This is a genomic window from Pseudonocardia sp. ICBG601 (assembly GCF_020496245.1).
Genome location: NZ_JAHLJA010000059.1, coordinates 1 through 57,420, shown reverse-complemented (window position 1 = coordinate 57,420; position 57,420 = coordinate 1). Strand labels below are relative to the sequence as shown.

General features: G+C 74.5%; 53 protein-coding genes and 4 pseudogenes (1 of these 57 only partly in view). 38 read left to right on the top strand and 19 right to left on the bottom strand.

Annotation, left to right across the window (positions count from 1 at the left end; all coding sequences use genetic code 11):
• From KPL57_RS18990 to KPL57_RS18980, 3 genes are all read right to left on the bottom strand, one after another.
• On the bottom strand, positions 1-1,159 hold the 5' portion of the coding sequence (locus KPL57_RS18990) for a hypothetical protein (protein ID WP_226352618.1). 305 nt of this gene lie to the left of the window's left edge; the window shows 1,159 of its 1,464 coding nt (coding positions 1-1,159); the start codon lies at positions 1,157-1,159; the stop codon falls past the left edge of the window.
• A gap of 167 nt (positions 1,160-1,326) precedes the next feature.
• Entirely contained in the window at positions 1,327-1,719 is a 393-nt protein-coding gene (locus KPL57_RS18985; RefSeq protein ID WP_226352617.1) for a hypothetical protein, read from the bottom strand.
• Positions 1,713-1,919, bottom strand: a complete 207-nt coding sequence (locus KPL57_RS18980) for a hypothetical protein (RefSeq protein ID WP_226352616.1) — start codon at positions 1,917-1,919, stop codon at positions 1,713-1,715. The genes KPL57_RS18985 and KPL57_RS18980 overlap by 7 nt, the downstream gene beginning before the upstream one ends.
• A 953-nt stretch (positions 1,920-2,872) precedes the next feature.
• Between KPL57_RS18980 and KPL57_RS18975 the strand changes: the two genes are divergently transcribed.
• The 14 genes and pseudogenes from KPL57_RS18975 to KPL57_RS66805 all read left to right on the top strand — a co-directional run bounded on the left by KPL57_RS18975 (position 2,873) and on the right by KPL57_RS66805 (position 13,397).
• Positions 2,873-4,507, top strand: a complete 1,635-nt coding sequence (locus KPL57_RS18975) for a hypothetical protein (protein ID WP_226352615.1) — start codon at positions 2,873-2,875, stop codon at positions 4,505-4,507.
• Entirely contained in the window at positions 4,504-4,983 is a 480-nt protein-coding gene (locus KPL57_RS18970; protein WP_226352614.1) for a hypothetical protein, read from the top strand. The genes KPL57_RS18975 and KPL57_RS18970 overlap by 4 nt, the downstream gene beginning before the upstream one ends.
• Positions 4,984-5,018: 35 nt before the next feature.
• Complete coding sequence (locus KPL57_RS18965) at positions 5,019-5,297, top strand: response regulator transcription factor (protein WP_226352613.1); 279 nt, start codon at positions 5,019-5,021, stop codon at positions 5,295-5,297.
• A 10-nt stretch (positions 5,298-5,307) separates the two neighbouring features.
• Positions 5,308-6,087, top strand: a complete 780-nt coding sequence (locus tag KPL57_RS18960; protein ID WP_226352612.1) for an enoyl-CoA hydratase/isomerase family protein — start codon at positions 5,308-5,310, stop codon at positions 6,085-6,087.
• A 79-nt stretch (positions 6,088-6,166) separates the two neighbouring features.
• A pseudogene (locus KPL57_RS18955) lies at positions 6,167-7,122 on the top strand (class I SAM-dependent methyltransferase).
• Positions 7,119-8,294: a MacS family sensor histidine kinase gene (macS, locus tag KPL57_RS18950; RefSeq protein WP_226352611.1), complete on the top strand. Its 1,176-nt coding sequence runs from the start codon at positions 7,119-7,121 to the stop codon at positions 8,292-8,294. The pseudogene KPL57_RS18955 and the gene macS overlap by 4 nt, the downstream one beginning before the upstream one ends.
• The gene (locus KPL57_RS18945; RefSeq protein ID WP_226352610.1) at positions 8,291-8,944 is read left to right on the top strand and encodes a response regulator transcription factor; all 654 of its coding nucleotides are present in this window, start codon (positions 8,291-8,293) and stop codon (positions 8,942-8,944) included. Before macS ends, KPL57_RS18945 begins: the two co-directional genes overlap by 4 nt.
• Positions 8,945-8,958: 14 nt before the next feature.
• Positions 8,959-9,910: pseudogene (locus KPL57_RS18940) on the top strand (IS5 family transposase).
• A gap of 99 nt (positions 9,911-10,009) precedes the next feature.
• On the top strand, positions 10,010-10,615 hold the full coding sequence (locus KPL57_RS18935; RefSeq protein ID WP_020624503.1) for a DedA family protein: 606 nt from the start codon (positions 10,010-10,012) through the stop codon (positions 10,613-10,615).
• Positions 10,616-10,750: 135 nt separating this feature from the next.
• Positions 10,751-11,365 (top strand): response regulator transcription factor, encoded by a 615-nt coding sequence (locus tag KPL57_RS69895; protein ID WP_226352609.1) that lies wholly within the window; start codon positions 10,751-10,753, stop codon positions 11,363-11,365.
• A gap of 43 nt (positions 11,366-11,408) precedes the next feature.
• A complete protein-coding gene (locus tag KPL57_RS66815; protein WP_264198294.1) occupies positions 11,409-11,531 on the top strand; it encodes a hypothetical protein in 123 nt (40 codons plus the stop codon).
• 35 nt (positions 11,532-11,566) lie between these two features.
• A complete protein-coding gene (locus KPL57_RS18925; RefSeq protein WP_149664331.1) occupies positions 11,567-11,908 on the top strand; it encodes a helix-turn-helix transcriptional regulator in 342 nt (113 codons plus the stop codon).
• Between the two features lie 11 nt (positions 11,909-11,919).
• On the top strand, positions 11,920-12,618 hold the full coding sequence (locus KPL57_RS66810; protein WP_264198293.1) for a serine hydrolase domain-containing protein: 699 nt from the start codon (positions 11,920-11,922) through the stop codon (positions 12,616-12,618).
• Positions 12,582-13,397, top strand: a complete 816-nt coding sequence (locus KPL57_RS66805) for a beta-lactamase family protein (protein ID WP_264198305.1) — start codon at positions 12,582-12,584, stop codon at positions 13,395-13,397. Before KPL57_RS66810 ends, KPL57_RS66805 begins: the two co-directional genes overlap by 37 nt.
• 37 nt (positions 13,398-13,434) lie before the next feature.
• Here the strand turns inward: KPL57_RS66805 and KPL57_RS18915 are convergent, their stop codons facing one another.
• Together KPL57_RS18915 and KPL57_RS18910 are read right to left on the bottom strand one after the other, a co-directional pair.
• Positions 13,435-14,373: a nucleoside hydrolase gene (locus KPL57_RS18915; RefSeq protein WP_226352608.1), complete on the bottom strand. Its 939-nt coding sequence runs from the start codon at positions 14,371-14,373 to the stop codon at positions 13,435-13,437.
• Between the two features lie 33 nt (positions 14,374-14,406).
• Complete coding sequence (locus KPL57_RS18910) at positions 14,407-14,610, bottom strand: hypothetical protein (protein ID WP_226352607.1); 204 nt, start codon at positions 14,608-14,610, stop codon at positions 14,407-14,409.
• 80 nt (positions 14,611-14,690) lie between these two features.
• Between KPL57_RS18910 and KPL57_RS18905 the strand changes: the two genes are divergently transcribed.
• On the top strand, positions 14,691-15,410 hold the full coding sequence (locus KPL57_RS18905; protein ID WP_020624509.1) for an acyltransferase: 720 nt from the start codon (positions 14,691-14,693) through the stop codon (positions 15,408-15,410).
• 13 nt (positions 15,411-15,423) lie between these two features.
• On the opposite strand, the gene KPL57_RS18900 is transcribed toward KPL57_RS18905, so the two are convergent.
• The 3 genes from KPL57_RS18900 to KPL57_RS18890 all read right to left on the bottom strand — a co-directional run bounded on the left by KPL57_RS18900 (position 15,424) and on the right by KPL57_RS18890 (position 19,160).
• Positions 15,424-16,659, bottom strand: coding sequence for a glycosyltransferase family 4 protein (locus KPL57_RS18900; RefSeq protein ID WP_226352606.1), 1,236 nt, complete (start codon positions 16,657-16,659; stop codon positions 15,424-15,426).
• 180 nt (positions 16,660-16,839) lie between these two features.
• Positions 16,840-18,414, bottom strand: coding sequence for a 1,4-alpha-glucan branching protein domain-containing protein (locus KPL57_RS18895; protein ID WP_226352605.1), 1,575 nt, complete (start codon positions 18,412-18,414; stop codon positions 16,840-16,842).
• Entirely contained in the window at positions 18,411-19,160 is a 750-nt protein-coding gene (locus KPL57_RS18890) for a bifunctional 2-polyprenyl-6-hydroxyphenol methylase/3-demethylubiquinol 3-O-methyltransferase UbiG (RefSeq protein WP_226352604.1), read from the bottom strand. Before KPL57_RS18890 ends, KPL57_RS18895 begins: the two co-directional genes overlap by 4 nt.
• A 152-nt stretch (positions 19,161-19,312) precedes the next feature.
• Between KPL57_RS18890 and KPL57_RS18885 the strand changes: the two genes are divergently transcribed.
• The 3 genes and pseudogenes from KPL57_RS18885 (at position 19,313) to KPL57_RS18875 (ending at position 20,851) form a co-directional block, all read left to right on the top strand.
• The gene (locus KPL57_RS18885) at positions 19,313-19,537 is read left to right on the top strand and encodes a hypothetical protein (RefSeq protein WP_020625244.1); all 225 of its coding nucleotides are present in this window, start codon (positions 19,313-19,315) and stop codon (positions 19,535-19,537) included.
• A 31-nt stretch (positions 19,538-19,568) separates the two neighbouring features.
• A pseudogene (locus KPL57_RS18880) lies at positions 19,569-20,478 on the top strand (IS5 family transposase); the annotation flags it as partial.
• A 166-nt stretch (positions 20,479-20,644) separates the two neighbouring features.
• Entirely contained in the window at positions 20,645-20,851 is a 207-nt protein-coding gene (locus tag KPL57_RS18875) for a hypothetical protein (RefSeq protein WP_020625245.1), read from the top strand.
• 27 nt (positions 20,852-20,878) lie between these two features.
• Here KPL57_RS18875 and KPL57_RS18870 read toward each other — a convergent pair whose 3' ends face one another.
• Positions 20,879-22,099 (bottom strand): helix-turn-helix domain-containing protein, encoded by a 1,221-nt coding sequence (locus KPL57_RS18870; protein WP_226352603.1) that lies wholly within the window; start codon positions 22,097-22,099, stop codon positions 20,879-20,881.
• A gap of 10 nt (positions 22,100-22,109) precedes the next feature.
• Positions 22,110-23,897 (bottom strand): acyl-CoA dehydrogenase, encoded by a 1,788-nt coding sequence (locus tag KPL57_RS18865; RefSeq protein WP_226352602.1) that lies wholly within the window; start codon positions 23,895-23,897, stop codon positions 22,110-22,112.
• A gap of 340 nt (positions 23,898-24,237) precedes the next feature.
• Between KPL57_RS18865 and KPL57_RS18860 the strand changes: the two genes are divergently transcribed.
• From KPL57_RS18860 to KPL57_RS18845, 4 genes are all read left to right on the top strand, one after another.
• Positions 24,238-25,683: a class I adenylate-forming enzyme family protein gene (locus KPL57_RS18860; RefSeq protein WP_226352601.1), complete on the top strand. Its 1,446-nt coding sequence runs from the start codon at positions 24,238-24,240 to the stop codon at positions 25,681-25,683.
• Positions 25,684-25,816: 133 nt separating this feature from the next.
• Positions 25,817-27,619 (top strand): DUF3556 domain-containing protein, encoded by a 1,803-nt coding sequence (locus KPL57_RS18855; protein ID WP_226352600.1) that lies wholly within the window; start codon positions 25,817-25,819, stop codon positions 27,617-27,619.
• Between the two features lie 78 nt (positions 27,620-27,697).
• Positions 27,698-28,468 (top strand): SDR family oxidoreductase, encoded by a 771-nt coding sequence (locus tag KPL57_RS18850; protein ID WP_226352599.1) that lies wholly within the window; start codon positions 27,698-27,700, stop codon positions 28,466-28,468.
• A gap of 221 nt (positions 28,469-28,689) precedes the next feature.
• On the top strand, positions 28,690-30,102 hold the full coding sequence (locus tag KPL57_RS18845) for an NAD(P)/FAD-dependent oxidoreductase (protein WP_226352598.1): 1,413 nt from the start codon (positions 28,690-28,692) through the stop codon (positions 30,100-30,102).
• Between the two features lie 7 nt (positions 30,103-30,109).
• On the opposite strand, the gene KPL57_RS18840 is transcribed toward KPL57_RS18845, so the two are convergent.
• On the bottom strand, positions 30,110-30,406 hold the full coding sequence (locus KPL57_RS18840; protein ID WP_020626656.1) for a hypothetical protein: 297 nt from the start codon (positions 30,404-30,406) through the stop codon (positions 30,110-30,112).
• A gap of 391 nt (positions 30,407-30,797) precedes the next feature.
• Here KPL57_RS18840 and KPL57_RS18835 point away from each other — a divergent pair, with 391 nt between their 5' ends.
• From KPL57_RS18835 to KPL57_RS18800, 8 genes are all read left to right on the top strand, one after another.
• Positions 30,798-31,583, top strand: coding sequence for an electron transfer flavoprotein subunit beta/FixA family protein (locus KPL57_RS18835; protein WP_020626655.1), 786 nt, complete (start codon positions 30,798-30,800; stop codon positions 31,581-31,583).
• 42 nt (positions 31,584-31,625) lie between these two features.
• Positions 31,626-32,573: an electron transfer flavoprotein subunit alpha/FixB family protein gene (locus KPL57_RS18830; RefSeq protein ID WP_226352597.1), complete on the top strand. Its 948-nt coding sequence runs from the start codon at positions 31,626-31,628 to the stop codon at positions 32,571-32,573.
• Positions 32,574-32,756: 183 nt separating this feature from the next.
• Complete coding sequence (locus KPL57_RS18825) at positions 32,757-33,533, top strand: GNAT family N-acyltransferase (protein WP_226352596.1); 777 nt, start codon at positions 32,757-32,759, stop codon at positions 33,531-33,533.
• The gene (locus KPL57_RS18820) at positions 33,530-34,639 is read left to right on the top strand and encodes a 1-acyl-sn-glycerol-3-phosphate acyltransferase (RefSeq protein WP_226352595.1); all 1,110 of its coding nucleotides are present in this window, start codon (positions 33,530-33,532) and stop codon (positions 34,637-34,639) included. The genes KPL57_RS18825 and KPL57_RS18820 overlap by 4 nt, the downstream gene beginning before the upstream one ends.
• 67 nt (positions 34,640-34,706) lie before the next feature.
• Entirely contained in the window at positions 34,707-35,915 is a 1,209-nt protein-coding gene (locus KPL57_RS18815; RefSeq protein ID WP_226352594.1) for a cysteine desulfurase family protein, read from the top strand.
• A 3-nt stretch (positions 35,916-35,918) separates the two neighbouring features.
• A complete protein-coding gene (gene mnmA / locus KPL57_RS18810) occupies positions 35,919-37,001 on the top strand; it encodes a tRNA 2-thiouridine(34) synthase MnmA (RefSeq protein WP_226352593.1) in 1,083 nt (360 codons plus the stop codon).
• A gap of 467 nt (positions 37,002-37,468) precedes the next feature.
• Positions 37,469-37,927, top strand: a complete 459-nt coding sequence (locus KPL57_RS18805; RefSeq protein ID WP_226352592.1) for a nitroreductase family deazaflavin-dependent oxidoreductase — start codon at positions 37,469-37,471, stop codon at positions 37,925-37,927.
• A gap of 410 nt (positions 37,928-38,337) precedes the next feature.
• A complete protein-coding gene (locus KPL57_RS18800) occupies positions 38,338-39,372 on the top strand; it encodes a methionine synthase (RefSeq protein WP_226352621.1) in 1,035 nt (344 codons plus the stop codon).
• A gap of 188 nt (positions 39,373-39,560) precedes the next feature.
• Here the strand turns inward: KPL57_RS18800 and KPL57_RS18795 are convergent, their stop codons facing one another.
• Positions 39,561-40,340, bottom strand: coding sequence for an isocitrate lyase/phosphoenolpyruvate mutase family protein (locus KPL57_RS18795; protein ID WP_020622510.1), 780 nt, complete (start codon positions 40,338-40,340; stop codon positions 39,561-39,563).
• A 105-nt stretch (positions 40,341-40,445) separates the two neighbouring features.
• Between KPL57_RS18795 and KPL57_RS18790 the strand changes: the two genes are divergently transcribed.
• Positions 40,446-40,847, top strand: a complete 402-nt coding sequence (locus tag KPL57_RS18790; RefSeq protein WP_226352591.1) for a hypothetical protein — start codon at positions 40,446-40,448, stop codon at positions 40,845-40,847.
• A 75-nt stretch (positions 40,848-40,922) separates the two neighbouring features.
• Here the strand turns inward: KPL57_RS18790 and KPL57_RS18785 are convergent, their stop codons facing one another.
• The 4 genes and pseudogenes from KPL57_RS18785 to KPL57_RS18770 all read right to left on the bottom strand — a co-directional run bounded on the left by KPL57_RS18785 (position 40,923) and on the right by KPL57_RS18770 (position 44,225).
• The gene (locus KPL57_RS18785) at positions 40,923-41,765 is read right to left on the bottom strand and encodes a DMT family transporter (RefSeq protein ID WP_226352620.1); all 843 of its coding nucleotides are present in this window, start codon (positions 41,763-41,765) and stop codon (positions 40,923-40,925) included.
• Positions 41,766-41,799: 34 nt separating this feature from the next.
• Positions 41,800-43,430, bottom strand: a pseudogene (locus KPL57_RS18780) (peptide chain release factor 3).
• 9 nt (positions 43,431-43,439) lie between these two features.
• Positions 43,440-43,838, bottom strand: coding sequence for a VOC family protein (locus KPL57_RS18775; protein ID WP_226352590.1), 399 nt, complete (start codon positions 43,836-43,838; stop codon positions 43,440-43,442).
• Between the two features lie 3 nt (positions 43,839-43,841).
• Positions 43,842-44,225, bottom strand: a complete 384-nt coding sequence (locus KPL57_RS18770; protein ID WP_226352589.1) for an ankyrin repeat domain-containing protein — start codon at positions 44,223-44,225, stop codon at positions 43,842-43,844.
• Between the two features lie 58 nt (positions 44,226-44,283).
• On the opposite strand from KPL57_RS18770, the gene ligA reads away from it, so the two are divergent.
• Positions 44,284-46,758, top strand: a complete 2,475-nt coding sequence (gene ligA / locus KPL57_RS18765) for an NAD-dependent DNA ligase LigA (protein WP_264198299.1) — start codon at positions 44,284-44,286, stop codon at positions 46,756-46,758.
• Positions 46,759-47,003: 245 nt separating this feature from the next.
• Positions 47,004-47,723, top strand: coding sequence for a 3-keto-5-aminohexanoate cleavage protein (locus KPL57_RS18760; protein ID WP_226352587.1), 720 nt, complete (start codon positions 47,004-47,006; stop codon positions 47,721-47,723).
• 59 nt (positions 47,724-47,782) lie between these two features.
• Here KPL57_RS18760 and KPL57_RS18755 read toward each other — a convergent pair whose 3' ends face one another.
• A complete protein-coding gene (locus tag KPL57_RS18755; protein WP_075310640.1) occupies positions 47,783-48,439 on the bottom strand; it encodes an amino acid-binding protein in 657 nt (218 codons plus the stop codon).
• 333 nt (positions 48,440-48,772) lie between these two features.
• Between KPL57_RS18755 and gatC the strand changes: the two genes are divergently transcribed.
• The 4 genes from gatC (at position 48,773) to KPL57_RS18735 (ending at position 53,197) form a co-directional block, all read left to right on the top strand.
• Positions 48,773-49,099, top strand: a complete 327-nt coding sequence (gene gatC / locus KPL57_RS18750) for an Asp-tRNA(Asn)/Glu-tRNA(Gln) amidotransferase subunit GatC (protein ID WP_020622204.1) — start codon at positions 48,773-48,775, stop codon at positions 49,097-49,099.
• The gene (gene gatA, locus KPL57_RS18745) at positions 49,096-50,604 is read left to right on the top strand and encodes an Asp-tRNA(Asn)/Glu-tRNA(Gln) amidotransferase subunit GatA (RefSeq protein ID WP_226352586.1); all 1,509 of its coding nucleotides are present in this window, start codon (positions 49,096-49,098) and stop codon (positions 50,602-50,604) included. The genes gatC and gatA overlap by 4 nt, the downstream gene beginning before the upstream one ends.
• The gene (gene gatB / locus KPL57_RS18740; protein ID WP_226352585.1) at positions 50,601-52,103 is read left to right on the top strand and encodes an Asp-tRNA(Asn)/Glu-tRNA(Gln) amidotransferase subunit GatB; all 1,503 of its coding nucleotides are present in this window, start codon (positions 50,601-50,603) and stop codon (positions 52,101-52,103) included. Before gatA ends, gatB begins: the two co-directional genes overlap by 4 nt.
• A gap of 137 nt (positions 52,104-52,240) precedes the next feature.
• A complete protein-coding gene (locus tag KPL57_RS18735; protein ID WP_226352584.1) occupies positions 52,241-53,197 on the top strand; it encodes an ABC transporter substrate-binding protein in 957 nt (318 codons plus the stop codon).
• A 13-nt stretch (positions 53,198-53,210) separates the two neighbouring features.
• On the opposite strand, the gene KPL57_RS18730 is transcribed toward KPL57_RS18735, so the two are convergent.
• Together KPL57_RS18730 and KPL57_RS18725 are read right to left on the bottom strand one after the other, a co-directional pair.
• Entirely contained in the window at positions 53,211-54,668 is a 1,458-nt protein-coding gene (locus KPL57_RS18730; protein ID WP_226352583.1) for an MFS transporter, read from the bottom strand.
• Between the two features lie 121 nt (positions 54,669-54,789).
• Complete coding sequence (locus tag KPL57_RS18725) at positions 54,790-55,887, bottom strand: sorbosone dehydrogenase family protein (RefSeq protein WP_226352582.1); 1,098 nt, start codon at positions 55,885-55,887, stop codon at positions 54,790-54,792.
• A 55-nt stretch (positions 55,888-55,942) separates the two neighbouring features.
• On the opposite strand from KPL57_RS18725, the gene KPL57_RS18720 reads away from it, so the two are divergent.
• Complete coding sequence (locus KPL57_RS18720; protein WP_226352581.1) at positions 55,943-56,863, top strand: 2-hydroxyacid dehydrogenase; 921 nt, start codon at positions 55,943-55,945, stop codon at positions 56,861-56,863.
• Positions 56,864-57,420: the final 557 nt, after the last annotated feature.

The following is a 57,420-nucleotide window of genomic DNA, read 5'->3' as shown; positions in this document are numbered from 1 at the left end:
GTCGGGCCCCACGAGATCGAGCTCGCCCAGCATGCCGATGACCGTCGCCAGTTCGAGGGGGATCCCGCGCTCCCGGGCGAGCCGCAGACAGCTCTCGACGGTCGCCCCGTCGCGGTCGACGAAAGAGCGCACGAGCAGCAGGTACAGCTCCGTCCGCGAGGTTCCCAGCATCCCGTGCAGACGTTCCAGCGCCCCGCCCACGCGCCGGGCGCCGTCGGCGTCGCCGCGAGCCATGGCGATGCGCGCCACCTGGAGGTGGGTCGCCTCGGTCCCGATGAGGACACCGCGCTCCTCCGCGTCGGCGACCGAGCTCTGCAGCCGGTCCATCGCCTCGTCGAGGTCCCCGACGGCGACGTCGGCGAGGGCACGGGGGGCGGCGAGCAGATGTCCGCAGCGACGACTTCGCCGCGATCGCCTCGTCCAGGAACTCCCGGGCCCGGGTGATGTCGCCCCGGGCCAGCAGCAGGAAGGCGTGGTGCTGCTGGGTCAGCTCCAGGCCCGCGTCGTGCCCCACGACGAGCCCACCGACGCGGTAGCGGCGGGCCAGGTCCTTCGCCTCGGTGGTCCGGCCCTCCAGGAACGCCAGCGAGGCCGGTCGGACAGGCTCAGCATCTCCGGGGTCAACCCCCTCGCTCGCCATCAGTCGGCGGACCCGGTCGACCTCGCTGAGCTGGAGCAGGAGTGTGACCAGCCCCTGGACGAAGGCCAGCTGCCGACGGGCGGAGTTGTCCTTCGGCCACAGTTCGCGGTCGGCGAGCAGCGTCTCGAACGTCGCCGGACGTCCCGCACCCAGCTCGGCCATCATCGAGATCGTGTCCCCGAGGTAGGAGTTCGCCCCCGGCCCGCGCCACGCCCACCGTGTCTCGTCGAGCAGCTCCAGGGCGTCCCGCCACCGGCCGAGCATGAACAGGGCCAGCGCCCGCCACGAGGACCGGGCGGCCACGTCACCGGGGAGCTCGCGGCGGCCGTGGGCGACGGCGCGGAGCCCCTCGATGTCGCCGAGGCTGCGCATCGAGCCGAGCAGCGTCGCACCGGCGTCGATCACCCACTCCTCGGGCAGGACGCCGCCGAGGTCCTCCAGGACGGACTCGATGGTCGTGACGGCGGTGGCGTAGTCACGGGTGCGGTAGCAGCTGGTGGCGTACATCCAGCGGGCCACATCGCCTCGTCGGCGCGGTCGGAGGACAGTTCCGCGGCGGCCAGCCACCAGGCCTTCGTCCGGCCCGGGTCGTCGGCGGCACGGATCGTGGCCCGCTGGACCAGCTCGGTCCGGGCCGGCCGGTGTCCAACAGCGCGCCCGCCTCGGCGATCCGGTCGGTGAGGTAGTCAGGGTCCTCGGCGTGGGCGGCGCCGGTCCACATCGCGACGACGGCGGTGACGGCCACCCAGCGCCGCTCGTAGGGGCCCAGACAGGCGGCGAGCTCGACCGCCACCTGCGGGACCGGGAAAGCGCCAGCCGCCGTCCGCCCCGCCACGGTGCAGCACTCCGGCGTCGACGAGCTCGCCGAGGTGGTCGCGCGCCTGCTCGACGCCGATGTCGAGGCTCGCGGCGAGCAGCCGGGGCAGTGCAGGCCCGAGCGGCGCGAGCAGGGCGACGGCGGTCGCGACCGGCCACATGGCGGGTCCCAGGCGACGCACCGGGCGCAGCAGCGGCCCGTCCGGACGGGGGGTCGGCTCCTGCCCCGGACCGAGGTAGGCGTGCCGGTCGGAGATCACCACGCGCCTCCCGCCGAGAGGCTTCCCAACAGGTCCAGCACCGCCTCCGGCACCCCCCGCGTCCGCGCGAGCACGAGGTCGACCAGCTCGGGTGCCGGACGGCTGCGCAGCTGCTCGGCCAGCAGGCGCGCGATCTGCGCACGGTCGAGCGGCCGCAGCCGGTGCGAGTCGAGGACGCCGTCGCGACGCAGCGCACGGACCACCGGACGAAGGGACGCAGGAACCCCGGGACCGGGGTCTGGACGGTGAACACCGCCCGGACACCGGCCTCGGCCAGGGACGGCACCAGCGCGGCGAGCACCGCGACCGAGTCGGGATCGCTGCGATGCAGGTCGTCGACGAGCAGGGTCAGCCGGTGCCGGTCGAGCACCATCGCGATCGGTGCCGCCACCCGGGCGGCGAGGGCGGGGGAGTGCCGGGCGCCGTCGACCGGGTGCAGCAGCGTCGGCGGGACCCGGTCGAGGACGGCCGTGCCCCCGTCGATCACCGGACCGTCGGGGGTGTAGCGCAGGCGCAGGACCTCGCCGCCGCGGTCCCCGATCCGGCGCCAGCCGGTCGAGCAGGGTGGTGCGCCCGATACCCGGCGGTCCGTGCACGAGGGCCGGGCGGGTTCCGTCGTCCGGAAGGTCCGGGACGGGCAAGGGTGCCTCCACAGGGCGGTCGTCGACGACGGCGTGACAGGACGGGGGAGTCCTCGCACGCGGACGACGAGCGGACATCGGGCCGGTGCCCGGTCTTCCCGGGGGCCGGTCGCGGCGGTGCGGATCGTGCCTCGTCGGTCGATCGTACCGTTCCGCGCTACATGTCATGATCGTCGCAGCTTGCGGGGCCGCATGACAGGGCCGCACGACAGGGACGGTGACGTGGGCAGGGAACTGATCGAGCTCTGTGGTCGGGACGAGGTGCTGGACGCTCTGCGCGGCACGCCAGGGGCGTCGTTGACGGTCCTCCGTGGCCCCACCTCCAGCGGGCGGACCGCACTGCTCACCCGGATCAGTGACGAGCTGCGCGAGTCGGGTTCCACCGTCCTGTTCGTGGATGCGGTCCAGGACCACGCGGACTGGGACCGGTTCGGGGTCCGCCCGCTGCTGGCCGCGGTCCGTCGATCCTTCGAGCAGCTCGACCCGGGCTCGAACTGCCCGGGGCGATGCGGTCGGTGCGCCACCTGGCCACCGCCGAGACCTACGAGTCGATCGCCGGGCGCTCCCGGGTGCGCGCGGAGACCGGTCGCCTCCTCGCCGCGGTCGGGGCCCGGGGCCCGGTCACCGTCGCCGTCGACGACGCCGACCACGTCGAGGCTCCGCTGTTCGTGCTCGCGGAGGCCCGGCGCGCCGGGCACCGCGTGCTCGCCGCGACGCGGACGGCACAGCTCCCGACCGAGCAGGTCGCCGAGGTCGGTGACGCCGCCGACGAGATCATCGACCTCCCGATGCTGCCGGACGAGGCATCGGTGGAGATCCTGCGCCGGCGGGCGGGCGGCCCGGTCGACCCGGGACTCGTCGACGCCCTGCGGGGCGCGCTCGGGTTGTTGTTCGGGTGCCCGGGGACCCTGATCTCCACCCTGGCCGCGTTGCGTGCGGACGACCGTGTCGTGCGCGTGGACCGCAACCTCTGCCTCCGCGACGACCGCGCGCCGATCGGGCTCCCGCCCGGGCACTTCCTGGTGGAGGCGGTGCGCACCGCAGGTCGTGTCGCGGAGGAGCTCGTCGCCCTCGCGGCGGGCCCCACCGGGCTCCGGATCGCCGACCTCGACGCCGTCGCCGGGGCGACCGGGCGGACCGCGGTGGGCTGTGGCGCCGTCGTCGACGCCCTCGCCGCGGAGTCCGCGCTCGAGTGCGACTTCCGGGGGCGCCTGACACCGCTGTGCCGGGCGCTGGGGACCACGGTGCGGGCCGGGCTGGGGGAGGACGCGCTGCGCGACCTGCACGTGCGGATCGGCCGCCGGCTGCAGCCCACGGTCGAGCTCAGCGGCCGCGACGACCTGTCCGCGCTCGCCGACCACGTCGCCGCGGCCGGAACGGTGTGGCCCGCCCAGCAGCGGCTGACGGTCGTGTTGCACGACGAGGCCGTCCGCGTCGCCGACAGCGACCCGGACCGCGCGATCACCCGTCTCCGGTCCGCGTGGCGGCACGCCGGGCCCGGACACGGCCGGCGTCGTGTGCAGACCGAGCTGATCCGCACGACCCGGGCCGCGGGCCGCTTCGACGAGCTGGCCGACTTCGTCGCCGACGCCGTCGACGAGGGTGGGTACCGGACGACGGGCTCACGCACCGAGCTGACCGCGGCCGCCGCGCTCGCCGCCCTGCAGCTCGGCCGCCGGGTGAGCGCGCCGGTCCGCTCGGCCCTGGCCGGGATCGGGGATCCCTACTGCCCGCTGGAGCTGTGCGAGCGCTGGTGGCGCGGTGACCACCTGTCGATCGGTGAGCTGGTGCGGGGCTTCGCGCCGCTCGCGCCCGGCGGGCCGGTGTCGACGCTGCGGGACCTGTCCGCGGACTCGCTGCGGGTGCCCGCGGACGTCCGGCACGCGTACTCCCGGCGGCGGTTGGTGCCGCTGCTCCGGTGGCTGCAGGGACCCGGCTACCGGCCGCCGGCCGAGGGCCCGTTCGCGGCGTTCGAGCGCATGATGATCGCCTACGGGGACGGGCGCTGGAACCGGGCGTTGTCGGCGGCCCGGCTGCTGCAGACCCAGGAGTCCGCGGACCTGGTCTCCGGCCGTGGGCGGCGCTGGCCGCCGCGGCCGTCCATCGCTACCGGGGCCGGGAACGGCGTGCACTGGCGTGGGCGCAGATGATCCCCGAGCTCGACGACACCGACACCGACACCGCCGTGCCCGCGTTGCGGGAGTGGGCGCAGGCGCGGCTCGCCTACACCGGGGAGAACCCGCTGGAGGCGCTGCCCCTGACCTGGGCGGTGTACTGCCGCGAGCTGCGGCGCGGCTTCCCGGGGCCGCACGCCGGTGAGGTCCTGAACTGGCTGGCGATGCTCGCCCGCAGCAGCGGCGACGACGGGTGGCGGCGCCGGATCGGCGAGGCGGTCGAGGAGGCGGTCGCCGCGGAGCCCGAGTCGGTCGGCCCGGAGTACGGCGATCTGATCCGGGCGATGCTCCACGACGACCCCGCCGCCGCCCGCCGGGGCGCGTCGCGTGGTGGCGTGAACGGGGCAGCCTGCCGGACCTGGCACAGGCGTGCCTGCAGGCCGCCGACGTCGTCGGGGCCGAGGAGGCGGAGCCCCTGCTGCACGAGGCGCTCGCCATCGCCGACGACCTGAAGGCGGTCCGGCTCCGGCGCTCGGTGCGGCGGGCGATGGCGCGGTACGGGATCACCGTGCGGACCCCCGAGCTCACCGAGCAGCGGCTGTCCGAGCTGGAGATGCAGCTGGTCGAGCTCATCACCGAGGGCCGCTCGAACCGGCAGATCGCGGCCAGGATCACGATGAGCGAGAAGACGGTCGAGAACCACCTCACCCGGCTCTTCGGCAAGACCGGCTGCCGCAACCGGCGCGAGCTGGTCGTCGCGCACCTGGCGGGCCGGCTCACCGGGCTGGCTCCCGAGCCGTGGGAACCCGGCGTCGGGGCCCGTTAGAGTCCGCTGCGTGACCGAATTCGTGAGCCTGTCCGTGGACGCCGGCGTCGGGACGATCCGGATCGACCGCCCGCCGATGAACGCCCTGAACCGCCAGATCCAGGGCGAGCTGCTGGAGGTGGCCGACGAGGCCGCCACCCGCGCCGACGTGCGTGCGGTCGTCGTCCACGGCGGGGAGAAGACCTTCGCCGCGGGTGCGGACGTCAAGGAGATGGCGTCGATGTCCTACTCGGACATGGCCCCGCAGGCCCGCAAGCTCTCCGCCGGGCTGGGCGCGATCTCCACCATCCCGAAGCCGACGGTCGCCGCGGTGACCGGCTACGCCCTCGGCGGCGGCCTGGAGGTCGTGCTCGGTGCGGACCGCCGCATCGCGGGCGACAACGTCAAGCTCGGCTTCCCGGAGATCCTGCTCGGCATCTTCCCCGGCGGCGGCGGCACCCAGCGCGCCGCGCGGCTGATCGGCCCGTCCCGCACCAAGGACCTGATCTACACCGGCCGCATGGTCAAGGCCGACGAGGCCCTGGAGATCGGCCTGGTCGACGAGGTCGTGCCCGCCGACGAGGTCTACACCCGCGCCGTCGCGTGGGCGCAGCAGTTCACCGCGGGCCCCGCCTTGGCCTACGCCGCGGCGAAGAAGGCGATCGACAACGGCCTCGACACCGACCTGCGCACCGGCCTGGACATCGAGTCCGAGCTGTTCGCGGGCGTGTTCGCCACCGACGACGCGAAGGCCGGCATGGCCAGCTTCGTCGAGAACGGCCCCGGCAAGGCCACCTTCACCGGCCGCTGAGCCGCACCGCCCCGCCCGGACGCGCGACGCGCCCGGGCGGGGAGCGGGTCGGCGGCGCCGTTCTGCAAAACTCCTACTCATGAGTTCGGACCCGGCGCCCACCCCGCACGCCACCGCCGAGCAGGTCGAGGCGGCCTGGCACGACCCGAAGCTCGCCAACGTGCTCTACCACGACTGGGAGGCGGGCACCTACGACGAGAAGTGGTCGATCAGCTACGACGAGCGCTGCATCGACTACGCCGTCGGCCGGTTCCGCGCCGCGGCCCCGTGGGACGGCCGCCCTACCTGCGCGCCCTGGAACTGGGCAGCGGCACCGGGTTCTTCCTGCTGAACCTCATGCAGGCGGGCGTCGCCGACCGCGGCGTCGTCACCGACCTCTCGCCGGGCATGGTCGCCGCCGCCACCCGCAACGCCGAGCACCTCGGGCTGGAGGTGGAGGGCGCCGTCGTCGACGGCGAGCACATCCCCTTCCCCGACGACAGCTTCGACCTCGTCGTCGGGCACGCGGTGCTGCACCACATCCCCGACGTCGAGGCCGCGTTCCGCGAGGTCCTGCGGGTGCTGGAGCCGGGCGGGCGGTTCGTGTTCGCGGGCGAGCCGACCACCGTCGGCGACGCCTACGCCCGCACGCTCGGGCAGTGGACCTGGAAGGCCACCACCACGCTGACCAAGCTCGGCCCGCTGCGGGGCTGGCGCCGCCCGCAGCACGAGCTCGACGAGTCCTCGCGTGCCGCCGCGCTGGAGTCCGTCGTCGACATCCACACCTTCGACCCGGCCGTGCTGGAGGCCACCGCCCGCCGGGCCGGTGCCGAGGGCGTCGCCGCGCACACCGAGGAGTTCGCCGCGGCCATGCTCGGCTGGCCGGTGCGGACCTTCGAGGCCGCCGTCCCGCCCGGGCGACTCGGGTGGAACTGGGCGATGTTCGCCTACCACGGCTGGCAGCGGCTGTCCTGGCTCGACGAGCACCTGCTCACCCACGTCGTGCCGCGCAGCTGGTTCTACAACGCGCTGATCACCGGGACGAAGCCGAGATGAGCGTTCGGCCCCGCCGGGGCGCCCTCGCCGTCAGACTCGACGACGTGGAGCACCCGCTGGAGCCGTTCTGGCGCGGCGTCATCGCCTACCGCCTGCTGACCCTGCTGACCGTCGTCGGCGTGACGCTCTACCACCTGCGCCCCGGCTACGAGCGCCCGCTGGCCGCGGTCGCCGTGCTCGGCGTGATGGTGGTGTGGACGGCCGTGACGTCGTGGGGCTACCTCGGCGGGCTGCCCGGCGCCCCGGACCGCCGCGGCCTGCTGGCGCTGGCCGACCTCGGTGTCTGCGTCGCGGTCATGGCGACGACCCCGCTGGTCGTGCGCGTCGCCCACCTCGACGAGGGCGGCCCCGGCATGGGGTCGATCTGGACCTCCGGTGCGGTGCTGGCCTGCGCGGTCGCGTTCCGGATCACCGGCGGCGTGCTCGCCGCCGCCGTGATCTCGGTGGCGCTGGTGCTGTCCAAGCAGCGGTTCGGGGTGCTGGAGCTGGGCGACATGCAGCTGCTCCTGCTGGCCGGTCTGACCGTCGGGTTCGCCGCGCACGTGCTGGAGCGCACCGCCGCCCGGCTGCGCCGCCTCGTCGCCGAACAGGCCGCGACCGCCGAACGCGAGCGGCTCACCCGGGCCGTGCACGACGGCGTCCTGCAGGTGCTGGCGCATGTCCAGCGCCGCGGTGCGGAGCTGGGCGGCGGGGCGACCGAGCTGGGTGTGCTCGCCGGGGAGCAGGAGACCGCGCTGCGCGCGCTGCTGTCCGGGTCGGGGACCACCGACGCGTCCGGGCGCCGCGACCTCGCCGCCGCGTTGCGGATCCTCGCCTCGGACCGGGTCACCGTCTCGGCCCCCGGACGGCCGGTCGAGCTGAGCGGGCCGGTCGTCGACGAGGTGGAGGGCGCGGTGCGGGCCGCGCTCGCGAACGTGGCACTGCACGCGGGCCCGGACGCGCGCGCCTGGGTGCTGGTCGAGGAGCTGCCCGGGGCGGTCGAGGTCAGCGTCCGCGACGACGGCCCCGGCATCCCCGAGGGCCGCCTCGCCGAGGCCGAGGCGCAGGGCCGGATGGGGGTGTCCCGCTCGATCCGTGGCCGCGTCGGCGACATCGGCGGGACACTGACGCTGGACACCGGACCGGACATCGGAACCGAATGGGTCATCAGGGTCCCCCGGGAGGACACATGAGCATCCGGGTGATGGTCGTCGACGACCACCCGATCTGGCGCGAGGGCGTGGCCCGCGACCTCGCCGAGCGCGGCCTCGACGTCGTCGCGACGGCCCCGGCCGCGCCCGCCGCGGTCCGGATCGCGACGGCCGTGCGGCCCGACGTGATCCTCATGGACCTCAACCTGGGCGCGACCTCCGGCGTGGACGCGATCGCCGCGATCGGACAGCAGAGCCCGGACAGCCGGGTGCTGGTGCTGTCCGCGTCGGGCGAGCACGCCGACGTCCTGGAGGCGGTCAAGGCCGGTGCGCTCGGCTACCTGGTGAAGTCGGCCGGGGTCGAGGAGCTGCTGGAGGCGATCCGGCGCACCGCCGACGGCGTCGCCGTGTTCACCCCGGGGCTGGCCGGGCTGGTGCTGGGGGAGTACCGGCGGCTCGCCGACGCCCCGCGCCTCGCCGACGGCGCGCCGTCGGTCCCGGCGCTCACCGAGCGGGAGACCGAGGTGCTGCGCCTGGTCGCGAAGGGCATGACGGCCAAGCAGATCGCGGCGAAGCTCGTCGTCTCGCACCGGACCGTCGAGAGCCACGTGCAGAACACCCTGCGCAAGCTGCAGCTGCACAACCGCAGCCAGCTCGTCCGCTACGCGATCGAACAGGGACTCGCCGACTGAGAGCGTGTTTGGAAATGGTGGGTGTGTCGGGATGGTCGACACGGCTGGGGTGCTCCATCGTGGTCGGCATGCAGGAACGACCGCGCCGGTACCCCTCGGACACCAGTGATGCCCAGTGGGTGGTGATCGAGCCGTTGTTACCGCCGCTCGCGCGGCGGGGGCGGCCTGTTGCTCATGCTCGTCGGGACGTGCTGGACGCGATCTTGTATGTCGTGCGGACCGGGTGTGCCTGGCGGGCGTTGCCGGTGGACTTCCCGCCCTGGCAGACCGTCTACTGGTACTTCAACCAGTGGGAACAGCAGAAGGTCACCGAGAAGATCCTCCCGGTCGTGCGGGGGCAGTTACGTATCGCCGAGGGCCGTGATCCGGAGCCGAGTGCGGGGATCATCGATTCCCAGTCGGTCAAGGGCGCCGACACCGTCGGCCAGGACTCCCGCGGCTACGACGCCGGGAAGAAGACAGGCGGACGGAAACGGTTCATCGTGACCGACACCCTCGGTCTGCTGCTGACCACGATGGTGTGCTCGGCCTCGGTACAGGACCGCGACGGCGCCAAGCCGATCCTGCTCAACCTCTACCTGCGCACCAGGGTGCGGTTCGTCTACGCCGACGCCGGCTTCGCCGGGCGACTGCTCGACTGGGCCGCCACGATCCTGCAGACAACGATCGAGATCATCCGCAAGCCACCCGAGCAGCGCGGATTCACCGTCCTCCCACGAAGGTGGGTGGTCGAACGGACCCTGGCCTGGCTCACCGCACACCGACGCCTGGCCCGAGACTACGAACGCCACCCCACCACATCCGAAGCCATGATCCGCTGGGCCGCGATCAACACCATCACCCGCCGCATCGCCCGTGGATACCCCGCCACCCGCCAGCAGAAACACACGACACCCTCAACCCACTAGAATTTCCAAACACGCTCTGAGCCCGTCCGGGAGCGGCACGGTGGGTTCCCCGCGGTGAGCGGCGGCAAACGGTAACGGGGGACACCCCCATCACGAACAGGTCACGGGACCCGGCAGACTCGGACCAGCCCCCGACGCGCGACCCCCGGAGACGCCTGTGACCGACCCGAGCGCGCTGATCGGGTACCTGCTCCAGAGCCCCTGGCTGGTGCCCCTGCTCGCCGTCGCCGTGATGTGCGACGGGCCGTTCCCGTTCCTCCCGAGCGAGCCGGTGCTCTTCAGCGCCACGGCCGCCGCACTGGCGGACGGCGACCGGTGGCGGATCGTGGCCCTGTTCGGTGCCGCGGTGGTCGGCTCCCTGCTCGGTGACGCGCTTCTCTACGGCGCCGGACGCAGCTCCCACTCCGTGGTCCGGGCCACCCGTCGCGGTGACGGGACCGGTGCCTGGATCCGCCGCCACCTGCACCGCCGGCCGATCACCGCGCTGGTCGCGACCCGGCTGCTGCCGGGCGGACGGCTGGCGAGCGTGTCCGCGGCCGGCCGGGTCCGGCTGCCGCTGCGCGCGTTCCTGCCCGCGACCGTCGCCAGCGCGCTGGTGTGGAGCACCTGGATGACCGGCATCGGTGTCCTGGTCGGACCGATCACGCACGGCGACCCGCTGATGTCGGTGCTCGCCGGGGTCGTGCTCGCGGCGCTCGTCGCATCCGTGGCCGCCGCGGCCAGGGCACTGCTGCGGCTGCGCCGCCCCGTCGTCGCGGTCTGACCGGTCCGGCCGGTCCGACGGGCGCCCGACCCGTTCGCGTCGAACCTTCGTCCCGCGCCGTTCGGACGGTCTCCTGCGCTGCGGCACATGGCAAGCTGAGCCGTCCGGACGAACGGGGCGGGGAGAGCTGAGGACGTGCACGAGGACGGCGAGCGGATCTCGGCGGTGGCGGTGGGGCGGCCGGTCGTGCCGCCGGGGATCGAGGTCGTGGCCCACGTGCCGCCCGCGCCCGCCGAGGGGGCCGCGGCCGCGGTCGACCGCGTCCGGCCCGGCCTGGTCCTGGTCGACCTGACCGGCCCGGAGGGCGTGGCGCCCGCGGTGATCTCCGCGGTGCTCGCGCGCGTCCCGGCCGTCGCCGTGCTCGCCGTCGCCGGTGCGGTCGCCGACCACGCCCGGGTCCTCGACGCGGTCCGGGCCGGCGCGACCGGCGTCGCGACCAGTACGGACCCCCGGGAGCTCGCCGCCGTCGCCGCCGCGGCCGCTGCCGGGCGGCCCGCGTTCTCCCCGGGGCTGGCCGACGTCGTCCTGGAGTCGGTCGCGGCCCCCGCGCACGCGGTTCCGGAGCTCAGTCCGCGCGAGTCCGAGGTGCTGCGGCTGGTGGTCGAGGGGCTCACCGCCAAGCAGATCGCGGCCCGGCTGGTGCTGTCCCCGCGCACGGTCGAGAACCACGTGCAGCGGCTGCTGCGCAAGTTCGAGGTGCCCGGCCGCGCGGCGCTCGTCCGGCACGCCATCGAGTACGGGCTCGCCTGAACCATCGCTTGTACGCTTCTGCGTATTTCCGTACTTTGGGGGTGTGACCGATCTCGACGCCCGGCTGCGTGCCGTGGAACGTGCCGTCGCCGACCTGCAGGACGCACTCCGTCCGACCGGCGGGGACACCCCGCGGCGCCCGCGGACGACGTCCTCTGGGCGCTGACCGAGCTGGAGGCCCGCAGCCCCGGCGCGGTGCTGATGGCGGGAAGCGTCGCCGTCCCCGGTACCGGTGAGGTCCGCTGGCAGTACGCCCGCCCCGGCGAGGCGCTGCTCGACGCCGACTGGTCCGAGCTTGCCGGCACCCTCGACGCGCTCGCCCACCCCGCACGGCTGGCGATCCTGCAGCACGTGCTGGGCGGGGTGCACGGCACCGCGCAGCTGCTGGAGCAACCCTCGGTCGGCACGACCGGGCAGCTGCACCACCACCTGCGCCAGCTCGTCGCCGCCGGGTGGCTGGCCTCGACCCGCCGCGGCCACTACGAGGTGCCCGCCGCCCGTGTCGTCCCGCTGCTGGTCACCGTCCTGGCCGCGCACCGATGAGGGGACCCGCGATGACCGCCACCACCTCCACCTCGACGACCGCCGGGACCGGGCACCGCGCCGGGGCCGTTGCCGCTGTCGCCGCCGTCGTCGCCGTGCTGGCGGTGCTCGTCGGCGCCGTCGCCGCCCCGGAGCACCGGCGGCTCGGCCCGCAGACCACCGGCGACCCGGCCCTGGCCGAGCGGGTCCGCGCCGCGGCGGGCGGACACGACGGCTACCGGTCGCTCGCCGTCGCCGAGGTCACGCCGACCTCGGTCACCACCGCCGGGCTCGGCCCCGCCGACGCCGGGGCACCCTTCGAGATCGGCTCGGTCACCAAGACGTTCACCGCCGCGTTGTTCGCCGACGCCGTGACCCGCGGCGAGGTGCGTCCCGACGATCCGCTGGAGCGCGCCCTGCCGGAGCTGGCGGGCACCCCGGCGGGCGCGGTCACCCTCGCCTCGCTCGCCCAGCACCGCTCCGGGCTGCCGCCGCTGGGCGCGACCGCCGCCGCCGGGGCCCTGGCCACGACGGTGAACCTGAACCCGTACTCGTCCACGACCACCGCGCAGCTCCTCGACGACGCCCGCGCCGCCGCGGTGGACCCGCAGCAGCCGCCCACGTACTCCAACTTCGGCGTCGCGCTGCGGGGACGGCGCTCGTCCGCGCCGCGGGCGCCGACGGCTACCCGCAGCTGGTCGCCGACCGGATCACCGGTCCCCTCGGCATGACCACGACGACCTTCGCCGCCACCGACGCGCAGGTCCCGGACACCGCGGTCCCCGGACACCGCGACAACGGGCGCCCCGCGCCGCGCTGGGTCGGCGAGGGCTACCTGCCCGCCGGGAGCTCCACGTTCTCGACCGTCGAGGACCTCGCACGCTGGGCCGCGGCCCAGCTCACCGGCGTGGCACCGGGGACCGCCGCGCTGACCCCGACCGCGCAGGACGGGCCCGGTACGTCGATCGGCTGGATCTGGGTCACCAGCGAGGCCACCGGCGCCGACGGCGCCCGGCACCCCTACGTCTGGCACAACGGCGGCACCGCCGGGTTCAGCAGCATGGTCGCCCTCGACCGCGACGGCGGCCGGGCCATGGTCGTGCTCGGCGACACCACCGCCGGGGTCGAACCGGTCGCCGGCACCCTGCTGTTCGGCACACCCCCGTCCGACGGCGGCGCGGGCCTCCTCGCCTGGGCGCCGGTCGCGGCCGCGGCACTGTTCTCGCTGCTCGCGCTGCGCCGCGCGGTGCGGGAGGTGGCCCTGCTGCCGATCGCCGACGGCCTGCTGACCGCGGTGTTCGGGCTGGTGCTGCTGTGGAACCGGGGGCCGTGGGCCTCGGTCGGGGGCTGGCTGTGGGGCCTCGTCCTCGCCCCGGCCGCGGCCGCGCTGGTCATCGCCGTGCTGCGGGGCCGCGACCTGCCGCTGCGCCCGCCCGGGCGCTCCGTCACGGCCTGGGCGGGACTCGTGCTCTCGGCGGCGCTGGTCGCCGTGGCGGTGTGGGCGGGCTGAGGCCCCGCGAGGCTCGCGGGAGCGGCGCCCGCGCCGGCTACCGACGTGCGGTGAGCCGGGCCAGTGCCGCGTCGAGCACGGCGGGCACGTCGGGCGCGGACAGCACGTCCACCGGCCGGGTGCCCGGCTCGGCGGGCACCGTCGCCCCACGGGCCGGCCCGAAGCCGGTCTCCACGGTCAGCGCCGTGGGCGTCGGGGCCAGCGACCCGGGCGCGACGCACTCCAGCAGCGCCGTCGCGTCGTGCAGGGCGACGGCGTCGCGGCCGTAGCGGCCCCGGTAGAACCGCATGTACGGGGCGATCATCGCGGCCAGCTCGGCGCCGACCGGATCGGCGTCGCCCAGTGCGGCGACCCACTCCGGGCCCGCGGCACAGCCCAGCGTGGTCCCCAGCGGCACCAGCGCGACCGGCACGGAGCCCGCGCCGGGGTCCTGGGCGAGGACGCGGTGCGCGGCCTCCGGGTCGGCGTGGACGTTGAACTCGGCCGCGGCGGTGACGTTCCCGCCGCCGATCGCCCCGCCCATGACGACGACCCGCTCGATCCGCCCCGCCAGGTCGGGACGGGCGGCCAGCAGGATCGCGGTGTCGGTCAGCGGGCCGATCGAGGCGATCGTGACCGGTTCGGTCGCCTCCTCGAGCACCCGTGCCATCAGCGCGACCCCGGACCCGGCCACCGGCGCGACCGGCTCCGGCAGCGCCGCGGCGCGCCCGCCGAGCCCGTCGGAGCCGTGCACGTGCCCGGCCCGCTGTTCGCGCCGGTGCACCAGCGGGCGGGCGGCCCCGACCCCCAGGGGGACGTCCGGCCGCCCGGCGAGGGCGAGCAGCCGTCCCGCGTTGGGCAGCGTGGCGTCCAGGCCGACGTTGCCGAACGTGGCGACGACGGCCCGGACGTCCACCTCGGGACTGCGCAGGGCGAGGACGAGCGCGACGGCGTCGTCGACACCGGGGTCGGTCGAGATGATCAACGGACGGGGCACACCGGCGAGCCTACGACCGGCCCGCCCGGGCGGTCACTCGCTCCGGGTGGGCTCGTCCTCGTGCTCGGCGTCGACCTCGCGGGCGGCCGCTCCGGTGGCCCCGGAGTCGTCGGTCATCACGGCGGGGCGGGGGTTGCCCGCCTTGTCGGCGTCGACGCGGGAGGTGCCGCCGCCTCCGGAGGTCAGTTCGTCGGTACCGACGTCGGTGCCGTCGTCGGGCTGGCGGTGGTCGCTCACGGGCTGGCCTCTCGGGTGGGGATCGCGGTCCTCGGGAGGTACCCGTCGCCGCAGGGGTGCACACGCCTAGTGTCTGGCGGGTGCGACGTCCGCCGATCCCCGACGCCGACCCGGAGCAGGCGAAGCTGTTCAGCCTCACCTCGCTGCGCTGGATCCTGCGCCACCGCGCGTACGGCCCCTGGTACCTGCGGCGGTACTGGCGGCTGGCGAAGCTGCGGCTGCGGCACCCGCACGTCGTGCTGCGCGGCATGGTGTTCCTGGGCAAGGACGTCACGATCGAGGCCCGCCCCGGGTTCGGGCGGCTCGAGATCGGCCGGTGGGTGCACATCGGCGACGGCACCGCCCTGCGCTGCCACGAGGGCTCGATGCGGATCGGCGACAAGGTCGTGTTCGGCCGCGACAACACCGTCAACTGCTACCTCGACGTCGAGATCGGCGCGACGACGCTGGTCGCCGACTGGGTCTACGTCACCGACTTCGACCATCGCACCGACGACGTCCGGCGCCCGATCAAGGACCAGGGCATCGTGAAGTCGCCGGTCCGGATCGGCGAGGGCTGCTGGCTCGGGGTGAAGACCTCGGTGCTGCGCGGCACCCGGATCGGCCCGGGGAGCGTGCTCGGGGCGCACGCGGTCGCGCGGGGGGACATCCCCGCGGAGTCGATCGCCGTCGGGACCCCGGCGCGGGTGGTGCGGGACCGGCGGGCCGACTACGAGGCCGCGGCCGCCGAGCGTGCCGCCGTCGCCGACATGGCCCGCAAGGCCGACCGGGCCCTGCAGGCCCGGCTGGACCGGGCCTGAGCACCCCGCGGGCTCAGGTGTCGAACAGGTTCCCGGTGGGGATCTTCGGGCGGGGGAGCTCCCGCGGCCCGGCCGCGGTGGCACCGGCGTAGATGCGCGCGGTGTGCCCGGCGATCACCGGCCAGGCGAAGTCGGTGCGCAGCCGGGCCCGGGCGGCGCGGGCCCGGCGGCGGGCCGCGGCCGGGTCGGCGAGCGCGCGGTCCACGGCGTCGGCGATCCCGGGGACGTCGCCGGGGGCGAACCCGAGACCGGTCTCGCCGTCGCGGACCAGCTCGCCGAGCCCGCCCGCGGTCGAGGCGACGAGCGTCGCGCCCACCGCTGCGGCCTCCAGCGCCACGATCCCGAACGGCTCGTAGCGGCTCGGCAGCACCACGGCGTCCGCACCGCGCAGCAGGGCGGTCAGCTCGCCGTCGGGCAGGTGCCCGAGAAAGGTCACCGAGCGCGTCACCCGGTGCTGCGCGGCGCGCTCGACCAGCATGTCCTGCTGGGTCCCGGTCCCGGCGACGAGCAGCCGGGTCCCGCGGTGCCGCCGCCGGATCCTGGGGAGCGCCGCGATCAGGTCCTGGACGCCCTTCTCGTACTCCAGGCGTCCGACGTAGACGATCCGCGGCCCGTCGCCCGCCGGGGCCGCGGCGGCGCGGGACCGCCAGCGACGCGGGTCGATGCCGTTGTGCACCACGTGGACGGCGGCCGGGTCGAGGTCGTGCAGTGCCGAGACCTCGGTGCGCATCGCGGCGGAGCAGGTGATGACCTCGTCCGCGCGCTGGGCGAGCCACCACTCGGTGGAGTGCACCTGCCGGTTCAGCGGGCCCGGCAGCCAGCCGGAGTGCCGGCCGGCCTCGGTGGCGTGCACGGTCGCGACCAGTGGGACGCCGAGGACGTCGGCGAGCGCGATCGACGGATGCGCGACGAGCCAGTCGTGGGCGTGCACGACGTCCGGCCGCCAGCCCGGCAGCAGCGTTGTCAGGGCGTGGCGCAGCATCGCGTGCCCCATCGCGAGCGTCCATGCGACCAGGTCGCTGGCGAACTCGAGCTCCGGCGGGTCCTCGGCCACGCGCAGCACCCGGACCCCGTCGACGGTCTCGGCGCGGGTCGGATGGGTCTCGGCGTCGGTGCCGGTGGGGGCCCGGGACAGCACGACGACCTCGTGCCCGGCCGCGACGAGCTCGCGGGACAGCGCGTGCACGTGCCGACCCAGCCCGCCGACGACGACCGGCGGGAACTCCCAGCTGACCATCAGCACCCGCATCGCCCGATCCTGGCAAACGCCGGACCGGTGGTAACCCCCGGGGCGTCGTCCACCGCGCTGGGCCCCGCGACCCCGCGGCCCCCGCCGCGCCCGGCGGGGCGGTGGACCCGGTGCCCGGCGGGGTGGCGAGCCCGGCGCCCGGGGTCGGTGGCCCACGGACACCCACCTCGCCGTATTCGCTTACCGGGTAAGCGAGTTCGCGGTCAGACCCGCCCCAGGTCCCGCGTCCACGTGTCCGGAGGCCGGTGGCAGGGTGGCAGCGGCGTGTCCGCTCAGGTCCCGCGCGTCCACGTGCCCGAAGGTCGGCAGCGGCGCGTCCACCCAGGTCGCGACCCGGCGCCGAGCGGCCCGCCGCCGACCGGCGCGCAGCAGGCCGGACAGCTCCGCCACCCGCCCGGCGTGCAGGGCGGCGCGCGAGCGGGCGTACCCGGCGGCGGAGTCCTTGCTGACCATGAACGCCCAGTCGCTGGACAGGGCGTGCAACGCCTGGTCGGCGAGCAGGTCGGCCAGCGGATCCCGGACGGGCCCGGGGCGTGGGGCGGCGAGCAGGTCGGACTGGACGGCGGCGTTCGTCGCGACCAGGTCGGCGACCTGCGGCCCGGCCCAGACCCGCCAGTCCTTGCCCGAGCCCCAGGACGACTCCCGGAGGTCGACCGGGTCGCCGACCAGACCGTCGTCGACGGCGTCGCCGAGGGTGCGCACGGCGACACCCGCCTCGGGCAGCCAGCGGAGCACGGCGGCCAGCCACGCCGGTCCCTCGTGCCACCAGTGCCCGAACAGCTCGGTGTCGAACGCGGCGACGGTCAGCGCCGGGCGGCCGCGCTCGGCGCGCAGCGCCCTCAGCCGCGCGACGACGGTGTCGACGAAGTCGTCGGCGTCGCGGGAGACCGCGCGGGCGGCGAGCGCGGGGTCGTAGGGCTTCTTGCGCCCGGTCGGCACCCGCCGTCCGGTGACCCGCGCCGGTTTGAGGCCGGAGTCGTGGTCCCAGGTGTGGAAGTCGCGGTACTCGGCCGAGCCGGGGTAGCCCTTGCGGGGCGACCACACCCGGTAAGTGATCTCCAGGTCGCGGCCGACGCACACGACGTCGGAGGTCCCCACCGGCCGGGCGAACGCGGTGTCACCGCGCAGTGCGGGGCCGTCGACGAGGAAGCGGTGCACCCCGGCGGCCGCATAGTCGTGCTCCATCCCGGGCGCGAAGCCGCACTCGGGCGCCCAGATCCCGGCCGGTCGGGCACCCAGGCGGAGCGCATGGTCGTCGAGCCCGGCACGCAGCGAGAACGCCCGGACCCGCGGGTCGAGCAGCGGCTGGAACGGGTGCGCGGCCGGCCCGCCCAGCAGCTCGACGGCGCCGGAGTCGCGCAGCCCGCGCAGCGCGGGCGACCCGCCGTGGCGCCAGTGCCGCTCGAACTCCGCCGTCGCCGCCGTCGACACCCGGTGCTCGTGCGCGGCCAGGTCGGGCAGCCGGCCCGCCGCCGAGTGCGCGCGCAGCGTCCACCCGCCGAGCCAGTCGTGCACCCCGCGCAGGCAGTGCGGGTCGTCGAGCTGGGCGGCCAGGACCGGCGTCACCCCGAGGGTGGCGAGCCCGGTGCGGCCCTCGTCGGCCAGCTCGCGCAGCGTCGCGACGACGGGCAGGTAGGAGTGCGCCCAGGACTGGTAGAGCCACTCCTCGCCGACCGGCCACCGGCCGTGCCGGGCCAGCAGTGGCAGGTGCGAGTGCAGGACCAGGCAGAACGTCCCGACGGGCGTGCCGCTCACGGCCGGGTCGCCGTGACCAGCAGGTCGAGCGAGGCGTCGAGGTCGGTCTGGTCGCCGGTGCGCAGCACGAAGTCCGAGCACCGCACGCCGGCGACGTCGACGGCGAGCGCCTGCGGCCACGGCTGCCCGGACAGCGCCAGCGCGGTCTGCGCCTCGATCAGGCCGCCGTGGCGGGCGTCGAGCTCGCGCAACCGCGGACCGTGGTGCAGCCCCTGGACCACGACCCGGCCGAACCCGGCGTCGGTGACCAGCCCGGCCAGCTCGCGCGGGTCGAGCTCGCGGGTGTGGAACGGGTTGAGCGGGGTGTCGCGGCCGGGGGAGAAGGTGATCCGGTTCGGCGTGGACACCATCAGCCTCCCGCTGGGACGCAGCACCCGCAGGCACTCGCGCAGGAACCGCTCCTGCTCCCACAGGTGCTCGATGACCTGCAACGACACGACGACGTCGACGCTCCCGTCGGGCACCGGCAGCGCCACCAGGTTGGCCCGGGCCACGCCGACCCGCGGGTAGCGGGCCCGGACGTGGGCGACGGTCGCCACGTCGTAGTCCAGCGCCAGCACCGCGCGGGCGGTCCCGGCGAGCAGGTCGGCGCCGTAGCCCTCGCCGCATCCGGCCTCCAGCACGACGCCGCCCGAGCAGTCGGCGGCGATGGCCGCGTAGACCACCTCGTGGCGGCGGAACCAGTAGTTCTCGTGGCTGATGCCCGGGACGGTGCGCTCCCCGGTGAGGGGCAGGCTGCTGGTCACCCTCCGACTTCACCACGCCCGTCGGTGAGACCTCCCACCGGTCCCCTCGCGTGCGCTACCGCTCGTCGACGCGGGGCAACGCAGCGTCACCGCGGACGTCTGGAGACGTGGAGCCCGACGCAGGACCTGCCAGGCACGACGGAGGGAGACCCATGACCGACATCGCGACCGACGAGGACACGGTGACGCTGACCATCACCGGCCGTAGCGGATCCTGGCTCGTGTCGGGTGTGCTCGGCCGGGAACCGCTGCCGCTCAAGGGCTTGGACGACGGCGCCCTCGCCGAGATGCTGTGGGCGATGCTGCCGGTCCCACCGTCGGCCGCGCACGGCCCCGCGTACCCGGCCCCCGCGCCCGGTCGTCGGCACCCGGGCTGAGCCGCACTAGGGCCTCAGAGCGTGTTTGGAAATGGTGGGTGTGTCGGGATGGTCGACACGGCTGGGGTGCTCCATCGTGGTCGGCATGCAGGAACGACCGCGCCGGTACCCCTCGGACACCAGTGATGCCCAGTGGGTGGTGATCGAGCCGTTGTTACCGCCGCTCGCGCGGCGGGGGCGGCCTGTTGCTCATGCTCGTCGGGACGTGCTGGACGCGATCTTGTATGTCGTGCGGACCGGGTGTGCCTGGCGGGCGTTGCCGGTGGACTTCCCGCCCTGGCAGACCGTCTACTGGTACTTCAACCAGTGGGAACAGCAGAAGGTCACCGAGAAGATCCTCCCGGTCGTGCGGGGGCAGTTACGTATCGCCGAGGGCCGTGATCCGGAGCCGAGTGCGGGGATCATCGATTCCCAGTCGGTCAAGGGCGCCGACACCGTCGGCCAGGACTCCCGCGGCTACGACGCCGGGAAGAAGACAGGCGGACGGAAACGGTTCATCGTGACCGACACCCTCGGTCTGCTGCTGACCACGATGGTGTGCTCGGCCTCGGTACAGGACCGCGACGGCGCCAAGCCGATCCTGCTCAACCTCTACCTGCGCACCAGGGTGCGGTTCGTCTACGCCGACGCCGGCTTCGCCGGGCGACTGCTCGACTGGGCCGCCACGATCCTGCAGACAACGATCGAGATCATCCGCAAGCCACCCGAGCAGCGCGGATTCACCGTCCTCCCACGAAGGTGGGTGGTCGAACGGACCCTGGCCTGGCTCACCGCACACCGACGCCTGGCCCGAGACTACGAACGCCACCCCACCACATCCGAAGCCATGATCCGCTGGGCCGCGATCAACACCATCACCCGCCGCATCGCCCGTGGATACCCCGCCACCCGCCAGCAGAAACACACGACACCCTCAACCCACTAGAATTTCCAAACACGCTCTCAGTCGGGTCGCGCACGTCCGGTTCGCGGTCGGCGCACGGTTCGTGCCGGTCGCCGTGCGGTCGCTCCCGGACGGGTACCGCCTGTCCACTGACGGGTATCCGCCCTTCCCCCGGCCGTGCGGGTCGGGTGACGCCCACGGCGTCGTGCCGAGAGGAGCCCAGGATGAACGACCCGGCGGACGAGAACGAGACGCTGTCGCTCACCATCACCGGGCGGTCCGGTTCCTGGGTGGTGTCGGGCGTGCTCGGTGACGAGCCGGTCGAGCCGCGCGCGATGGACGACGAGGCCCTCGGCGAGGTGCTGTCGATGGTCGTGCCCGAGGAGGACCGCGCCGACGCCGAGCCCCCGCCCGGCCGCCGCGTCGGCTGAGCCCTACAGCCGTCCGTCGGCTGAGTCCTACAGCCGTCCCCGCAGCAGCGAGGCCGCCAGCAGCGCCACCTCGACCTGCAGCCGGTCCTTCCCGACCGGGCGTCCGAGCAGCTCCTCGGCCTTGCGCACCCGGTAGTGCACGGTGTTCTTGTGCAGGTGCAGCCGGGCCGCGGCCCGGGTGTAGCTGCCGCCCTCGGCCAAGAAGACCCGCAGCGTCGCCCGGAGCTGGTCCACGCCCGGCTCCTCGCAGGTCAGCCCGGCCAGCACCCGGTCCACCCAGCGGCGCAGCTCGTCGGACCGGTCGGTCAGCAGCGCGGCGACCGCGACCTCGTCGAAGTCGGTGACCGCCGGGCGGGCCTCGTCGGTCTCGGCGACCGCCCGCGCCCGGACGGCCTCCGCCAGTGACCCGCGGAACCCGGCCAGGCCCCGGCCCGCTCCGCCGAGCGCGAGGTGCAGGTGCCCGGGCAGCCGGTCCCGCAGCAGTGCGACGTCGAGCGGGGGCACGTCGGGCGCGCTGTGCCAGGCCCACAGGGTGCGGCTGTCGGCGAGCACGGTCAGCGGTGGCCGGCTCGACGCCTCGCCGAGCAGCCGTGCCCCGGCCTGGAGGACGGCGTCGTCGACCGGCTCGCCCGCCGCCCCGGGCGCCCACAGCACCGCGGCCCGGTGCCAGCCCCCGACCGGGATCCCGAGCAGCTCGCGGGCGGCGGCCTCGCTCAGCGGTTCGGTCTCCAGGACCATCCGCACCCGCGCGGCGATGTCGGCGCCGGAACGCGTGCTCCACCGCCGTCGCTCGGTCTCGTAGATGTCGATCAGGCCTCCGATGACCTGGTCGATGTAGCGGTTGGTGCGGCCGGTCAGCTCGGACAGGACGGTGAGCGGGTCGGGACCCGGCCGGTCCAGCCGGCGCAGCGCGTCGATCGCCCACTGGTCGAACATGTGCTCGCCGAGCCGGTAGGCGCGCAGCAGCGCCTCCAGCGACAGCTCGTACTGGGCGAACCGGCGGGCGTACTCGGCGGCCGCCGGCGGCACCGTGATCTGCTCCATCGGGATGGCGTGCGCGAGCATCCCGACGATCGCCGACAGGTTCGCCGCGGTGCTCGCGACCATCAGCCGCCGGACCGTCTCGTCGTGCCGGAACTCCGGGATGACCCCGACGAACCAGTCGGTCATCTCGGTGGTCAGCTCGGGCAGCCGGGCCTCGATGTCGCGGGCGACGGCCGCCACGACCTCGTCGACGTCGGCGGGCACGACGACGAACCTAGAGCCAGGCCGGATCGAGGTCGACGGTGGTCCGGTCCAGCGACGCGAGCAGGTCGAACCAGGGCCCGGTCCGCGGCAGCTCGTAGCGGAAGAAGTACCGGGCGGCGGCCCGCTTGCCCCGGCCCAGGTCGTCGTCGCGGCCGGCGGCGGCGAGCAGCTGCTCCAGCCACACCCACGCGACGACGACGTGCCCGGTCGCCTCCAGGTGCACCGAGGCGTTCGCGAGCCGCGCCGCGACGTCGGGTTCGGCGTGCAGCGCGCGGGTCACCTCGACCAGCCGCACCCGGGCCGCGTCGAGCGCGTCGGCGTGCTCGGCCGCCTCGCCGCCCGCGGCGCGGCCCCGCGCGACGGTCGTGGCGAGCACCGCGTCGAGGGCGTCGAGCCCGGCGCCGCCGCGCATCGCGAGCTTGCGTCCGAGCAGGTCCAGTCCCTGGATGCCGTGGGTGCCCTCGTGGATCGGGTTGAGCCGGTTGTCCCGGTAGTGCTGCTCGACGTCGTACTCGCGGGTGTAGCCGTAGCCGCCGTGCACCTGGATCGCCAGGTCGTTGGCCGCCAGGCACCACTGCGACGGCCAGCTCTTCGCGATCGGGGTGAGCACGTCGAGCAGCAGCCCGGCCCGCTCGCGGTCGGCCGGGTCCTCGGCGGTGCGCTGGTCGTCGAGCAGCCGCCCGCAGTACAGGACCAGGCCCAGCCCACCCTCCACGTAGGACTTGCCCGCGAGCAGCATCCGCCGGACGTCGGCGTGGTCGACGATCGGGACCTGCGGCGCCGCCGGGTCCTTCGCGTCGACCGGGCGGCCCTGCGGCCGGCTCCGCGCGTACTCCACCGCGGCGAGCTGGCCGGTGTAGCCCAGCGCCACCGCGCCGGCACCGACACCGACCCGGGCCTCGTTCATCATGTGGAACATCTGCGCGAGCCCGGTGTGCGGCTCGCCGACGAGGTGTCCGACCGCTCCCGGCTCGCCGCCCGGGGTGTGCGCGCCCTCGCCGAAGTTCAGCACGGTGTTGGTGGTGCCGCGGTAGCCCATCTTGTGGTTCAGCCCGGCGAGCACGACGTCGTTGCGGTCCCCGTCGGGCAGGAACTTCGGCATCACGAACAGCGAGATGCCCTTCACCCCCGCCGGACCGCCGGGGATCTTCGCGAGCACCAGGTGGACGATGTTCTCGCCGAGCTCGTGGTCCCCGCCGGAGATCCACATCTTGGTGCCGGTGATCCGGTACGTGCCGTCGCCGCGGGGCTCGGCGCGGGTGGTGATGTCGGCCAGCGACGACCCGGCCTGGGTCTCCGACAGGCACATCGTGCCGTGGAAGCGGCCCTCCAGCATCGGCCGCACCCAGGTGTCCACCTGCTCCGGGGAACCGTGCGCGAGCAGCAGGTTCGCGTTCGCCGTGGTGAGCATGGCGTAGGCGAAGGTGCTGATGTTCGCCGCCGCGAACCACGCCGAGCACGCCGTGTGCACGACCTGGGGGAGCTGCAGGCCGCCCGCGTCGGCGTCGGCGGTGGCACCGAGCAGGCCGGTGCCGGCCAGCGCCGCCAGCGCGGGTGCCACCTCCGGGTGCATCTCGACGCGGCCGTCGACGAAGCGCGGCTCCTCGGCGTCGTTGCGCTTGTTGTGCGGGCGGAACCGCTCGGCCGCGATCTCGGCGCAGACGTCGAGGACGGCGTCGACGGTCTCCCGGGAGTGCTCGGCGAACCGCGGACGGGCGGTCAGCGCGGTGACGTCGAGCCAGTCGTGCAGCAGGAAGTCCAGGTCGCTGCGGGACAGCAGCTGCGACGGTGCGGCCATGACGGCTCCTTCGGGTCGGGGGCGGCGGATCGGGCGGGTCGGCGGGTCGGGCGCGGTGAGCGGGTCGGGGACGGGCCGCCGTCGAGCGGCAGGACCGTACCGGTGACCGACCGCCGGCCCGCGCGGCGAGGGGAACGTGGTGGGTACCGCGGCACGTCCGTCCCGGACGAGGATCGCGGTCCGCGTGGTGCAGCGCGAGGACCCGGCGCTGCTTTGTGTCCTCGGTACAACCGGCCCGGCCGGGTTCGTGATCCACGCCCATGGCGTCGGTCACACGGCGCTCCTACCTTGGGCGGGTCGATCGACGACGCCGTGTCCGACACCGAGGGGAAGGACCCCGATGCACATCGCCGTGCTCCCGCAGGATCGCGTCCGGGCTGCGCCGACCGGACCGTGCATCGCCGACGAGACCCGCGCGCTCGACAACGCGGCGTTCGCCGACGCCGTCGCGGGTGCTGCCGCCGCCCTGCACGCCGCGGGGGCCGGTCGGGGCGACGTGGTCGCGGTCGTGCTGCCCAACCGGGTCGAGCTCGTGGTCACCCTGTTCGCGGCCTGGCGGCTCGGGGCCGCCGTCACCCCGGTCAACCCGGCACTGACCGTCGACGAGGCGGGGCACCAGATCACCGACTCCGGCGCGGACGTCGTGGTGGGGGAACGGGCGGCGTCGCCGCTGGTGACCCTCGACGTCGCCGAGCTGGCCGGGGACCCGGCCGCCGCGCCGGAACCGGTCACCGACGACGACGCGCTGGCCCTGCTGATCTACACCAGCGGTACCACCGGGCGGCCCAAGGGCGTCATGCTCGACCACCGCAACGTCCGCGCCATGTGCGAGATGATCATCGCCGGGATCGGGCTCGACGACACCGACCACAGCCTGCTGGTCCTGCCGCTGTTCCACGTCAACGGCATCGTCATCTCCGTCCTGTCCCCGCTCCTGGCCGGCGGGCGCACCACGATCGCCGGCCGGTTCCGGGCGGAGACCTTCCTCGACGTGGTCGCCCGGGTCCGGCCCACCTACTTCTCCGCGGTCCCCGCGATCTACGCCATGCTCGCCGCCCTGCCCGCCGACGCGGTGGCCGACACGAGCTCGCTGCGCCTGGTCATCTGCGGGGCGGCGCCCATGCCCGCCGAGCTGATCGCCCGTGTCGAGGGCCGGTTCGACGTGCCGCTGGTGGAGGGGTACGGACTCTCCGAGGGCACCTGCGCCTCGACCCTGAACCCGCCCGGCGGGCCGCGCCGTCCCGGCACCGTCGGACTGCCGCTCCCGGGGCAGACCGTCGCGCTGATGGGCCCCGACGGCACCCTCGTCGACGACGGTCCGGGCGAGGTCGTGATCTCCGGTCCGAACGTGATGCGCGGCTACCTGAACCTGCCCGGGGCCACCGCCGAGACGATCCGCGACGGCTGGCTGCACACCGGCGACGTCGGCCGGTTCGACGACGACGGCTACCTGGTCCTGGTCGACCGGATCAAGGACATGATCATCCGAGGTGGGGAGAACCTCTACCCCAAGGAGATCGAGAACGCGCTCTACGCGCACCCGGCCGTGCACGAGGCCGCCGTGGTCGGTGCCGCCGACCCGGTCCTCGGCGAGGTCCCCGTCGCCCACGTGGCCCTGCTCCCCGGGGCCGTCGCGAGCCCGGAGGAGCTCGTCGAGCACTGCGCGGGGCGACTGGCCCGGATCAAGATCCCCACCCGGATCACGATCGTGGACGCCCTGCCGAAGAACTCCGTCGGCAAGATCGACAAACCCACCCTGCGCCGGGCGGCCGTCCCGACCGGCTGACCCGGCACGACCCGGCACGACACCGATACGACACCGACCTCCCGCGGACCGCCCCGGTCCGGCGGGGGAGCCGACCTGCCCGGAAACGCCCGCGGACGGCTACCGCATGCCACCCTCCGAAAGGGGATGAACAATGGGGTTCAAGACGGGGGACTTCCCCCCGGTCGATCTCGACACCTTCCTCGACAAGCCGCTGTTCGAACGCACGAAGGCGCTCGCCCTGCACTGGGTGGAGTACGGCTTCGGATCGCCGAAGATGATCCCGACGACCTACGTCGTCAAGCTGGTGGTCCTCTACGTGCTCGTGGGCACCACCCTGATCACCTGGACCTCCGGCGTCGGCCCTGTCTGGGACGTCGCGGGCTGGTGGAACGAGCCCATCGTCTACCAGAAGCTCGTGCTGTGGACGGTGCTGCTGGAGGCGATCGGCGTCGCGGGCTCCTGGGGTCCGATCGCGGGCAAGTTCAAGCCGATGACCGGTGGCATCCTGTTCTGGGCCCGCCCCGGGACCATCCGGCTGCGTCCGTGGAAGGCGGTCCCGGGGACCGACGGCGACACCCGCACAGTGCTCGACGTCGTGCTCTACCTGGGTCTGCTCGCCTCGCTGCTGACCGCTGTCGTGCTGCCCGGCGTGCCGAGCGCGTCGCTGTCGGCGGTGCTGCCCGACAACACCTCCGGTCTGGTCGCGCCGTGGCTGATGGTCGCGCCGATCGTGCTGCTGATCCTCTGCGGCCTGCGCGACAAGACGATCTTCCTCGCCTCCCGCGGTGAGCAGTACCTGCCGGCGATGGTGTTCTTCGGTGTCCTGCCCTTCGTCGACATGATCGTCGCGGCGAAGCTGCTGATCTGCGCGGTGTGGGTCGGGGCGGGCGTGTCCAAGTTCGGTCGGCACTTCACCAACGTGATCCCGCCGATGGTGTCCAACAGCCCGTGCGTCCCGTCGAAGTGGGTCAAGCGGGCCCACTACCGGGACTTCCCGCGCGACATCCGCCCGTCGAAGCTCGCGACGTTCATGGCGCACGTCGGCGGCACCACCGTCGAGATCATCACCCCGCTGGTGCTGCTGTTCTCCACCAACCACTGGCTGACGCTGGCCGGGGTGGTCCTCATGGTGGTGTTCCACCTGTTCATCACCTCGACGTTCCCGCTGGCCGTGCCGCTGGAGTGGAACATCCTGTTCGGCTACCTCGCCGTGTTCCTGTTCCTCGGCTTCCCCAACGGCGACGGCTTCGGCGTCACCGACATGTCCTCCCCGGCGCTGACCCTGGTGATCGTCGCCGCGCTGGTGTTCTTCCCGGTCCTCGGCAACCTGCGCCCGGACCTCGTGTCCTTCCTCCCGTCGATGCGCCAGTACGCCGGGAACTGGGCGTCGGCGCTGTGGACCTTCGCCCCCGGCGCCGAGGAGAAGCTCAACTCGATCGCGCACCGGCCGACCAGGAACCAGGTCGACCAGCTCCGGGCGATGGGCTACCCGGCCGCCGTCGCAGAGATCACCATGCAGCAGACGATCGCCTGGCGGTCGATGCACTCGCAGGGCCGCGGGCTGTTCTCGGTGCTGTCGGCCCGGCTCGACGACCTCGACTCCCGCACCGTGCGCGAGGCGGAGTTCACCTGCAACTCCTTGATCGGCTTCAACTTCGGCGACGGTCACCTGCACGACGCGCACATGATCGCCGCGGTCCAGCGGCGGGTCGGCTTCGCCCCGGGCGAGCTCGTCGTCTGCTGGGTGGAGTCGCAGGCGATCCACGCGAAGGTCCAGCACTACCAGCTGATCGACGCGGCGCTCGGCGTCGTCGAGCGCGGGTACTGGAACGTGGCCGACGCGGTGAACGAGCAGCCGTGGCTGCCGAACGGGCCCATCCCGCTGACCGTCACCTGGCGTGCCCCGCAGCGGTCGGCCGCCGACGAGGACACCGCCGGGGCCCCGGCGGTCTGAGTCCCGGCGGGGCGGGCGGAGCACGACGCCCGCCCCGCCGACCCATCCGACGTCCCATCGACGAAGAAGGAACGCACCATGGGTGACGCACTGAACGGCCGGGTCGCGATCGTGACCGGCGCGGGCAAGGGACTGGGACGGGCCATCGCGGAGCGCTTCGGCGCCGAGGGCGCGACGGTCGTCGTCTCCGACATCGACGAGGCCGCCGCGAAGTCGGTCGCGGACGGGATCGCGGGCGCCTCGTACCTGGCGTGCGACGTGCGCGACGAGGCGCAGGTGCAGGCGCTGGTGGCCCGCGCCGTCGAACGGCACGGCGGGCTGCACGTGATGGTGCCCAACGCCGGCGTCGGGCGGCCCGAGCCGCTGCTGGAGATGGACCTCGCCGCCTGGCGCGCGGTCACCTCGGTGAACCTCGACGGGGTCTTCCTGTCGATCCGCTACGCGGCCCCGGCGATCATCGCCGCGGGCGGCGGCACGATCGTCACCCTCGCCTCGGTCACCGCGACCACCGGTTCGCCGCTGATCGGCCACTACGCCGCCGCCAAGGCCGCCGTCGTGAACCTGACCAAGACCGCGGCGACGGGGTTCCGGCCCCACGGCGTGCGGGTCAACGCGCTGCTGCCCGGCTTCATCGACACCGACCTGGTGACGGCGGCGCAGCCGGGGTTCGAGGCGGCGCTCGGACTGCCCGCCGGCGGGTTCGACGGTCTCATCGCGCAGAAGCAGGGCGGCTACGGCACCCCCGCCGACGTCGCCGAGGCGGCGCTGTTCTTCGCCAGCGAGCGGTCCCGGTTCTGCACCGGGAGCGGCCTCGTCCTGGACGGCGGACTCGATGCGTCGCTGCTCTGAGGAGGCCCCCGGGAACCCCCGTCGCGTCTGCGTGGCGGTGTGGCGGACCGCCACGATGATCGGCTCGCCCGCGTCGTCGCGACCTGGCCCCCGCACCGCCGGGACACGGGGCCGGTCGTGAGCCGTCCCCGGGACGGGGCGTCCTGTGCCACCGGGTCCGGGTACAACTGCGACGGCGGGGGAACCACCTGCTGTCGGTCCGCTGGAACGGGAGAACACACATGAGCACCGCGACGGTCGTCGGTTCCGGTCCCAACGGTCTCGTCGCCGCCGCCGTGCTCGCCAGGGCCGGGGTCGAGGTCACCGTGCTGGAGGCCGCCGACGAGATCGGCGGTGGCACCCGCACGGTCGAGGCGATCGTGCCCGGCCTGCTCGTCGACCACTGCTCGGCGGTGCACCCGATGGCGGTCGGCTCGCCGGTCCTGGCCGAGCTGGGCCTGGACCGGCACGGGCTGCGGTGGCGCCTGCCCGAGGTCGACTGCGCCCACCCCCTCGACGACGGCGACGCCGGCGTCCTGCTGCGCTCCGTCGCCGACACCGCGGCCGGCCTGGTCGCCGACGGGCCGCTGTGGCGTGCGCTGTTCGGCAGCCCGTCCCGGAACTACGACGCGCTGTCCCAGGACTTCCTGGGCCCGTTGCTGCGCTTCCCGGGCCACCCGCTGCTGCTCGCCCGCTTCGGTGCGCCGACCGTCCTGCCGGCCGAGCTGCTGGCACGGGCGTTCCGCACCGAGCGGGGCCGCGCCCTGTTCCTCGGCACGGCCGCGCACGCGTTCCGGCCGCTGAACCGCCCGCTGTCGAGCGCGATCGGGATGGGCATCCTCACCGCGGGGCACCGCTACGGCTGGGGCGTCGCGCAGGGCGGCTCCCGGGCTATCTCCGACGCGCTGGCCGCGGTGCTCGCCGGACACGGAGCGAAGATCGAGACAGGCGTGCACGTCCGCTCCGCCGACGAGCTGGGCGACCCGGATGTCGTCGTGTGGGACGTCGGCCCCGACCGGCTCCCGCAGCTGCTCGGCGACCGTCTGCCGCCGCGGGCCGCGCGGGCCTACCGGCGGTTCCGGTACGGCCCGGCCGCGTTCAAGGTCGACTACGCGGTGCAGGGCGGGATCCCGTGGACGTCCCCCGGGGCGCGGCGGGCCGGGACCGTGCACGTCGCCGGGTCGGCCGCGGAGACCGCGCTCGTCGAGCGCGAGGTGCACGCGGGCCGGATGCCGGAGCGTCCGTTCGTACTGGTCGGGCAGCAGTACCTGGCCGACCCGACGCGGTCGGTCGGCGACGTGCACCCGGTCTACGCCTACGCGCACGTCCCGTACGGGTACACCGGCGACGCGACCGCGGCGATCACCGCGCAGATCGAGCGGTTCGCTCCCGGTTTCCGGGAGCGGGTCGTCGGGACCCTGGTCACCGACCCGGCCGCGTTCGCGGGGAACCCGAACTTCGTCGGCGGGAACATCCTCACCGGCGCCAAGGACCTGCGGCAGCTGGTCCTCGGGCCGCGCACGACGCTGCAGCCCTACGACACCGGAGCGCCGGGGCACTTCCTCTGCTCGGCCGCGACGCCGCCCGGACCGGGTGCGCACGGGATGTGCGGCGCGCACGCCGCGCGCCGCGCGCTCGCCCACCTGGGCCGCTGAGGGCGGCTCAGACGGGCTCGGGCTCCCCGCTGACCGCCACCACCCCGCCGATGTCCTGGCGCAGCCACGCCAGCAGCGTCGTGTCCTCCAGGGTCAGCGGCACCTCCGGCCCGCCCCACCCCAGACGGGTGGTGGGCCGGTGGACCAGCGCGTCCTCCAGCATCGCGGCCAGACCCTCGGTGGCCCGGACGGTGATACCGCCGTGCTCCACCGTCCTGCTGCCCGCAACGTCGGATTCGGCGTGCGGCCCCGTGCTGAGCACGTAGCCGGTCCCCAGACGGTCGTCGAACCCCGTCACCTGCACGACGGCTCCCTCCTGCCGAGTGCGCGAGATGTCGACGGTAGCGAAACCCCACCCCCGATCAGGGCGTACGGCGTGTGACGTCGTGCGTGCACCAGGTGAGGAGAACCGCGCGTGAGTACGGTCACGACCGACCCCGGTTTGCCGGGGCGCTACTCGTTGGTAACAATGAACGTCACAGTGGCACGGCGTGCCATTACGGCACGACCAGTGGCAGAGTCACCGGCTACGACGGGCGCGACGCCGCGGCCCACCCCGCTCTCGCGAGAGCGCGCGGCGCAGCACCGTCACGGTGACGCGAGACGGTCCGGACCCCGACGGGGCGGATCGCGAAGAGGACGACGCGGTGTGCGCGTGGGCGCAGGCCGCCGCGGCAGGAGGTCGAAGAGGTCCTATGAAGATCGTGACCCTGGTGAAGCAGGTGGCCGACACCTACTCGGAGCGGAAGCTGTCCGACTCCGACCACACCCTCGACCGGGAGGGTGCCGAGGCGGTGATCGACGAGATCAACGAGCGCGCCGTGGAGCAGGCCCTGCTGCTCAAGGAGGCGAACGACGGCTCCGAGGTCGTCGTCGTGTGCATGGGCCCGGACCGGGCCACCGACGCGATCCGCAAGGCGCTGTCGATGGGCGCGGACTCCGCGGTGCACCTGTCGGACTCCGCGATCCACGGCTCGTGCGCGGTGCAGACCGCGAAGGCGCTGACCAAGCTGATCGGCACCGTCGAGGGCTGGGACCTGGTCATCGCGGGCAACTCGGCCTCGGACGGCCAGATCGGTGCGGTCCCGGCGATGATCGCCGAGCTGCTCGGCGTGCCGTCGCTGACCCACGCCAACGAGCTGTCCGTCGAGGGCACCACGGTGAAGGCCAAGCGGGAGACCGACGAGGGCGTCACCCACCTCACCGCCGAGCTGCCCGCGGTGGTCTCGGTCGGGGAGAAGTCGAACGAGCCGCGCTACCCCTCGTTCAAGGGGATCATGGCGGCGAAGAAGAAGCCGGTGCAGACCCTCGACCTGGCCGGCGCCGGGATCGACCCCTCCGAGGTCGGGCTGGCGAACGCGCTGACCTCGGTCGTCTCGGCGTCGCCGAAGCCGCCGAAGCAGGCCGGCGAGAAGGTCACCGACGAGGGCGACGGCGGCGCGAAGATCGCCGAGTTCCTGGTCGGCCAGAAGCTGATCTGACGCTGATCGACGACCGACACCACTTCTGCACAGGAGATATTCATGGCTGAGGTTCTGGTCCTCGTCGACCACGTCGACGGCGACATCAAGAAGACCACCTACGAGCTGCTGACCGCCGCCCGCGAGCTGGGCGAGCCGTCGGCGGTCGTCGTCGGCCCGGCGGGCACCGCCGACAAGCTGGCCGACGGCCTGACCGAGCACGGCGCCGAGAAGATCTACGTCGCCGAGACCGACTCCACCGACTTCCTCTCCCCGGAGACGACGGTCCTGGAGTCGCTGGTGAACTCCGCCTCCCCGGCCGCCGTGCTGCTCGCGGCCACCGGCAACGGCAAGGAGGTCGCCGGCCGCCTGGCGATCCGCACGAACTCCGGGCTGCTGTCCGACGTCGTGGGCGTCTCCGCCGACGGCGTCTCGCACTCGATCTTCGGTGGTGCCTACACCGCAGAGGCGAAGGCCAACACCGAGCACCCGGTCATCACGGTGCGCCCGGGCTCGGTCGAGATCTCCGCGGCCGCCGGTGCGGGTGCCCGCGAGACCGTCGAGGTCCCGGCCCCGTCGGGGCGTGCCGCGACCGTGACCGGCCGTGAGCCGATCCAGGGCGGGTCGCGTCCGGAGCTGACCGAGGCGACGGTGATCGTCTCCGGTGGCCGCGGTGTCGGCTCGGCCGAGGACTTCAGCGTCGTCGAGGGCCTGGCGGACTCCCTCGGTGCCGCCGTCGGCGCCTCGCGTGCCGCGGTGGACTCCGGCTACTACCCGCCGCAGTTCCAGGTCGGCCAGACCGGCAAGTCGGTCTCGCCGCAGCTCTACATCGCCCTCGGCATCTCCGGCGCGATCCAGCACCGTGCCGGCATGCAGACGTCGAAGACGATCGTCGCGGTGAACAAGGACGAGGAGGCGCCGATCTTCGAGATCGCCGACTTCGGCATCGTCGGCGACCTGTTCAAGGTCGCGCCGCAGCTGCAGGAGGAAGTCGCCAAGCGCAAGGGCTGACCTCTCCGGTCGCCACACGCTCGACGCCCGGGTGCCGCGCGCACCCGGGCGTCGTCGTGTGTGCGGGGCCCGTTCACCTGCTCCTGCCTGCGACGACACCTGTCCGGGACCGTTCACTCCGATGCCACCGACGTGTCGTCGCGGAACCGTCCGGGTGTCGCACCCGCCCGGTACCAACCCGGTGTGACCCAGGTGATCGTCTCGACCCCGGAGACCGCGGCCCGGCGGTACTCCCTGCTCCTCACGACCGACGACGGCGACGTCGCCGCGGCGCAGGCGCTGCGGCACCGGGTGTTCGCGGACGAGCTCGGCGCCCGGCTCGACAGCGCCGTCCCCGGCCGCGACGTCGACCGCTTCGACGCCCACTGCGACCACCTCGTGGTCCGCGAGGACGCCACCGGCGAGATCGTCGGCACCTACCGGATGCTCCCGCCGCAGCGGGCGCGCGCCGCGGGCGGCCTCTACGCCGACGGCGAGTTCGACCTCACCGCTCTCGACCCGCTGCGGTCCGGCATCGTCGAGACCGGGCGCTCCTGCGTGCACCCCGACCACCGCGGCGGCGCCGTCGTCGGGCTGGCGTGGGCCGGGCTCGCCCGCTACATGCTGCTCACCGGGCACCGCTGGCTGATCGGCTGCGCCAGCGTCTCCCTGGCCGACGGCGGCGCCCAGGCCGCGGGCGTCTGGGACCGGGTCCGTGCCAAGCACCTCGCCCCCGAGGAGTACCGCACCGTCCCGCTCCGCCCCTGGGACCCGACCGACGTCCCGCGCGGCCGGGGTGTCGCGGTCCCGCCGCTGCTGCGCGGCTACCTGCGGCTGGGCACCTGGGTGTGCGGGCCGCCCGCGCACGACCCGGACTTCGGGGTCGCGGACTTCCCGGTGCTGCTGGGGATGGACCACATCGACCAGCGCTACCTGCGCTTCTTCCTGGGCGAGGACGCCGCCGGGGTGACGGGCGCATGACCCTCGCCGCCGGACCGGAGGGCGACGCCGGCGCGCCCCTCCGCCCGCTCCGCCGCCTCCGGCCCCGTGGTCGTGCCTCCGCGGCCGTCCCCTCGGCCGGGGCCGCGGTGCTCCCGCCCACCCCGGCGGACCCGGCGCTCTCGCCCACCCCGGCAGACCCGGCGACGGGGGACCGACGCGGTGCTGCGCACCACCCGGCCCGTGCCGCCCTGCGGACCCCGGTGCGCCCGGTCGTCGACCACCCCACGCACCCGCCGGCACCGCCCGCGTCGCGGCGTCCCGGCGGGCCGTGGGCGGCCTGGTCACCGTGCACCCCGCAGGAGTGCCTGCCCCCGCGCACGACGACCGGCACGCTGCGCCTGGGCCGCCGTGCCGTGGCGCTGCTCGCGGTGCTGGCGGTGGCCGCGATGCTCGTCCCGGTCGCCGCGCTGTGCGGCGCCCGCGTGCTGGAGCCGGTCCTGCGGGCGCTGCACCGTGCGGTGCTCCGCGCCGCCGGGGTCCGGCTCGTCGTGCGCGGCGGACCGCTGGCGCCCGCGGACGGGCGGGGCGCGCTGGTCGTGGCCGACCACACGTCGTGGATCGACATCCCGGCGCTCGGCGCGATCGGCCCGGTCACCATGCTCGCCAAGCGGGAGGTCAGGGACTGGCCGCTGATCGGTGCGCTCGCCGCCCGCACCGGCACCCTGTTCGTGCACCGCGAGGGCCTGTCCCGGCTGCCCGGCACCGTCGCGACCTGCGCCGACGTGCTGCGGGGCGGCACGCTGGTCGGGGTCTTCCCCGAGGCGACGACGTGGTGCGGCGCGATCTCCGGGGACTACCGGCGCGCGCCGTTCCAGGCCGCGATCGACTCGGGTGCTCCGGTCCGGCCGGTCACCGTCGCGATCACCACCCCGGACGGGCGGCCGACGACGGCCGCCGCGTTCGTCGGCGAGCAGACCCTCGGCGACACCGTCGGCCGGGTGCTCCGGCTGCCCGGACTGGTCTGCGAGGTCACCGTCGGCGAGCTCGTCGAGCCGGGCCCGCGCACCGACCGGCGCGCGCTGGCCGCACGGGCCCGCGACCGGGTCCGTCACCCGCGCCCCGCCGCGACCGCCACGGTCGTGTGAGACGGACGGTCGTCCACGACGGGTTCGGCACGCACCGTTGTCACGGCGGGGTCTACCCTGGAGGCCGATGACGTACCTGGACCACGCGGCGACCACACCGATGCTGCCCGCCGCCGTCGCCGCTCTGAGCGACGCGCTCGGCCGCACCGGCAACGCGTCGTCGCTGCACTCGTCGGGGCGCCGCGCCCGGCGCGCGGTCGAGGAGGGGCGTGAGCGGATCGCCGAGGCGGTCGGCGCGCGCCCGTCCGAGGTCGTGTTCACCACCGGCGGCACCGAGAGCGACAACCTCGCGGTCAAGGGCCTGTTCTGGGCCCGCCGGGCCGCCGACCCCCGCCGCTCGCGGGTGCTGGTCTCGGCCGTCGAGCACCACGCGGTCGTCGACGCGGCGGAGTGGCTGGCCACCCACGAGGGTGCCCGGCTGCGGCTGCTCGAGGTCGACGCGACCGGCCGGGTCCACCCGGAGACGCTGCGTGCCGCGCTCGCCGAGGACCCGGACGGGAACGCCCTGGTCTCGGTCATGTGGGCCAACAACGAGGTCGGCACCGTCAACCCGGTGCGCGAGCTCGCCGCCGTCGCCCACGAGTTCGGGGTGCCCTTCCACACCGACGCCGTGCAGGCCGTCGGCATCCTCGACGTCGACTTCGCCGCGAGCGGTGCCGACGCGCTCACCCTCACCGGGCACAAGCTCGGCGGCCCCTACGGCGCGGGCGCGCTGTTGCTCGGCCGCGAGGTCGCCTGCACCCCGCTGCTGCACGGCGGCGGCCAGGAGCGCGACGTCCGCTCCGGCACCCTGGACGTCCCGTCACTGGCCGGACTGGCGGCGGCCGTCGTCGAGTCGGTGGCCGCCGCGCCGCGCCGCCGGCTGCACCTGGCCGGGCTGCGCGACGAGCTGATCCGCGTCGTGCGCACCGAGGTGCCCGACGCGGCGCTGAACGGTGACACGACCGACTCCCGGGTCGACGGTGGTCCCGGCAGGCTGCCCGGCAACGCGCACCTGTCGTTCCCCGGCTGCGAGGGCGACAGCCTGCTCATGCTGCTCGACGCCCACGGCATCGACTGCTCCACCGGTTCGGCCTGCACCGCGGGCGTCGCCCAGCCCAGCCACGTGCTGCTGGCGATGGGCGCCGACGAGTGCACCGCCCGCGGGTCGCTGCGCTTCTCGCTGGGGCACACCAGCACCTCCGCCGACGTGGCCGCGGTCGCCGGGGCCATCGGGTCGGTCGTGGAGCGGGCCCGCAACGCGAGCCGTCGCACCCCCGCGTCGGTCACGGGCTGAGCCGTGCGGGTCCTCGCTGCGATGAGCGGTGGCGTCGACTCCGCGGTCGCCGCCGCGCGGGCGGTCGCTGCCGGGCACGACGTCGTCGGTGTGCACCTCGCGCTGTCGCGCACCCGCGACGCGATGCGGTCGGGGTCGCGCGGCTGCTGTTCCAAGGAGGACGCGGGCGACGCCGCCCGCGCCGCGGACGTCCTCGACATCCCGTACTACGTCTGGGACCTGTCCGAGGAGTTCACCCGCGACGTGGTGGACGACTTCGTCGCCGCCTACGCCGCCGGCCAGACGCCGAACCCCTGCCTGCGGTGCAACGAGAAGATCAAGTTCGCGGCGGTCCTGGACCGGGCGCTCGCGCTCGGCTTCGACGCCGTCTGCACCGGTCACTACGCCCGGCTCGACCCGGCCGGACCGGTGCTGCGCCGCTCGGCCGACGGCGGCAAGGACCAGTCCTACGTGCTGGCCGTGCTGCGCGCCGACCAGCTGCGGCACGCGATGTTCCCGGTCGGCGACACCCCCAAGCCGCAGATCCGGGCCGAGGCCGCCCGGCTCGGGCTGCGCGTCGCCGGCAAGCCCGACAGCCACGACATCTGCTTCATCCCCACCGGTGACACCCAGGGCTTCCTGGCCGACCGCCTGGGCAGCACCCCCGGTGACCTGGTCGACGCCGCCACCGGCGAGACCCTCGGCACCCACGACGGCGTGCACGGCTTCACCGTCGGGCAGCGGAAGGGTCTCGGGATCGACCGCCCGGCCCCCGACGGCCGTCCCCGCTACGTGCTCGGCATCGAGCCGGTCAGTGGCACCGTGCGGGTCGGCCCGGAGGCGGCGCTCGACGTCACCGCGATCACCGCGCGCACCCCGGTGTGGACCTCGGGCGTGGCGCCGGACGCGCCGTTCGGCTGCGTCGTGCAGGTCCGCGCGCACGGCGGCACCGCACCCGCGACCGTCACCCCGCTCGGCGCCGCCGTGCAGGTGGACCTGGCCGAGCCGCTGCGCGGAGTCGCCCCGGGGCAGGCCGTCGCCTTCTACCGCCCCGACGACGACGGCGACATCGTCCTGGGGTCGGCGACGATCACCGGGACTGTCTGACCGGGGCTGTGTGGCCGGGCTGTCTGGCCGGGTCGGTCAGCCCGGCCGGGTCCGCCCGACCGGAAGCCTGACACGTACTGCCCGATCGGGACCGCCTGGCCGGGGCTGTCTGACCGGCGCTGCCCGACCGGCGCTGCCCGACCGGCGCTGCCTGATCGGGGCCGCCTGACCGGGACTGCCTGACCTGGTCCGCCTGACCGGGACCGCCTGACCGGGACCGCCCGACCGGAAGCGTCCGGCATGTACTCCCGGGCCGACCACGTCCGGCCGGGGCCCGCCCGGACTCGGCCGCCGGGAGTGCGCCGCCACCGCCGGCGCGCGGCGCTGTCGTGGCGGACCGCCGTCCGCCGAGATGCACCTCAGCGGGCCCCGCGCGCCGCTGGAGCCCGCTGATCTGCATCTCGGCGCACCCCCCCGGCGAGAGCACTGCTCTTGCTTTTGCATGGCGCTGAGTGAACACTGCTCTCATGACGAATCAGCGATCTCGATCCCACTACCTCGCCCCCGGCCGGTTCACCCGACGCGTGATGAACCCGTTGGTCGCCGGCCTGACCCGGCTCGGCCTCCCGCTCGCCGGCTCCGCGGTGCTCGGTGTCCGCGGCCGTCGCTCCGGCGAGGTCCGCACCACGCCGGTCAACCCGCTGCGCCACGACGGCGTCCGGTACCTCGTCGCCGCCCGCGGCGAGACCCAGTGGGTGCGCAACCTGCGCGTCGCGGGGGAGGCCGAGCTGACCGTCGGCCGTCGCACCGAGCGGGTGGCCGCGACGGAGTTGACCGACCCGGCCGTCGCCGTCCCGGTGCTGCGGGAGTACCTGCGCCGCTGGGCCTGGGAGGTCGGGGCGTTCTTCGACGGCGTCGACGCCTCCTCGTCCGACGCCGAGCTTGCTGCCGCCGCACCCCACCACCCGGTGTTCGCCCTGCACTGAGAACTCCAGCGATCGCCCCCTGCAGCGTTCGCCCTGCAGCGTTCGGCCTGCGGTGATCGCCCTGCAGCATTCGGCCTGCGGTGACCGCTCCGGGGTGATCGCTCCGTGGTGACCGCTCGGGGGTGATCGCTCTGCGGTGATCGCCGACGGTGGAGCGTCTGGTGCGGCTCACTCGCCTCCGCGCGCCACATTGGCGATCATGCCCGCCGCCGACGGGCCGGGGCCGCACGCGTCGGGCCCGGACCGCGGAGGACACTGTGGGGGTGACCATCCCGGACCCCACCGACCCGCTGGCCGCCGCGCTCGCCGCCGCCGGACTCGGCGACGTCCGTCCCGGCGAGACCGTCGCGCCGCAGCCCCGGATCGAGGTCGTCGACGACACCCCCGCCGAGCCCGCCGCGCCCCGCGCCCTGTGGCCCGCCGGCGTCGGCACCGGCGTCGGATCACTGCCCGGCACCGACATCCGCGAGGCGTGCGCGCTGGTCGCCGGCGAGACCCCCGAGTTCCCGGCACTGCCCGATCTGCCCGCCCGCGGTGTCGGCGCGGACATGATCGGGCGCACGGCCGGGCTGCTGGTGGACCTCGCCGTCGAGGTCGTGCCGACCGGCTGGCGGGTCACCGCGCACCCCGGGCGCGACCTGCGCCGGTCCCGTGACCTGATGTCCGGCGATCTGGACGCCTTCGACGACGCCTGCGATCACATCCGCCCGTCCTGGGTGAAGATCCAGGTCACCGGCCCGTGGACGCTCGCCGCCTCGGTCGAGCTCGCGTCCGGGCACCGGGTGCTCACCGACCGCGGGGCCGTCCGCGAGTTCGCCGCCAGCCTGACCGAGGGGCTGCGCACGCACGTCGCCGAGGTCGCGCAACGGACCGGGGCGACGGTCGTCGTCCAGCTCGACGAGCCCGGTTTGCCCGCGGTGCTCGCCGGGTCGTCGCCGACCGCGTCCGGCTACGGCACCGTCCGCGCGATCGCCGCGCCGGACGCCCAGGACCTGCTCCGCGACCTGGTCGACGGCGTCGACGCACCGGTCGTCGTGCACTGCTGTGCGGACCGCCCGCCGATCCGGCTGCTCGCCGGGACCGGTGCGGCCGCGGTCGGCATCGACGCGACCCGACCGGCGTTCGCCGGGAGCACCGCCGAACCGCGCGCCCTCGACGCGATCGGCGAGACCTGGGACAGCGGCGTCCCGTTGTTCCTCGGGCTGCTGCCCGGCACCGCGCCGTCCCGCGAACCGGCGATCGGCGACCTGGCCCGCGCCGGCTACGACCTCGCCGACCGGCTGGGCTTCGACCGGCCGCGGCTGGCCCGCCTTGCCGTCCCGACGCCCGCCTGCGGGCTCGCCGGGGCCTCCCCGGCCTGGGCGCAGCGTGCGCTCGCCCTGTCCCGCGAGCTGGGAAAGGCCTTCGCCGATCCGGACGAGGTCGCGCCCGCCGACGGGCGCTGACCTCGCATGATCGGCGTCGCGCGCGCCTCCGTGTTCCGCGCGTGCGTCCGGACGCACGCGCCGAGCGGATCACCGCGCGCGGAGCGGATCACCGCGCGCGGAGCGGATCACCGTGCCCCGGGCGGATCACCGCGCGGGGTGGATCACCGTGCGCCGGGCCGGCGGCGGAGTGCTTCTCCCCGAGCCCCTCAGTTCAGCTTGCGGGTGCCCTCGGGGAGCCCGCCGCCGGCGTAGACGTCGGTGGCGAGGTCCTGCAGCGCGGTCAGCGCGACGTTCTGGCTCCACGGGCCGTAGGACACGCGGGCGACGCCCAGCTGCCGGGCGGTCCCCAGCGGGATCGACCCCGGGATGCCGATCAGGTTGACCTTGCGCTCGCCGAGCGCCTCGACCAGGCGTCCGACCTGGGTCTCGTCGAGCTTGCCGGGCACGAAGAAGTTCGACGCGCCCGCGTCCAGGTACGCCTTCCCGCGCTCGATCGCGTCGGCCAGCACGGCCTCGGGGTCCTTGTCACCGGCCTTGAGGAAGGCGTCGGTGCGCGCGTTCAGCACGAAGTCGATCCCGGCCTTCTCGGCCGCGGCGACGGCGGCCTCCACGGCCTTCACCGCCTCGGTGAGCGGCTTGACCTGGTCCTCCAGGTTGCAGCCGACGATGCCGACGTCGATCGCGCGCGCGACGGTGCCACCGGGGTCGCCGTAGCCGGCCTCCAGATCGGCGGTCACCGGCAGGTCCCCGGCAACCTCCGCGATCAGCCCGACCTCGGCGATCATGAGGTCGCGCGGGATGTGCTCGCCGTCGGGGTAGCCGCGGGACGCGGCGATCCCGTGGCTCGCGGTGGCCAGGGCCGTCGTGCCCGGGGTCTCGGCGACGACCTTCGCGGTGATCGCGTCCCAGACGTTGACGACGAGCAGCAGCTCCGGTGCGGCGTGCAGCTCCTGCAGCTTCGTGGCCTTCTCGGCGATGGAGGTCATGTGATCACCGTAGGCCGGTTCCGGGGCCCCCGCCGCGTACCCAGAACTGAGGATCTGCGGTGCCCCCGACAGCGGCAGGGCCGTCCGACCCCCGATCCTTGTGCCGTGCTCCGAGACCGGTCCGACGTCCGACACCCGACCACCCCGCCGGGTGGTCTCGGGTCGTCCGCGCTGGTGCTGGGAGCGCTGGGCTCGGTGTTCGTCGCCGTCGCGATCGCGCTGTCCGCGGTGTCGCCGCTGACCGTCGCCGGTCTCGCGTTCGCCTCCGCCGGGGTGGTCCTGGCCATCGGCGGTCTGGTGCTGGGCACGCTGGGCGCGGTCCGTGCCTGCCCGGGCCGGTCCCGGACGGCGATCTCGGCCGCGGGACTGTCGGTGGCCGGGCTGGCCGGCGGGCTGATCTGGCTGGCCGCGTTCGTGATGCTCGCCGTCACCGGGCCGGGACCGCCGCCCGTGCAGGGGGCCGGCACCGCGCCGGCCTGCGGGCCCGGGGTCTGCCACACCCCCTGAACCGGCGGTCCGGTCGACGCGTTCGCTCTGTCGTCCGAGGGCCCTGTCATCGGAGGACCCTGTCGATGACGGCTGCTACGGCGCCCGCCCGCCGGAGCTCTCGGTCCCGGCTCCGGCGCTCGCCCGGGCCAGCGCGATCGTCGCCACCACGAGCACGGCCACCAGCACCGCGACGAGCGCCCACCCGGCCCCGCCGGTGGACAGCCGCTCGTCGAGCACGGTCACGCCGACGACCGCCGCCACCACCGGCTCCCCGACGACCACCGCGGGCAGCGACGCCCCCAGCGCCCCGGCCTGGAACGCGGCCTGCTGCAGCAGGGTCCCGCCGACCACGGCGACGACCAGCGCCCAGGTCTCCCACGAGGTCAGCACCGTGGTGATCCCGTCGGACAGTGTGTCGACCACGCCCAGGGTGAGCGCGGCGACGACGCCGTAGGCGATGCCGGTGGCCGCGGCCAGCAGCAGTGCCCGCGCCGTCCCCGTCGTCGACCGGGCCGCCACGAGACAGGCGGCGAACAGCACCAGCAGCACCGACCCCGTCGGCGCCCACGCGGTGAGCCCGGCCCGGTCGACACCCGCGGTCGGCTCCCCGACGGTCACGAACAGCACCAGCGCCACCACCAGCACCGCGGCCCAGGCCAGCTCCCGGCGGGACGGCCGCCGCCCGGCCCACCACGCGGCCAGCGGCAGCGCGAACACCAGCTGGGTGACGATGATCGGCTGCACCAGCAGCAGCGACCCGAACCCGAGCGCGACGGCCTGCATCGCGAACGCCGCCGTGTCACCCAGCGACCCGGCCAGCCAGCGCGGATCGCGGACCAGCCGCGCCAGCATCCGCAGCCCCCGGTCGTGCGGGTCCGCCGCCGCCGAGGTCTGCTGCGCGACGGCGGCGAGCGCGAAGAGCAGCGCCGAGAGCAGCGCGGCGCCGACCGCGGCGACGGTGTTCAGCGGATCAGGAGATCGAGGACCCGGCGGGCATGGCCTCGAACCGCATGTCCGGGAACTTGCGCTGGATGATGTCCATCCGCCACTTGTTGGTGAACAACGCGAGGTGCTCGCCGTCGGAGTCGCGGCGCAGGACCTCGCACTCGGACTGCCCGGCCAGCTTCTCGACCGCCTCGGCGTCGACCAGGCGCGCGATCTGGTACGGCAGCCGGTCGAGGGTGACCGGCGCGTTGAACTCGGTCTCCAGCCGTGTGGTGACCACGTCGAACTGCAGCGGCCCCACCGCGGCCAGCACCGGCGCCTGGTCGCCGCGCAGGTCCGAGCGCAGGATCTGGATGACCGCCTCGTTGCCGAGCTGCTCGATTCCCTTGCGGAACTGCTTGTACTTGCCCGCGTCCTTCGCGCGGATCACCGCGAAGTGCTCGGGGGCGAACGCCGGGATCGAGGGGAACTCGACCGGGTCGGCCGCGTAGAGGGTGTCCCGGGGCGCAGGGCGGTGGCGTTGACCAGGCCGACGATGTCGCCGGGGAACGCCTCCTCGACGGTCGTGCGCTCGGCGCCGAACACCGACTGCGCGTACTTGGTCGCGAACGGCTTGCCCGTCGCGGCATGGGTGAGCACCATGCCGCGCTCGAAGCGGCCCGAGCAGATCCGCAGGAACGCCATGCGGTCACGGTGCGCCTTGTCCATGCCGGCCTGGACCTTGAAGATCAGCCCGGAGGTGGGCGCCTCCAGCGGGCGCTCCTCGCCCTTCACGTCGGGCCGCGGGGCGGGCGGCGGGGCGAGGTCGACCAGCGAGTCGAGCAGCCGGGCGACGCCGATGTTGGACAGCGCCGAGCCGAACAGGACCGGGGTGGCCGTGCCGGAGCGGAAGCCCTCCTCGTCGAAACCGGCGCCGATCTCGTCGAGCAGGCCCAGCTCGTCCTGCGCGTTCTGCCAGTACTCGGGCTCCTGCGCGGCGATCATCTCGGCGTCGACGACCTGTGCGGTGGCCTTGGTCGCGCCGCCGGCGGCGCGGGTGAACGCGGTGTACTCGCCGGTGCTGCGTTCGATGAGCCCCTTGAACTGCCCGGCGATGCCCAGCGGCCAGGTCAGCGGCATCGGGCGCAGGCCGATGGTCTGCTCGACCTCGTCGAGCAGCTCCAGGGCCTCGCGGCCCGGCCGGTCCCACTTGTTGACGAAGGTGACGATCGGGACGCCGCGCGAGCGGCAGACGTCGAAGAGCTTGAGGGTCTGCGGCTCGAGACCCTTCGCCGCGTCGAGCAGCATCACCGCGGCGTCGACGGCGGCGAGCACCCGGTAGGTGTCCTCGGAGAAGTCGCCGTGGCCGGGGGTGTCGAGCAGGTTGATCACGCAGTCCCGGTAGGAGAACTGCAGCACCGCCGAGGACACCGAGATGCCGCGGGCACGCTCCATCTCCATCCAGTCCGACGTGACGCCCTTGCGGCCGGACTTGCCGTGCACCGCACCGGCGGAGTCGATGACCTCCGCGTGCAGCGCCAGCGCCTCGGTCAGGGTCGACTTGCCCGCGTCGGGGTGGGAGATCACCGCGAACGTCCGGCGGCGGGCGGTCTCGCCGACGACGCGCGCGTCGGTGGCGGTGCCGGTCTGCCGGGTGACGTTCTCGATGGTGCTCACACCTGCATTCTAGGCGTCGCCACCGACACCCCCCGACGACGGCGCCCGGCTCAGGTCGACCACGCAGAAGACGTTGCCGTCGGGGTCGGCGAGGACGACGAAGTCGGGCTCGGCGGGGTAGTCGTCCCAGACCGGCCGGGTCGCGCCCAGCGATGTCAGCCGCGCCACCTCGGCGTCCTGCTCGTCGGTGGTGTCGACCAGGAGATCCAGGTGGAGCCGGGGTCTGGGCTCGGGCGGGGACGCGCTGCGCATCAGGCCGAGCACCCGCTCGCCGTCGGAGCCGGTCAGGGTGCGCCAGGACGGGCTCGACCACTCGTCGGAGACGTGCAGGTGCAGTGCTGCGGTCCAGAACGCGGCGGCCCGGTCGAGGTCGACGACGCCGACCACCGGGAACCCGAGCCTCAGCACGGCTCAGGCCCCCGCTTCCAGCAGCGCCCGCATGTCGGGCAGGTCGAAGTGCTCGACGGTCGCCCACGCCGACGGGCTGCCGTGGTGCGGGTCGGCGCCCGCGGCCAGCAACGCGGTGACCGACGGCGCCGACCGGGCGAACAGCGCGGCGGCGAGCGCGGTCTGGCCGCGGTCGTTGGTGTGGTCCGGCTCCGCGCCGCGGGCCAGCAGGTCGGCGACGACGCCGTCGTGGCCGTAGTAGGCGGCGAGGATCAGCAGGGTGTCGCCCTTGGGGTCGGTCAGGCCGACCGGGACGCCCGCGTCGAGGTAGGCGCCCAGCCGGTCCGCCGCACCCTCGCGGGCAAGGTCGAACATCCGGTGCGCGAGCTCCACGGCAGCCTGGTCCATCCCCCGACCGTAGATTCCCCTGCTCGGTTGCGCATGACTGTCGGGGGGCGCGGCTAACCTGCGCCTCGTGAGTTCCCAGTCCGACGCCCAGCAGGCCCGCGAGCGCCACGCGCAGCTGGCGGCCGAGGTGGCCGACCACCAGTTCCGGTACTACGTGCTGGACGCCCCGGTCGTCTCCGACGGCCAGTTCGACGAGCTGTGGCACGAGCTGCTCGCGCTGGAGGAGGCCCACCCCGAGCTGGTCACGCCGGACTCGCCGAGCCAGCGCGTCGGCGGCACGTTCTCCACCGACTTCACCTCCTACGACCATCTCGAGCGGATGTTGTCGCTGGACAACGCCTTCTCGCCCGAGGACCTGCGCACCTGGCACGAGCGGGTGACGAAGGAGGTCGGCGGGGACCTGCACTACCTGTGCGAGCTCAAGATCGACGGGCTCGCGGTCAACCTGCTCTACGAGGGCGGGCGGCTCACCCGGGCCCTGACCCGCGGCGACGGGCGCACCGGCGAGGACATCACGCTCAACATGCGCACCCTCGCCGAGGTGCCCGAGCGGCTCACCGGCACCGACGAGTTCCCGGTGCCGGCGCTCGTCGAGGTCCGTGGCGAGGTCTACTTCCGGCTGGAGGACTTCGAGCGGCTCAACGCCTCGCTGGTCGAGGCGGGCAAGGAGCCGTTCGCGAACCCGCGCAACACCGCGGCCGGCTCCCTGCGCCAGAAGGACCCACGGGTCACCGGCTCGCGCAACCTGCGGCTGATCTGCCACGGCCTGGGCAAGCGGGAGGGGTTCACCCCCGACACCCAGTCCCACGCCTACGACGCACTGGTCGCCTGGGGTCTGCCGGTCTCCCCGCGCACCAGGGTGCTCCAGGGGATCGAGAAGGTGATCGAGTACGTCGAGTACTGGGGTGAGCACCGGCACGACGTCGAGCACGAGATCGACGGCGTCGTCGTGAAGGTCGACGAGGTGGCGCTGCAGCGCAGGCTCGGCGCGACCTCCCGGTTCCCGCGCTGGGCGATCGCCTACAAGTACCCGCCGGAGCAGGCCACCACCCGGCTGCTCGACATCCGGGTCAACGTCGGGCGGACCGGCCGGGTCACCCCGTTCGCGGTGATGGAGCCGGTGAAGGTCGCCGGGTCCACGGTCGAGATGGCGACCCTGCACAACGCCGACGAGGTGCGTCGCAAGGGCGTGCTGATCGGTGACCGGGTGGTCATCCGCAAGGCGGGCGACGTCATCCCCGAGGTGCTGGGGCCGGTCACCGACGTGCGCGACGGCTCCGAGCGCGAGTTCGTCATGCCGACGCACTGCCCCGAGTGCGGCACCGCGCTCGTGCAGCAGAAGTCGGGCGACGTCGACCGGCGCTGCCCGAACGCCCGTTCCTGCCCGGCGCAGCTGCGGGAGCGGTTGTTCCACGTCGCGGGCCGGGGCGCGTTCGACATCGAGGGGCTCGGCTACGAGGCCGCGGTGGCGCTGCTGACCTCGGGTGTGCTGACCGACGAGGGCGACGTCTTCTCCCTCACCGAGGCCGACCTGCTGAGGACCGAGCTGTTCCGCAACCAGAAGGGCGAGCTGACGGTCAACGGCCGCAAGCTGCTGAGGAACCTGGAGGCGGCGAAGGACCGGCCGCTGTGGCGGGTGCTGGTGGGACTGTCGATCCGGCACGTCGGGCCGACCGCTGCGCAGGCGCTGGCCCGCGAGTTCGGGTCGATGGAGGCCCTCGAACGCGCCGCGGCACAGGCGAAGGCGGACACCGAGGCCGCCGGGGTCGCGATCGTCTCCGACGGGACGGCGGGGGAGGACGACGCCGCGGCCGAGGCCACCGCGTCGACGCCCGAGGGTGCTGCGGCCGAAGCGACCGGCGATGTCGAGGCCGCCGAGGCGGAGGCGGCGGTTGCCGCAGGCGAGGCGGAGGCGGCACCCGGCGACGGGTCTGCCGGTGATGGGTCTGCCGGCGACGGGGCGTCAGACGATGGGGCGCCCGACGACCGGGCGCCCGGTGAAGGGGCGCCCGGTGAAGGGGCGCCCGGTGACGGGGCCGCCGACGCCGTGGCCGTGGAGGCTGCGAAGCAGGAGCGGGCCGCGGCGCGTGCCCGGGCGAAGGCCGTCGCGGAGGCGCTCGCGCCGATCGCCGGGGTCGACGGCGTCGGCCCGACCATCGCCGCGGCCGTGCGGGACTGGTTCTCCGTCGACTGGCACCGCGAGGTCGTGCAGAAGTGGCGGGCCGCGGGCGTCGCGATGGAGGACGAGGTCGACGACTCGGTGCCGCGCTTCCTGGAGGGCCTCTCGATCGTCATCACCGGCTCGATGGAGAACTGGTCCCGCGACGAGGCCAAGGAGGCGATCATGGCCCGCGGTGGGCGGGCTGCCGGGTCGGTGTCGAAGAAGACGGCCTTCGTCGTCGCGGGGGAGGCGCCCGGCTCGAAGTACGACAAGGCCGTCGAGCTCGGGGTGCCGGTGCTGGACGAGGCCGGGTTCGAGGTCCTGCTCGCCCGCGGCCCCGACGCGGCGCGGGAGCAGGCCGCCGACGCCTGACGGCCCGGAGTCCGGTCCGCCGCGTGACCGGGGAATCCGCCCGGCGGCCGGACCTGCAGCACGCCGACGGTGAGCGACCACTCACCGGGCGTGTCGGGCGTCCGGCGCGGCCCGGCGTCCGGACGCCGACGTCGCCCGGACGCGACCGCGCCCGGACGCCGGCCGCGGACGATCACCGCCTACCCTCGGTCGCACGCCGGGGTCGTCCCGGCGGGAGGACGACCACTCGGATCGGGGAACACACGGTGTTGCAGGCGTCGCTCAACGGCTCACGACCGGCGGACGCGCACCCGGCGTTGCCGACCCTGGCCCGCCACCTCGCCCGTGACGCCCGGGCCGTCGCCCGGCTCGGCGTCACCTCGGTGCACGTGCACCCGCGCGACGACAGCGGCGCCGAGACGATCGAGCCCGCCGTGGTCGGCGACGTCGTGTCGCTGATCCGCCAGGAGGCCCCTGGCATCGAGATCGGCGTCCCGACCGGGCGCTGGATCCAGCCCGACCCCAAGGACCGCGTCGAGACCGTCCTGTCCTGGGGCCGGCTCGGCTCCGGCAAGCCCGACGTGTGCGGCGTCAACGTGCACGAGCTCGGCTGGACCGAGGTCTGCCACGCCGCGTGGTCGGTCGGCATCGCCGTCGAGCTCGGGGTCTGGACCAGCGGTGACGCCGTCACCCTCCGCCAGAACGGGCTGCCCCCGGGCACCCGCCGGGTGATCGCGGAGTCGACGGTGATCGACCCGGAGACCGCCGTCGCCGAGGGCATCCGGATCCTGCGCGCGCTCGGCCAGCCCCCCGTTCCCGTGCTGCTGCACGGCGAGGAGGAGGGCGCCTGGCCGGTGCTGGAGTACGCGACCCGGGTCAACATCGACACCCGGATCGGCTTCGAGGACGTCCTGGTGCGCCCCGACGGCTGGCTCGCGACCGGCAACGACGACCTCGTCCGCACCGCCCTGTCGATCCGGGTCTGACCCGGATCCGCCGCACCCGCGCCCCGGCGACCCGGGTGGACCGGGGCGGGCGGCGGGGGTCAGGCCTTCAGCACCGTCGCGACGATCCCCGCGAGGTGCGCCAGCCGCGCCAGCTCCGACGGCCGGAACACCGGCCCACCCGGCCGTCCGACCACCAGCGTCTTCGGCGGTTCCCCGGTCCCGAACGGCGCGGCGGCCAGCTCGGTGTCCATCGCCCGCCACGGCTCGGGCACCCAGTGGCTGTCGTCGAGGGCGATCGCCCGGTCCAGCGGCAGCCAGGGCAGGTCCCCGGACCGGGTCTCGGGCGCCGCGGCGCTCTCCGCGATCCGGAAGGAACGACCGTTCTCGCTGACCGCGACCAGCGCCCAGCCGGCGCGGAACAGCCGCGGCACCTCGCCGGCGAGCAGGTCGAGCCCGTGCGCGTGGTCGCCGGCGATCTCGTCGAGCAGCTCCAGCTCGCGGTGGGTGTCCAGCTGCCCGGTGTGCGGGCGCACCGACTCCACCGACACCCCGGGCACCGACTCGGCCGCGGTGATGAGCACGTCCGGCGGCCGGTTGGTCGGCAGCTCCACGGCGATGTCGTCGACCGCCTGCCCGTCGCCGCGCTCCACGACGTCGACGCTGAGGATGTCCGCCCCCGCCCCGCCGAGGGCGGAGGCGACGGCCCCGAGATTGCCGGGCTTGTCCGGGAGGACGACCCGGAGCAGGAACGACACGGAGTGGATCCTCTCCCTCGACAGCGAGCGCCTCATCGGCACGCGTGTGCACCGCACCGGAGTGGCGGGGGGCGGTTCCGGGCGGGAACGATGATCCTGCCACCCTCGGGGCCGTCGGTCACCCGCCACCCACATCATGGTGTGCGTACCTGGTCACCGGGGGGCGATCGGCCGGTGGACCGGCGGGAATAGACTCGCCCGATGGACCGGCGCGCGCGGGAGCGGCCGGGTCGTGTCGGCAGCCGGACCGGCGGTCGCACCGTCGTCGCCGCACCGTCGTCGCGACCGTCCACCCGCCGTCGTCATCATCGGACACCATCCCAGAGGAGGGGCATGACCGCCGATTCCGCGGAGCGGACGGGCGGGGTCATCACCCGGGACGAGGTCGCACACCTCGCCCGGCTGGCCCGCCTGGCCGTCACCGACTCCGAGCTGGACACCTTCGCGTCGCAGCTCGACGTGATCATCGGGTCGGTGGCCCGGGTCGGAGAGGTCGCCGCCGACGACATCCCGCCGACCTCGCACGCCGTCCCGCTGGAGAACGTCTTCCGCCCGGACGAGCGCCGCCCCGGCCTGAGCCAGGAGCAGGCGCTCGCCGGCGCCCCGGCCGCCGAGGACGGGCGCTTCCGCGTCCCGCGGATCCTGGGGGAGGAGCAGTGAGCGACCTGATCCGCCTCACCGCGGCCGAGCTCGCGGAGAAGATCCACTCCCGCGAGGTCTCCGCCGTCGAGGTCGCCCAGGCCCACCTCGACCGGATCGCCGCCGTCGACGGTGAGGTGCACGCGTTCCTGCACGTCGGCGCCGAGGCCGCGGTGGCGTCCGCCGCACTGGTCGACGAGCGGATCGCCGCGGGCGAGGCCCCGGAGTCCCCGCTGGCAGGGGTGCCGCTGGCGCTCAAGGACGTGTTCACCACCTCGGACATGCCCACCACCTGCGGCTCGCGGATCCTCGACGGCTGGCAGCCGCCCTACGACGCGACGGTCACCACGCGCCTGCGCGCCGCCGGGATCACGATCCTCGGCAAGACCAACATGGACGAGTTCGCGATGGGCTCCTCCACCGAGCACTCGGCGTACGGCGTGACCCGCAACCCGTGGGACACCACCCGGGTGCCGGGCGGCTCCGGCGGCGGGTCGGCGGCGTCGCTGGCCGCGTTCGAGGCGCCGTTGGCGATCGGCACCGACACCGGCGGCTCGATCCGCCAGCCCGCCGCGTTCACCGGCACCGTCGGCGTCAAGCCCACCTACGGCCAGGTGTCCCGCTACGGGCTGGTCGCCTGCGCGTCGTCGCTGGACCAGGGTGGGCCGTGCGCGCGCACCGTGCTGGACGCGGCGCTGCTGCACGAGGTCATCGCCGGCCACGACCCGCTCGACTCGACCTCGATCGACCGGCCGGTCCCGGCCGTCGTCGAGGCGGCACGCCAGGGCGCGACCGGGGACCTGTCCGGGCTGAAGGTCGGCGTCGTGCGCGAGCTGGGCGGCGAGGGCTACCAGCCCGGCGTCCGCTCGGCGTTCGACGCCTCGCTGCGCCGGCTGGAGAAGCTGGGTGCCGAGATCGTCGAGGTCGCCTGCCCGCACTTCGAGTACGGGATGGCCGCGTACTACCTGATCCTGCCCAGCGAGGTGTCGTCGAACCTCGCCCGGTTCGACGCCATGCGCTACGGCCTGCGCGCCTCCGAGGGCCGCTCCGCCGAGGAGGTCATGGCCAACACCCGCGAGCAGGGCTTCGGGCCCGAGGTCAAGCGGCGGATCATGCTCGGTACCTACGCGCTGTCCAGCGGCTACTACGACGCCTACTACGGCCAGGCGCAGAAGGTCCGCACGCTCATCAGCCGGGACTTCGCCGCGGCGTTCGCCCAGGCCGACGTGCTCGTGTCGCCGACGGCGCCGACCGTGCCGTTCCCGATCGGGGACAAGGTCGACGACCCGCTGGCCATGTACCTGAACGACCTGGCCACCATCCCGACGAACCTGGCCGGGGTGGCCGGCATGTCGGTGCCCAACGGGATCTCCGAGGGGCTCCCGACCGGCCTGCAGATCATGGCCCCCGCGCTCGGCGAGGCCGTCATGTACCGCGTCGGGGCGGCGTTCGAGGCCGCCCGCGACGCCGACGAGGGCGGTCCGCTGATCGCCCGCGTCCCGGACGTTGCTGAGGTGAGGGCATGACCCCGGCCGTGGAGCTGGTCGACTTCGACGACGTCGTCGCCCGGTACGACCCCGTCCTGGGCATCGAGGTGCACGTCGAGCTGTCGACGAACACCAAGATGTTCTGCGGCTGCCCGACGGAGTTCGGGGCCGAGCCCAACACCCAGGTCTGCCCGGTCTGCCTGGGGCTGCCCGGCGCGCTGCCGGTGGTCAACCGGGCCGCGGTGGAGTCGGCGATCCGGATCGGCCTGGCGCTGAACTGCTCGATCGCGCCGTGGGGCCGGTTCGCCCGGAAGAACTACTTCTACCCGGACATGCCGAAGAACTTCCAGACCTCGCAGTACGACGAGCCGATCGCCACGGGCGGGTTCCTGGACCTGACCCTCGACGACGGCGAGGTCGTCCGGATCGGCATCGAGCGCGCGCACATGGAGGAGGACACCGGCAAGTCGCTGCACGTCGGCGGCTCCGACGGTCGCATCCACGGCGCCGACCACTCGCTGCTGGACTACAACCGGGCAGGCGTCCCGCTGATCGAGATCGTCACGACGATGATCCCGGACACCGGGGCCCGTGCCCCGGAGGTGGCCCGCGCCTACGTCACCGCGCTGCGCGACCTGATCCGGTCCCTGGGTGTCTCCGACGTCCGGATGGACCAGGGCTCGATGCGTGCCGACGTGAACCTCTCGCTGTCGCCGAAGGGCGGCGCGCTGGGCACCCGCACCGAGACGAAGAACGTCAACTCGCTGCGGTCGGTCGAGCGCGCGGTCCGGCACGAGATGAGCCGGCAGGCCGGCGTGCTCGACGCGGGCGGTGAGATCGTCCAGGAGACCCGGCACTTCGACGAGGCGACCGGCCACACCCGCGCCGGGCGACGCAAGGAGACCTCGGAGGACTACCGGTACTTCCCGGAGCCCGACCTGGTCCCGATCGCCCCGTCCGCCGAGTGGGTCGAGGAGCTGCGCGGCACCCTGCCCGAGCTGCCGTGGGAGCGCCGCAAGCGCATCCAGAGCGACTGGGGCATCTCCGACGAGGAGCTGCGCGACCTGGTCAACGGCGGTGCGCTGGAGCTGGTCGAGGCCACCGTCGCGGCCGGTGCGCCGTCGCAGGAGGCCCGCTCGTGGTGGGTGTCCTACCTGGCCCAGCAGGCCAACACCCGCTCGGTCGAGCTCGCCGAGCTCGCGATCACCCCGGCGCAGGTCGCCCGGGTGATCGAGCTGGTCGCGGCGGGGGAGCTGACCAACAAGCTCGCCCGCCAGGTCGTCGACGGCGTGCTCGACGGCGAGGGCGGCCCGGACGAGGTCGTCGCCGACCGCGGGCTGAAGGTCGTCTCCGACGAGGGCGCGCTGGTCGCCGCCGTCGACGCGGCGCTGGCCGAGCAGCCCGACGTCGCGGAGAAGATCCGCGGTGGCAAGGTCCAGGCGGCCGGGGCCATCGTCGGCGCGGTCATGAAGGCGACGAAGGGCCAGGCCGACGCCAAGCGGGTCCGCGAGCTGATCGTCGAGCGGGTCGGGGCCTGACCGGAGCGGCACGCGTGACGGGCCCCGGTCCGGTCGGAGCAACCGACCGGACCGGGGCCCGTTCCTCGTCCGCGACACGCGACCGCCAAGTGAGGCGAGGCTAGGCTCACCGGAGATCCCACGCCTCCGGAGGGCCCGTGTCCACTGCACTGCTCGAGCGCCCCGTCGTCGAGAACGCCACCCGCCGCCAACTGCTCGCCGCCGTCGGCGCCACCGGCCTGCTCGCCGCCTGCGGTCGCCCGTCGACGCCCGTCGGCGCGGCCCCGGCCGGCGCGACCCGCAGCATCACCACCTCGCTCGGCACCTACGACGTCCCGGTCGCGCCGGTGTCGGTGCTGGCCGTCGACTCGCGGGTCGACCTGGAGACCGCCGTCGCGCTCGGCCTGCCGGTGTCGGCGACCAGCCTGCGTCCCCCGGCCGCGTGGGTCCCGGCCCCGCCCGGGCTGCCGGTCCTGAAGGGTCCGATCGTCGACGAGGAGGTCCTCGCGCTGCGCCCGGACCTGATCGTCTGCTCCGCCGAGGACGACGGTGAGTACTGGCCGACCGCCCGGCTGCAGCGAATCGCGCCGGTCGTCCCGACCTCGTTCGACGTGCCGTGGCGCACCGACCTGACCACGATCGCCACCCAGCTCGACCGGCGCGACGCACTGGACCGGGTGCTGGCCGAGTACGACGCGGTCGCCGCCGGGGTCCGGGAGCGCCGCCGCGGGGCGCTGGCGACCAGGCGGATCGTCATCGCCCAGTGGCGGCCCGAGGCGGGCACGTTCGTGGTGAACACGGCGGGCCGGTTGCAGCAGCAGGTGCTGACCGACCTGGGCGGCTCGCTGGCCGGGGAGGAACGCGCCTACGCGGCGGACCAGGAGGTGCCGCTGGAGGAGATGAGCCGGTTCCGCGACGCCGACGGGTTCTACCTGCAGAACACCGGCACCGAACGGGCGCTCGCGACGATGCGCGACGTCCCGGTGTGGCGCGAGCTCCCCGCGGTGCGGGCCGGGAAGGTCGTCGAGACCATGGGCAACGTCAACTACGGCAGCGTCTACAGCGCGATGCAGGTCGCCCGCGACCTGGACGCGCTGTACGCGCTGCTCGGCTGAGCGTCCGGGCCGCTCAGCCGGAGGCGCCGGCCCTCGCCGAGCCGGGGTCGGCGGCGTCCGGCTCGTCCTGGGCGGGGCCGGGGGCCTCGGGCACGTCCCCGGCGAACTCCAGCGGCGCGGCGCCGGGCAGCGGCCGCCCGGCGGGCTCCGCGAGGAACCACACGCTGACCAGGCCGATCAGCCCGGCGCCGATCAGGTAGTAGCCCGGCCAGTCCAGGTTCCCGGTGGCGGTCACCGCGGTCTCGATCACGGCGGGCGCGGTCCCGGCGAACAGTGACACCGCCAGGTTGAAGGTCAGCCCGAGACCGGCGTAGCGGACCAGGGTGGGGAACTGGGCGGGCAGCGTCGACGGGCAGACACCCGCGAAGCAGACCAGGACGGCGGCCAGCAGGACCAGGCCGGTGGCCTGTCCGGCGAGCCCGAGCTGCAGCAGCCACACGATCGGCAGGCCGAGCACGACCAGCGCGATGCTGCCCGCCGCGAGCAGCGGGCGGCGTCCGATCCGGTCGCTCCACCGGCCGACGAGCACGACCGCGGCGAGCGCGAGCACGGTGACGCCGACCTGCAGCAGCGTCGCGACCTCCCGGCTGGTGCCCGCCGCGCCGAAGCGGGGCAGGGTGCCGGTCAGGTAGGTCGGCACGTACGCGGTCAGCACGTAGTTGGTGACGTTCCAGGCGATCACCAGGCCTGCGGTGACCAGCGCCGCGGAGCGGTAGTGCTTCACGAGGATCCCGAACGCGCGGCGGTGGGTCATCGTCGCCAGCGCGGGGGAGCGCTCCATGAGCTGCCGGAACGCCGGGGTGTCCTCCAGACGCATCCGCAGGTAGACGCCGGCGATGCCGAGCGGGAGCGCCAGCAGGAACGGGATCCGCCACCCCCAGGCGAGCAGGTCGTCGTCGGGCAGCAGGGTCACCAGCGCCGCGGTGACGCCGGCACCGAGCGAGTAGCCGACGATCGTGCCGAACTCCAGCCAGCTGCCGAAGAAGCCGCGACGCCGGTCGGGGGAGTACTCGGCGACCAGGGTGAGTGCACCGGTGTACTCACCGCCCGCGGAGAAGCCCTGCAGCATCCGGATGACCACGACCAGGACCGGCGCCGCGATGCCGATCGTGCCGTGCGACGGGACGAGGCCGAGCAGCACCGTCGCGACGGTCATCAGCAGCACCGTGGCGGCCAGCACCCGCGGCCTGCCCACCCGGTCGCCGAGGTGGCCGAACACGAACCCGCCGAACGGCCGGGCGACGAACGCCGCCGCGAACGCGGCGAGGGTCAGCACCAGCGACCACTGGCCCGCGTCCGGGAAGAACACCCGGTTCAGCACCACCGCGGCCAGGTAGGAGTAGATCCCGAAGTCGTACCACTCGGCGACGTTGCCCACCGATGCCGCCGTGGCGGCCCTCCGGACGGTGGCCTCGTCCTCGACCGCCGTGTCGAGGATGCGGCGACGGGTCCTGCGCGGCTTCTCGATCATCTGGCCCCTCTGCCGTGGTGGGCGCACGCCGGAACGTTCCGACGTGGCGGTGGGGCGACTGTTCTATCACTGATATATTAGTAGGCGCAACGATGCGCGACGGACCGTCGCCGAGCCCGGGTCAGATCGCGCTGGCCCCGCCGCCGGTCGGCGGCTGGATGCGGACCACCCGGTCGTCGGTGGCGCCGGGGGCACCGCCGTCGCGGTTCACGGTGCCCAGCCAGAGCAGGCCGTCCGGGGCGAGGGTGACCGGGCCGATGCGGCCGTAGGTGTCCTCCAGCACCGGCTTCGGGTCACCGGTGAAGGTGCCCTCGGGACCCGGGTTGAGCACGAACAGCGCCTTCCCGGTGCTCTGGGCGACGACCACCGCGCCCGGCAGCACCGTGCACCCCGCGACTCCGGGACGGTCCGGCCAGGTCCAGGCCGGCGCGCCGAGCGCGCCCGGGGCGACGCGGTACAGGACGTCGCGCCCGGCCGTCCGGTCGGTGACCCAGGTGGTCCGTGCCGCCGGGTCGACGCACACCCCGCCCGGCGCGGTGAGCCCGCGGGCCAGGACCGGCGAGGCACGGTCGGGGTTGCCCGGGGCCGGCCGGCCCAGGGTGTCGATCCGCAGCACCGCCCCGGCGAGCGGACCCGCCCCGGCGGGCGTGGCGACCAGCAGCGAGGAGCCGTCGGCGTCGACGGCCAGCGCCCCTCCCGGGGGCAGCCCCGCCAGCACCGGCTTCGGCGCCTCACCGGGTGCGATCCGCCAGACCCGGCCCTCGGACAGGGCGTAGAGCAGGCGGTCCTCGGCGTAGCCGGGGGACAGGACCAGCCCGGTCAGCCCGCCCGCCGGATCGACCGGCACCGTCGCGACCGGCCGCGGCGTGGCGTTGCGGCGGACCTCCAGCACCCGTCCGGTCCGCCGCTCGGCGACGAGTGCGTGGTCGCCCTGCGGGAGCACCGCCACCGCCCCGACCGGCCCCAGGCACGCGGCCACGACCTGGGGGTCCGGATCGACGCACGGCTGCGGGGCCGCCGCGGGCCCCTGCTGCTGCGGCGACGGCGGCCGGCCCGACGGCGGTGCCTGCTCCTCCGGGGCGATCCGGGGCGGCCCGCCCAGCTCGCCGGCACCCTCGGCCTGGGGTCGCCAGTCGCGCGTGCCCGCGTCGGGGAAGGTGGCGCAACCGGCCAGCAGCACGACGAGCGTCGCGACGATCAGCAGCAGCCGGGCGGTCACGAGGAGCCAGGATAGGCCCCGCGAGGTGAGTGCCCGGTGAGTACGGTCGGACGCCATGAGCAGCCCCGTGACCGTCCTCGTGCCGCACGCCGCCGGAGCCGAGATCCTGTCCGAGGTGGACGGGCTGGAGCCGGTCGTCTACGACCCGGAGAAGCCGCTGCCGGACGAGGCGGGGCGGGCCCGGGTCCTGGTCGCCCCGTTCCTGGCGACCTCCGAGGCCGTCGCGATGACCGAGCAGATCCCGCACCTGGAGCTGGTGCAGCTGCTCACCGCCGGGGCCGAGGCGTGGATCGGGCGGCTGCCCGACGGTGTCGCGCTCTCCGACGGCCGTGGCGCGCACGGCGGCGCGACCGCCGAGTGGGTCGTGTCGGTGCTGCTCGCCGTCTACCGCCACCTCGACCGGTTCGTGCGGGCCCAGGACCGCGGCGAGTGGGACTACCACCAGACCGAGGAGCTGGCCGGCAAGAAGATCCTCATCGTGGGCGCGGGCGACGTCGGGCAGAAGACCCGGGCCCGTCTGGAGCCCTTCGAGGTCGAGACCGCGATGGTCGGACGCACCGCCCGCGACGGTGTCCACGGCTGGGACGAGCTGCCCGCCCTGCTCCCGCAGTACGACGCGACCGTGCTGATCGTCCCGCTCACCGACGAGACCCGCGGCATGGTCGACGCCGACTTCCTGGCCGCCATGCCCGACGGGGCGCTCCTGGTCAACGGCGCCCGCGGACCGGTGGTGGACACCGACGCGCTCCTCGCCGAGCTCACCTCGGGCCGCATCCGGGCCGCCGTCGATGTCACCGACCCCGAGCCGCTGCCGCCGGGGCACCCGCTCTGGTCGGCACCCGGGCTCCTGCTGACCCCGCACGTCGGGGGGACCGTGCCGATGGCGATGCGCCGGGCCTACGGCGTCGCGGCCGAGCAGCTGGCGGCGTTCGTCCGGGGCGAGGAGCCTCCGAACCTGGTGACCGGGGCGTACTGAGCGGAGTCTTTCCTGCCCCGAGGGCGGTGTCGGCGGCTGCGGAGAACGCGGTCGCAGAGTCTGGTGAAAACCCCGGAGTTCGGGTGTTAAGCGATGTCCGGCCGGCGCCGCAAGCGCTTGCCCGACCTATGACGTAATCGTACGTTCGGGCCGCGTTCACCGGCTGACACGGCACCGATCGTGCCTGTGCCGCTCTCGGGGAGGTTCTGCCTGATGATCCGGACCGCTCGCCCGCAATGCTCGACGAGGAATTGTCGGAGACCTGCCCTGTGCCGGGCACAGTGAGCCGGGCGCTGTCGCTCACCGACGGCGACACCGCCCGGGACGACACGGTGGCCCGCGGCCCTCGTCCGCTCCGCGCTCGCCGAGCGTCGTCCGGACACCGGCTCCCGGTTCGACGAGATGACCCGCTACGCGCTGCTCGCGCCGGGCAAGCTCCTGCGACCGCTCATGCTGCTCACCGCGGCGGAGGCCGTCGGCGGGCCGGCGCGTGACCGGTCTCCCGCCGCCGCCGCGCGCGGTCGAGCACCTGCACGTCGCCTCCTGACTTCGGTCAC

Coding starts and splice junctions, on each gene's coding strand:
- KPL57_RS18855 (WP_226352600.1), top strand. CDS start 25,817: ATGGGGTTCAAGACGGGGGACTTCCCCCCGGTCGATCTCGACACCTTC.
- KPL57_RS18815 (WP_226352594.1), top strand. CDS start 34,707: ATGACGTACCTGGACCACGCGGCGACCACACCGATGCTGCCCGCCGCC.
- KPL57_RS18730 (WP_226352583.1), bottom strand. CDS start 54,668: ATGATCGAGAAGCCGCGCAGGACCCGTCGCCGCATCCTCGACACGGCG.
- KPL57_RS18805 (WP_226352592.1), top strand. CDS start 37,469: ATGACGAATCAGCGATCTCGATCCCACTACCTCGCCCCCGGCCGGTTC.
- gatB (WP_226352585.1), top strand. CDS start 50,601: ATGACCCCGGCCGTGGAGCTGGTCGACTTCGACGACGTCGTCGCCCGG.
- KPL57_RS18860 (WP_226352601.1), top strand. CDS start 24,238: ATGCACATCGCCGTGCTCCCGCAGGATCGCGTCCGGGCTGCGCCGACC.
- gatC (WP_020622204.1), top strand. CDS start 48,773: ATGACCGCCGATTCCGCGGAGCGGACGGGCGGGGTCATCACCCGGGAC.
- KPL57_RS18885 (WP_020625244.1), top strand. CDS start 19,313: ATGACCGACATCGCGACCGACGAGGACACGGTGACGCTGACCATCACC.
- KPL57_RS18865 (WP_226352602.1), bottom strand. CDS start 23,897: ATGGCCGCACCGTCGCAGCTGCTGTCCCGCAGCGACCTGGACTTCCTG.
- KPL57_RS66810 (WP_264198293.1), top strand. CDS start 11,920: ATGACCGCCACCACCTCCACCTCGACGACCGCCGGGACCGGGCACCGC.
- KPL57_RS18875 (WP_020625245.1), top strand. CDS start 20,645: ATGAACGACCCGGCGGACGAGAACGAGACGCTGTCGCTCACCATCACC.
- KPL57_RS18850 (WP_226352599.1), top strand. CDS start 27,698: ATGGGTGACGCACTGAACGGCCGGGTCGCGATCGTGACCGGCGCGGGC.
- KPL57_RS18965 (WP_226352613.1), top strand. CDS start 5,019: ATGGCGCGGTACGGGATCACCGTGCGGACCCCCGAGCTCACCGAGCAG.
- KPL57_RS18835 (WP_020626655.1), top strand. CDS start 30,798: ATGAAGATCGTGACCCTGGTGAAGCAGGTGGCCGACACCTACTCGGAG.
- macS (WP_226352611.1), top strand. CDS start 7,119: ATGAGCGTTCGGCCCCGCCGGGGCGCCCTCGCCGTCAGACTCGACGAC.
- KPL57_RS18830 (WP_226352597.1), top strand. CDS start 31,626: ATGGCTGAGGTTCTGGTCCTCGTCGACCACGTCGACGGCGACATCAAG.
- KPL57_RS18945 (WP_226352610.1), top strand. CDS start 8,291: ATGAGCATCCGGGTGATGGTCGTCGACGACCACCCGATCTGGCGCGAG.
- KPL57_RS18970 (WP_226352614.1), top strand. CDS start 4,504: ATGATCCCCGAGCTCGACGACACCGACACCGACACCGCCGTGCCCGCG.
- KPL57_RS18820 (WP_226352595.1), top strand. CDS start 33,530: ATGACCCTCGCCGCCGGACCGGAGGGCGACGCCGGCGCGCCCCTCCGC.
- KPL57_RS18925 (WP_149664331.1), top strand. CDS start 11,567: ATGGCGGGAAGCGTCGCCGTCCCCGGTACCGGTGAGGTCCGCTGGCAG.
- KPL57_RS18900 (WP_226352606.1), bottom strand. CDS start 16,659: ATGCGGGTGCTGATGGTCAGCTGGGAGTTCCCGCCGGTCGTCGTCGGC.
- KPL57_RS18720 (WP_226352581.1), top strand. CDS start 55,943: ATGAGCAGCCCCGTGACCGTCCTCGTGCCGCACGCCGCCGGAGCCGAG.
- KPL57_RS18770 (WP_226352589.1), bottom strand. CDS start 44,225: ATGGACCAGGCTGCCGTGGAGCTCGCGCACCGGATGTTCGACCTTGCC.
- KPL57_RS18795 (WP_020622510.1), bottom strand. CDS start 40,340: ATGACCTCCATCGCCGAGAAGGCCACGAAGCTGCAGGAGCTGCACGCC.
- KPL57_RS18845 (WP_226352598.1), top strand. CDS start 28,690: ATGAGCACCGCGACGGTCGTCGGTTCCGGTCCCAACGGTCTCGTCGCC.